Source organism: Phenylobacterium sp. (assembly GCF_030679875.1).
In the GTDB taxonomy this organism is placed as follows: domain Bacteria; phylum Pseudomonadota; class Alphaproteobacteria; order Caulobacterales; family Caulobacteraceae; genus Phenylobacterium.
The window spans coordinates 46,833-97,014 of record NZ_JAUXSP010000009.1; the positions used below are offsets into that span (position 1 = coordinate 46,833).

The 50,182-nt window shown below is 67.4% G+C and carries 76 protein-coding genes, 2 tRNA genes and 2 pseudogenes (1 of these 80 running past the window's edge); 41 read left to right on the forward strand and 39 right to left on the reverse strand.

Annotated elements, in window-relative coordinates; all coding sequences use genetic code 11:
- Positions 1 to 279 precede the first annotated feature (279 nt).
- From Q8K84_RS05830 to Q8K84_RS05855, 6 genes are read right to left on the reverse strand one after another with little or no spacing between them, the layout of a single operon-like run.
- Entirely contained in the window at positions 280 to 1,161 is an 882-nt protein-coding gene (locus Q8K84_RS05830) for a DNA cytosine methyltransferase (protein WP_305281677.1), read from the reverse strand.
- The gene (locus Q8K84_RS05835) at positions 1,158 to 1,520 is read right to left on the reverse strand and encodes a hypothetical protein (protein ID WP_305281678.1); all 363 of its coding nucleotides are present in this window, start codon (positions 1,518 to 1,520) and stop codon (positions 1,158 to 1,160) included. Before Q8K84_RS05835 ends, Q8K84_RS05830 begins: the two co-directional genes overlap by 4 nt.
- Positions 1,521 to 1,874 (reverse strand): hypothetical protein, encoded by a 354-nt coding sequence (locus tag Q8K84_RS05840; RefSeq protein WP_305281679.1) that lies wholly within the window; start codon positions 1,872 to 1,874, stop codon positions 1,521 to 1,523.
- A 2-nt stretch (positions 1,875 to 1,876) separates the two neighbouring features.
- Positions 1,877 to 2,335: a hypothetical protein gene (locus Q8K84_RS05845; protein ID WP_305281680.1), complete on the reverse strand. Its 459-nt coding sequence runs from the start codon at positions 2,333 to 2,335 to the stop codon at positions 1,877 to 1,879.
- Positions 2,322 to 3,026 (reverse strand): hypothetical protein, encoded by a 705-nt coding sequence (locus Q8K84_RS05850; protein ID WP_305281681.1) that lies wholly within the window; start codon positions 3,024 to 3,026, stop codon positions 2,322 to 2,324. The genes Q8K84_RS05845 and Q8K84_RS05850 overlap by 14 nt, the downstream gene beginning before the upstream one ends.
- The gene (locus Q8K84_RS05855) at positions 3,026 to 3,274 is read right to left on the reverse strand and encodes a carph-isopro domain-containing protein (RefSeq protein ID WP_305281682.1); all 249 of its coding nucleotides are present in this window, start codon (positions 3,272 to 3,274) and stop codon (positions 3,026 to 3,028) included. The genes Q8K84_RS05850 and Q8K84_RS05855 overlap by 1 nt, the downstream gene beginning before the upstream one ends.
- Between Q8K84_RS05855 and Q8K84_RS05860 the strand changes: the two genes are divergently transcribed.
- Positions 3,268 to 4,026 carry a LexA family transcriptional regulator gene (locus Q8K84_RS05860; protein WP_305281683.1) on the forward strand — a complete coding sequence of 253 codons (759 nt, stop codon included), beginning with the start codon at positions 3,268 to 3,270 and terminating at the stop codon, positions 4,024 to 4,026. The genes Q8K84_RS05855 and Q8K84_RS05860 overlap by 7 nt on opposite strands.
- Here the strand turns inward: Q8K84_RS05860 and Q8K84_RS05865 are convergent.
- Positions 4,023 to 4,457 carry a hypothetical protein gene (locus Q8K84_RS05865; protein ID WP_305281684.1) on the reverse strand — a complete coding sequence of 145 codons (435 nt, stop codon included), beginning with the start codon at positions 4,455 to 4,457 and terminating at the stop codon, positions 4,023 to 4,025. The genes Q8K84_RS05860 and Q8K84_RS05865 overlap by 4 nt on opposite strands.
- Before the next feature lie 94 nt (positions 4,458 to 4,551).
- On the opposite strand from Q8K84_RS05865, the gene Q8K84_RS05870 reads away from it, so the two are divergent.
- The 25 genes from Q8K84_RS05870 (at position 4,552) to Q8K84_RS05990 (ending at position 15,414) form a co-directional block, all read left to right on the forward strand.
- Entirely contained in the window at positions 4,552 to 5,028 is a 477-nt protein-coding gene (locus Q8K84_RS05870) for a hypothetical protein (protein ID WP_305281685.1), read from the forward strand.
- 27 nt (positions 5,029 to 5,055) lie between these two features.
- Positions 5,056 to 5,298 (forward strand): hypothetical protein, encoded by a 243-nt coding sequence (locus Q8K84_RS05875; protein WP_305281686.1) that lies wholly within the window; start codon positions 5,056 to 5,058, stop codon positions 5,296 to 5,298.
- A 2-nt stretch (positions 5,299 to 5,300) separates the two neighbouring features.
- Positions 5,301 to 5,672 carry a hypothetical protein gene (locus Q8K84_RS05880; protein ID WP_305281687.1) on the forward strand — a complete coding sequence of 124 codons (372 nt, stop codon included), beginning with the start codon at positions 5,301 to 5,303 and terminating at the stop codon, positions 5,670 to 5,672.
- Positions 5,673 to 5,855 (forward strand): hypothetical protein, encoded by a 183-nt coding sequence (locus Q8K84_RS05885; protein WP_305281688.1) that lies wholly within the window; start codon positions 5,673 to 5,675, stop codon positions 5,853 to 5,855. It abuts the gene before it with no gap.
- Positions 5,855 to 6,088: a hypothetical protein gene (locus Q8K84_RS05890; protein ID WP_305281689.1), complete on the forward strand. Its 234-nt coding sequence runs from the start codon at positions 5,855 to 5,857 to the stop codon at positions 6,086 to 6,088. Before Q8K84_RS05885 ends, Q8K84_RS05890 begins: the two co-directional genes overlap by 1 nt.
- Positions 6,085 to 6,336 carry a hypothetical protein gene (locus Q8K84_RS05895; RefSeq protein WP_305281690.1) on the forward strand — a complete coding sequence of 84 codons (252 nt, stop codon included), beginning with the start codon at positions 6,085 to 6,087 and terminating at the stop codon, positions 6,334 to 6,336. Before Q8K84_RS05890 ends, Q8K84_RS05895 begins: the two co-directional genes overlap by 4 nt.
- Before the next feature lie 115 nt (positions 6,337 to 6,451).
- On the forward strand, positions 6,452 to 6,748 hold the full coding sequence (locus Q8K84_RS05900) for a helix-turn-helix domain-containing protein (RefSeq protein WP_305281691.1): 297 nt from the start codon (positions 6,452 to 6,454) through the stop codon (positions 6,746 to 6,748).
- Positions 6,749 to 6,750: 2 nt separating this feature from the next.
- The gene (locus Q8K84_RS05905; RefSeq protein WP_305281692.1) at positions 6,751 to 7,026 is read left to right on the forward strand and encodes a hypothetical protein; all 276 of its coding nucleotides are present in this window, start codon (positions 6,751 to 6,753) and stop codon (positions 7,024 to 7,026) included.
- 106 nt (positions 7,027 to 7,132) lie between these two features.
- The gene (locus Q8K84_RS05910) at positions 7,133 to 7,351 is read left to right on the forward strand and encodes a hypothetical protein (protein WP_305281693.1); all 219 of its coding nucleotides are present in this window, start codon (positions 7,133 to 7,135) and stop codon (positions 7,349 to 7,351) included.
- Positions 7,348 to 8,109: a Rad52/Rad22 family DNA repair protein gene (locus Q8K84_RS05915; protein ID WP_305281694.1), complete on the forward strand. Its 762-nt coding sequence runs from the start codon at positions 7,348 to 7,350 to the stop codon at positions 8,107 to 8,109. Before Q8K84_RS05910 ends, Q8K84_RS05915 begins: the two co-directional genes overlap by 4 nt.
- A 61-nt stretch (positions 8,110 to 8,170) precedes the next feature.
- Positions 8,171 to 9,073, forward strand: coding sequence for a hypothetical protein (locus Q8K84_RS05920; RefSeq protein ID WP_305281695.1), 903 nt, complete (start codon positions 8,171 to 8,173; stop codon positions 9,071 to 9,073).
- An 8-nt stretch (positions 9,074 to 9,081) separates the two neighbouring features.
- On the forward strand, positions 9,082 to 9,372 hold the full coding sequence (locus Q8K84_RS17390) for a hypothetical protein (protein ID WP_370867838.1): 291 nt from the start codon (positions 9,082 to 9,084) through the stop codon (positions 9,370 to 9,372).
- Positions 9,373 to 9,795, forward strand: a complete 423-nt coding sequence (locus tag Q8K84_RS05930) for a recombination protein NinB (RefSeq protein WP_305281696.1) — start codon at positions 9,373 to 9,375, stop codon at positions 9,793 to 9,795.
- A 121-nt stretch (positions 9,796 to 9,916) separates the two neighbouring features.
- The gene (locus tag Q8K84_RS05935) at positions 9,917 to 10,216 is read left to right on the forward strand and encodes a hypothetical protein (protein WP_305281697.1); all 300 of its coding nucleotides are present in this window, start codon (positions 9,917 to 9,919) and stop codon (positions 10,214 to 10,216) included.
- Positions 10,213 to 10,407 (forward strand): hypothetical protein, encoded by a 195-nt coding sequence (locus Q8K84_RS05940; protein ID WP_305281698.1) that lies wholly within the window; start codon positions 10,213 to 10,215, stop codon positions 10,405 to 10,407. The genes Q8K84_RS05935 and Q8K84_RS05940 overlap by 4 nt, the downstream gene beginning before the upstream one ends.
- Positions 10,404 to 10,601: a hypothetical protein gene (locus Q8K84_RS05945; protein ID WP_305281699.1), complete on the forward strand. Its 198-nt coding sequence runs from the start codon at positions 10,404 to 10,406 to the stop codon at positions 10,599 to 10,601. The genes Q8K84_RS05940 and Q8K84_RS05945 overlap by 4 nt, the downstream gene beginning before the upstream one ends.
- Positions 10,602 to 10,749: 148 nt before the next feature.
- Positions 10,750 to 11,136: an HNH endonuclease signature motif containing protein gene (locus Q8K84_RS05950; RefSeq protein ID WP_305281700.1), complete on the forward strand. Its 387-nt coding sequence runs from the start codon at positions 10,750 to 10,752 to the stop codon at positions 11,134 to 11,136.
- A 45-nt stretch (positions 11,137 to 11,181) separates the two neighbouring features.
- Positions 11,182 to 11,607, forward strand: a complete 426-nt coding sequence (locus Q8K84_RS05955; RefSeq protein WP_305281701.1) for a hypothetical protein — start codon at positions 11,182 to 11,184, stop codon at positions 11,605 to 11,607.
- Between the two features lie 73 nt (positions 11,608 to 11,680).
- Positions 11,681 to 11,929, forward strand: coding sequence for a hypothetical protein (locus tag Q8K84_RS05960; RefSeq protein WP_305281702.1), 249 nt, complete (start codon positions 11,681 to 11,683; stop codon positions 11,927 to 11,929).
- Between the two features lie 106 nt (positions 11,930 to 12,035).
- Positions 12,036 to 12,791, forward strand: a complete 756-nt coding sequence (locus Q8K84_RS05965; RefSeq protein ID WP_305281703.1) for a hypothetical protein — start codon at positions 12,036 to 12,038, stop codon at positions 12,789 to 12,791.
- On the forward strand, positions 12,781 to 12,990 hold the full coding sequence (locus tag Q8K84_RS05970; RefSeq protein WP_305281704.1) for a hypothetical protein: 210 nt from the start codon (positions 12,781 to 12,783) through the stop codon (positions 12,988 to 12,990). Before Q8K84_RS05965 ends, Q8K84_RS05970 begins: the two co-directional genes overlap by 11 nt.
- Before the next feature lies 1 nt (position 12,991).
- On the forward strand, positions 12,992 to 13,216 hold the full coding sequence (locus Q8K84_RS05975) for a hypothetical protein (protein WP_305281705.1): 225 nt from the start codon (positions 12,992 to 12,994) through the stop codon (positions 13,214 to 13,216).
- Positions 13,209 to 13,529, forward strand: a complete 321-nt coding sequence (locus tag Q8K84_RS05980) for a hypothetical protein (RefSeq protein WP_305281706.1) — start codon at positions 13,209 to 13,211, stop codon at positions 13,527 to 13,529. Before Q8K84_RS05975 ends, Q8K84_RS05980 begins: the two co-directional genes overlap by 8 nt.
- A gap of 201 nt (positions 13,530 to 13,730) precedes the next feature.
- On the forward strand, positions 13,731 to 14,834 hold the full coding sequence (locus Q8K84_RS05985; protein ID WP_305281707.1) for a tyrosine-type recombinase/integrase: 1,104 nt from the start codon (positions 13,731 to 13,733) through the stop codon (positions 14,832 to 14,834).
- A complete protein-coding gene (locus Q8K84_RS05990) occupies positions 14,827 to 15,414 on the forward strand; it encodes a hypothetical protein (protein WP_305281708.1) in 588 nt (195 codons plus the stop codon). Before Q8K84_RS05985 ends, Q8K84_RS05990 begins: the two co-directional genes overlap by 8 nt.
- A gap of 26 nt (positions 15,415 to 15,440) precedes the next feature.
- Here the strand turns inward: Q8K84_RS05990 and Q8K84_RS05995 are convergent.
- From Q8K84_RS05995 to Q8K84_RS06050, 12 genes are all read right to left on the reverse strand, one after another.
- A tRNA-Phe gene (locus Q8K84_RS05995) sits at positions 15,441 to 15,516 on the reverse strand.
- A 76-nt stretch (positions 15,517 to 15,592) separates the two neighbouring features.
- The gene (locus Q8K84_RS06000; protein ID WP_305281777.1) at positions 15,593 to 15,757 is read right to left on the reverse strand and encodes a DNA gyrase inhibitor YacG; all 165 of its coding nucleotides are present in this window, start codon (positions 15,755 to 15,757) and stop codon (positions 15,593 to 15,595) included.
- A gap of 14 nt (positions 15,758 to 15,771) precedes the next feature.
- Entirely contained in the window at positions 15,772 to 16,812 is a 1,041-nt protein-coding gene (locus tag Q8K84_RS06005; protein ID WP_305281709.1) for a ribonuclease E/G, read from the reverse strand.
- Positions 16,809 to 17,408, reverse strand: coding sequence for a Maf family nucleotide pyrophosphatase (locus Q8K84_RS06010; RefSeq protein WP_305281710.1), 600 nt, complete (start codon positions 17,406 to 17,408; stop codon positions 16,809 to 16,811). Before Q8K84_RS06010 ends, Q8K84_RS06005 begins: the two co-directional genes overlap by 4 nt.
- Positions 17,409 to 17,411: 3 nt before the next feature.
- Entirely contained in the window at positions 17,412 to 17,630 is a 219-nt protein-coding gene (gene infA / locus Q8K84_RS06015) for a translation initiation factor IF-1 (protein ID WP_305281711.1), read from the reverse strand.
- A gap of 108 nt (positions 17,631 to 17,738) precedes the next feature.
- A complete protein-coding gene (locus tag Q8K84_RS06020; RefSeq protein ID WP_305281712.1) occupies positions 17,739 to 18,194 on the reverse strand; it encodes a low molecular weight phosphatase family protein in 456 nt (151 codons plus the stop codon).
- A gap of 7 nt (positions 18,195 to 18,201) precedes the next feature.
- Positions 18,202 to 18,681 (reverse strand): UPF0262 family protein, encoded by a 480-nt coding sequence (locus tag Q8K84_RS06025; protein WP_305281713.1) that lies wholly within the window; start codon positions 18,679 to 18,681, stop codon positions 18,202 to 18,204.
- A 147-nt stretch (positions 18,682 to 18,828) separates the two neighbouring features.
- Positions 18,829 to 19,458 carry an SH3 domain-containing protein gene (locus Q8K84_RS06030; protein ID WP_305281714.1) on the reverse strand — a complete coding sequence of 210 codons (630 nt, stop codon included), beginning with the start codon at positions 19,456 to 19,458 and terminating at the stop codon, positions 18,829 to 18,831.
- Positions 19,459 to 19,565: 107 nt separating this feature from the next.
- A complete protein-coding gene (gene hisD / locus Q8K84_RS06035) occupies positions 19,566 to 20,861 on the reverse strand; it encodes a histidinol dehydrogenase (RefSeq protein ID WP_305281715.1) in 1,296 nt (431 codons plus the stop codon).
- Positions 20,862 to 20,939: 78 nt separating this feature from the next.
- Positions 20,940 to 21,371 carry a DUF2948 family protein gene (locus tag Q8K84_RS06040; protein ID WP_305281716.1) on the reverse strand — a complete coding sequence of 144 codons (432 nt, stop codon included), beginning with the start codon at positions 21,369 to 21,371 and terminating at the stop codon, positions 20,940 to 20,942.
- Complete coding sequence (gene murA / locus Q8K84_RS06045; RefSeq protein ID WP_305281717.1) at positions 21,364 to 22,668, reverse strand: UDP-N-acetylglucosamine 1-carboxyvinyltransferase; 1,305 nt, start codon at positions 22,666 to 22,668, stop codon at positions 21,364 to 21,366. Before murA ends, Q8K84_RS06040 begins: the two co-directional genes overlap by 8 nt.
- Before the next feature lie 94 nt (positions 22,669 to 22,762).
- Positions 22,763 to 22,909 carry a hypothetical protein gene (locus Q8K84_RS06050; protein WP_305281718.1) on the reverse strand — a complete coding sequence of 49 codons (147 nt, stop codon included), beginning with the start codon at positions 22,907 to 22,909 and terminating at the stop codon, positions 22,763 to 22,765.
- A 103-nt stretch (positions 22,910 to 23,012) separates the two neighbouring features.
- Between Q8K84_RS06050 and Q8K84_RS06055 the strand changes: the two genes are divergently transcribed.
- A tRNA-Thr gene (locus tag Q8K84_RS06055) sits at positions 23,013 to 23,087 on the forward strand.
- A gap of 173 nt (positions 23,088 to 23,260) precedes the next feature.
- Positions 23,261 to 23,476, forward strand: coding sequence for a hypothetical protein (locus Q8K84_RS06060; protein WP_305281719.1), 216 nt, complete (start codon positions 23,261 to 23,263; stop codon positions 23,474 to 23,476).
- A 195-nt stretch (positions 23,477 to 23,671) separates the two neighbouring features.
- Here Q8K84_RS06060 and Q8K84_RS06065 read toward each other — a convergent pair whose 3' ends face one another.
- From Q8K84_RS06065 to Q8K84_RS06080, 4 genes are read right to left on the reverse strand one after another with little or no spacing between them, the layout of a single operon-like run.
- On the reverse strand, positions 23,672 to 24,049 hold the full coding sequence (locus Q8K84_RS06065; protein ID WP_305281720.1) for a hypothetical protein: 378 nt from the start codon (positions 24,047 to 24,049) through the stop codon (positions 23,672 to 23,674).
- The gene (locus Q8K84_RS06070) at positions 24,049 to 24,480 is read right to left on the reverse strand and encodes a D-Ala-D-Ala carboxypeptidase family metallohydrolase (protein WP_305281721.1); all 432 of its coding nucleotides are present in this window, start codon (positions 24,478 to 24,480) and stop codon (positions 24,049 to 24,051) included. Before Q8K84_RS06070 ends, Q8K84_RS06065 begins: the two co-directional genes overlap by 1 nt.
- A 34-nt stretch (positions 24,481 to 24,514) precedes the next feature.
- Positions 24,515 to 25,528, reverse strand: coding sequence for a hypothetical protein (locus Q8K84_RS06075; protein WP_305281722.1), 1,014 nt, complete (start codon positions 25,526 to 25,528; stop codon positions 24,515 to 24,517).
- A 2-nt stretch (positions 25,529 to 25,530) separates the two neighbouring features.
- Positions 25,531 to 25,767 carry a hypothetical protein gene (locus Q8K84_RS06080; RefSeq protein ID WP_305281723.1) on the reverse strand — a complete coding sequence of 79 codons (237 nt, stop codon included), beginning with the start codon at positions 25,765 to 25,767 and terminating at the stop codon, positions 25,531 to 25,533.
- Between the two features lie 453 nt (positions 25,768 to 26,220).
- Here Q8K84_RS06080 and Q8K84_RS06085 point away from each other — a divergent pair, with 453 nt between their 5' ends.
- On the forward strand, positions 26,221 to 26,412 hold the full coding sequence (locus Q8K84_RS06085; protein ID WP_305281724.1) for a type II toxin-antitoxin system HicA family toxin: 192 nt from the start codon (positions 26,221 to 26,223) through the stop codon (positions 26,410 to 26,412).
- A 46-nt stretch (positions 26,413 to 26,458) separates the two neighbouring features.
- Here the strand turns inward: Q8K84_RS06085 and Q8K84_RS06090 are convergent, their stop codons facing one another.
- Positions 26,459 to 26,686, reverse strand: a complete 228-nt coding sequence (locus Q8K84_RS06090) for a DUF1902 domain-containing protein (RefSeq protein ID WP_305281725.1) — start codon at positions 26,684 to 26,686, stop codon at positions 26,459 to 26,461.
- A gap of 178 nt (positions 26,687 to 26,864) precedes the next feature.
- On the opposite strand from Q8K84_RS06090, the gene katG reads away from it, so the two are divergent.
- On the forward strand, positions 26,865 to 29,120 hold the full coding sequence (katG, locus tag Q8K84_RS06095) for a catalase/peroxidase HPI (protein WP_305281726.1): 2,256 nt from the start codon (positions 26,865 to 26,867) through the stop codon (positions 29,118 to 29,120).
- A 122-nt stretch (positions 29,121 to 29,242) separates the two neighbouring features.
- Positions 29,243 to 29,641: a host attachment protein gene (locus tag Q8K84_RS06100; RefSeq protein ID WP_305281727.1), complete on the forward strand. Its 399-nt coding sequence runs from the start codon at positions 29,243 to 29,245 to the stop codon at positions 29,639 to 29,641.
- 45 nt (positions 29,642 to 29,686) lie between these two features.
- Here the strand turns inward: Q8K84_RS06100 and Q8K84_RS06105 are convergent, their stop codons facing one another.
- Positions 29,687 to 30,010 carry a GFA family protein gene (locus Q8K84_RS06105; RefSeq protein ID WP_370867839.1) on the reverse strand — a complete coding sequence of 108 codons (324 nt, stop codon included), beginning with the start codon at positions 30,008 to 30,010 and terminating at the stop codon, positions 29,687 to 29,689.
- A 264-nt stretch (positions 30,011 to 30,274) separates the two neighbouring features.
- Entirely contained in the window at positions 30,275 to 31,042 is a 768-nt protein-coding gene (locus Q8K84_RS06110; protein ID WP_370867840.1) for a Stf0 family sulfotransferase, read from the reverse strand.
- A gap of 99 nt (positions 31,043 to 31,141) precedes the next feature.
- Between Q8K84_RS06110 and Q8K84_RS06115 the strand changes: the two genes are divergently transcribed.
- Positions 31,142 to 31,828, forward strand: coding sequence for an isochorismatase family cysteine hydrolase (locus tag Q8K84_RS06115; protein WP_305281728.1), 687 nt, complete (start codon positions 31,142 to 31,144; stop codon positions 31,826 to 31,828).
- A 215-nt stretch (positions 31,829 to 32,043) separates the two neighbouring features.
- On the opposite strand, the gene Q8K84_RS06120 is transcribed toward Q8K84_RS06115, so the two are convergent.
- From Q8K84_RS06120 to Q8K84_RS06130, 3 genes are read right to left on the reverse strand one after another with little or no spacing between them, the layout of a single operon-like run.
- A complete protein-coding gene (locus tag Q8K84_RS06120; protein WP_305281729.1) occupies positions 32,044 to 32,610 on the reverse strand; it encodes a hypothetical protein in 567 nt (188 codons plus the stop codon).
- An 8-nt stretch (positions 32,611 to 32,618) separates the two neighbouring features.
- Positions 32,619 to 32,828 carry a hypothetical protein gene (locus tag Q8K84_RS06125; RefSeq protein WP_305281730.1) on the reverse strand — a complete coding sequence of 70 codons (210 nt, stop codon included), beginning with the start codon at positions 32,826 to 32,828 and terminating at the stop codon, positions 32,619 to 32,621.
- Complete coding sequence (locus Q8K84_RS06130; RefSeq protein ID WP_305281731.1) at positions 32,825 to 33,151, reverse strand: hypothetical protein; 327 nt, start codon at positions 33,149 to 33,151, stop codon at positions 32,825 to 32,827. The genes Q8K84_RS06125 and Q8K84_RS06130 overlap by 4 nt, the downstream gene beginning before the upstream one ends.
- 51 nt (positions 33,152 to 33,202) lie before the next feature.
- Here Q8K84_RS06130 and Q8K84_RS06135 point away from each other — a divergent pair, with 51 nt between their 5' ends.
- From Q8K84_RS06135 to Q8K84_RS06165, 7 genes are all read left to right on the forward strand, one after another.
- Entirely contained in the window at positions 33,203 to 33,883 is a 681-nt protein-coding gene (locus Q8K84_RS06135) for a S24 family peptidase (protein ID WP_305281732.1), read from the forward strand.
- A 49-nt stretch (positions 33,884 to 33,932) separates the two neighbouring features.
- A complete protein-coding gene (locus Q8K84_RS06140) occupies positions 33,933 to 34,349 on the forward strand; it encodes a hypothetical protein (protein ID WP_305281733.1) in 417 nt (138 codons plus the stop codon).
- 58 nt (positions 34,350 to 34,407) lie between these two features.
- Entirely contained in the window at positions 34,408 to 35,229 is an 822-nt protein-coding gene (locus Q8K84_RS06145; RefSeq protein ID WP_305281734.1) for a phytanoyl-CoA dioxygenase family protein, read from the forward strand.
- 93 nt (positions 35,230 to 35,322) lie between these two features.
- Positions 35,323 to 35,961, forward strand: coding sequence for a glutathione S-transferase family protein (locus Q8K84_RS06150; RefSeq protein ID WP_305281735.1), 639 nt, complete (start codon positions 35,323 to 35,325; stop codon positions 35,959 to 35,961).
- A gap of 122 nt (positions 35,962 to 36,083) precedes the next feature.
- Positions 36,084 to 36,527 (forward strand): MarR family winged helix-turn-helix transcriptional regulator, encoded by a 444-nt coding sequence (locus Q8K84_RS06155; RefSeq protein WP_305281736.1) that lies wholly within the window; start codon positions 36,084 to 36,086, stop codon positions 36,525 to 36,527.
- Positions 36,524 to 37,981 (forward strand): MFS transporter, encoded by a 1,458-nt coding sequence (locus Q8K84_RS06160; protein ID WP_305281737.1) that lies wholly within the window; start codon positions 36,524 to 36,526, stop codon positions 37,979 to 37,981. Before Q8K84_RS06155 ends, Q8K84_RS06160 begins: the two co-directional genes overlap by 4 nt.
- Positions 37,982 to 38,043: 62 nt before the next feature.
- Positions 38,044 to 38,571, forward strand: coding sequence for a hypothetical protein (locus Q8K84_RS06165; protein ID WP_305281738.1), 528 nt, complete (start codon positions 38,044 to 38,046; stop codon positions 38,569 to 38,571).
- A 20-nt stretch (positions 38,572 to 38,591) separates the two neighbouring features.
- Here the strand turns inward: Q8K84_RS06165 and Q8K84_RS06170 are convergent, their stop codons facing one another.
- From Q8K84_RS06170 to infA (Q8K84_RS06205), 8 genes and pseudogenes are all read right to left on the reverse strand, one after another.
- Entirely contained in the window at positions 38,592 to 39,368 is a 777-nt protein-coding gene (locus Q8K84_RS06170; protein ID WP_305281739.1) for a thioesterase family protein, read from the reverse strand.
- 41 nt (positions 39,369 to 39,409) lie between these two features.
- A complete protein-coding gene (locus tag Q8K84_RS06175) occupies positions 39,410 to 39,829 on the reverse strand; it encodes a Na+/H+ antiporter subunit G (protein ID WP_305281740.1) in 420 nt (139 codons plus the stop codon).
- Between the two features lie 5 nt (positions 39,830 to 39,834).
- Complete coding sequence (locus Q8K84_RS06180) at positions 39,835 to 40,104, reverse strand: K+/H+ antiporter subunit F (RefSeq protein ID WP_293322084.1); 270 nt, start codon at positions 40,102 to 40,104, stop codon at positions 39,835 to 39,837.
- Complete coding sequence (locus tag Q8K84_RS06185; RefSeq protein WP_305281741.1) at positions 40,101 to 40,592, reverse strand: Na+/H+ antiporter subunit E; 492 nt, start codon at positions 40,590 to 40,592, stop codon at positions 40,101 to 40,103. The genes Q8K84_RS06180 and Q8K84_RS06185 overlap by 4 nt, the downstream gene beginning before the upstream one ends.
- A 10-nt stretch (positions 40,593 to 40,602) precedes the next feature.
- Positions 40,603 to 42,117, reverse strand: coding sequence for a monovalent cation/H+ antiporter subunit D (locus Q8K84_RS06190; protein WP_305281742.1), 1,515 nt, complete (start codon positions 42,115 to 42,117; stop codon positions 40,603 to 40,605).
- Positions 42,118 to 42,218: 101 nt separating this feature from the next.
- Positions 42,219 to 42,533, reverse strand: a pseudogene (locus Q8K84_RS06195) (Na+/H+ antiporter subunit C); the annotation flags it as partial.
- A gap of 2 nt (positions 42,534 to 42,535) precedes the next feature.
- The gene (locus tag Q8K84_RS06200) at positions 42,536 to 45,409 is read right to left on the reverse strand and encodes a monovalent cation/H+ antiporter subunit A (RefSeq protein WP_305281744.1); all 2,874 of its coding nucleotides are present in this window, start codon (positions 45,407 to 45,409) and stop codon (positions 42,536 to 42,538) included.
- A 174-nt stretch (positions 45,410 to 45,583) separates the two neighbouring features.
- A pseudogene (infA, locus tag Q8K84_RS06205) lies at positions 45,584 to 45,799 on the reverse strand (translation initiation factor IF-1); the annotation flags it as partial.
- 331 nt (positions 45,800 to 46,130) lie between these two features.
- On the opposite strand from infA (Q8K84_RS06205), the gene Q8K84_RS06210 reads away from it, so the two are divergent.
- A complete protein-coding gene (locus Q8K84_RS06210; protein ID WP_305281745.1) occupies positions 46,131 to 47,312 on the forward strand; it encodes an NAD(P)/FAD-dependent oxidoreductase in 1,182 nt (393 codons plus the stop codon).
- A 93-nt stretch (positions 47,313 to 47,405) separates the two neighbouring features.
- On the opposite strand, the gene Q8K84_RS06215 is transcribed toward Q8K84_RS06210, so the two are convergent.
- Both Q8K84_RS06215 and Q8K84_RS06220 read right to left on the reverse strand, forming a co-directional pair.
- Positions 47,406 to 48,770, reverse strand: coding sequence for an FAD-binding oxidoreductase (locus Q8K84_RS06215; RefSeq protein ID WP_305281746.1), 1,365 nt, complete (start codon positions 48,768 to 48,770; stop codon positions 47,406 to 47,408).
- Between the two features lie 292 nt (positions 48,771 to 49,062).
- Positions 49,063 to 49,581, reverse strand: a complete 519-nt coding sequence (locus Q8K84_RS06220; protein ID WP_305281747.1) for a 2'-5' RNA ligase family protein — start codon at positions 49,579 to 49,581, stop codon at positions 49,063 to 49,065.
- Positions 49,582 to 49,729: 148 nt separating this feature from the next.
- On the opposite strand from Q8K84_RS06220, the gene Q8K84_RS06225 reads away from it, so the two are divergent.
- A protein-coding gene (locus Q8K84_RS06225) for an MFS transporter (RefSeq protein WP_305281748.1) crosses the window boundary here: on the forward strand, positions 49,730 to 50,182 show its start. Its footprint extends 1,077 nt past the window's final position; the window shows 453 of its 1,530 coding nt (coding positions 1-453); it begins with the start codon at positions 49,730 to 49,732; the stop codon falls past the right edge of the window.

Below are 50,182 nucleotides of genomic sequence, written 5' to 3' on the forward strand. Positions count from 1 at the left end.
GCGAGGAGCGGCGCAGATGGGAGAGCGGATCGACACTGAGGGACTTGAAGTCGCGCTGACGGTCTGGGAGGCCGCTCAAGCGCAAATGGATGACAGGCTGCATAAGAACCGCGAGGCGACCTCTGCCCGGCTGTTCTGGAAGGCTCTGAACGTCAGGACCGCGCGGCTGCAACCGCGTCGGCCTGGACAATGAGACAGGGGAATAGGCGCCGGACGCGGGGAGAGACCGCGCCCGGCTTTCGTGCGTCCACGCAGAGGGCTCGTTGTGGACACGCGAAGTCATGCCGCGGCCTCGGTTTGGGGCCGATAGACGCGGGCAATGTGAGAGGAGAGCGCCAGGGGAATCTTGGCGATCTTGGCGCTGGCGGCTTTGCGGGCGGGCGACTTGCTGGACAGCTTGCACAGGTTCTGGTCGAACCATTCCGCGCCCGCGCCCGCGCCCGCGCCCTTGCGGCCTTCGGCGACTTCGCGCTCAACGCCGCAATCGCGAGACGTGAACCGCGCGCCTTTGCCTTTGTCAGTTCGGCGCCCGCCATCAAGAGCCGGCACTTTTACAGCCACATGCGCCTCAACGCTGGCCGTCTGGAACGACCGACCCGATCCGTCGAACCGGAAGCCAGGCACCTTGCGCGCATCGACAACAGTCGGCATGAGCGCGGGGACGTCGCCCCAGAGGTAGTAGGAGCCGAAGTTCGCAGCGGCGCGGCCGACCCAAGGCTGGGCGCCGCGGACGTTCTCGACGACCATGGGGATGTATCGACCCGCCGCCTGGCTGGCCTCACGCTGGATGCGGAAGCAGGCGTTGAACAGGGCGTTGAGTTCGTCGAGGGTGCGCGAGCCCTTGTAGCCATCGGGGAACACGTCTTCGCCGCGCAGAGCCCGCGCGATCTGCTTGGCCCGGGACCAGGGCATGGCCATGTAGGAATATTCAGTGCAGGGCGGGCTGGCGACGATCAGGTCCGCGTCGGCGCAGGCGGCCCCGTCAAGGTCGAGGATGCTCTTAAGCACCAGCTCGCCGGGATACCGCTCGTCCCCGTACTCATGGGCTTCGATGTCGTAGCCGCGAGCGCGGTAGCCCTCCTGCAGAAGGCCCTCGGTCCACCCACCAAGGCCACAGCACAGATCAACCGCAAGGGGTTTTGATGTCTCACGCGAAGTCATGCCGTCACCGTCTCTGGGGTGGCGAACAGGTCGATTTGCGGGGCTTTCCGACGGCGAGTCGCGGCGGCGTTGCGCGCGTGGTGCTTGGCGTCGTAGGTCAGGTGGCACCGCTGGCACATGGCCCGCAGGTTGGAGCGGTTGCCCGGCTCTCCGCAGTTCTCAGGAACATGGTCGAGGTGCGCGACGGTCAGGACGACGCGCGATCCCGTCACCGGATGCGGCTTGCCGTTCTCAGCCCGGCAGTCCTCATAGAAGCCCGGCGAGCCTTCGCAGACCCAGCCAGCGGCCTCGCGAACCTCCAGGCTGATCGCCTTCCAATCCTTCGGATAGCGAGCGCGGTTCTCAGCGGAGATAGGCACCTACACCCCCCCCACTTCACGAGGGGCGGGAACACGACGGGGCTCCTCGTAGCTGGTAGAGGTCTCAAGCCATTCGGAGATGTCGGGGAGCTTGCGGAAATGCTCGATCAGCCATCCGCCAAGATCGCCGTTCCAGGCGGTCCAATGCGTCTCCGGCTCGACGAGGATCAGACCGCACGCCGGGATGCTAATGCCAGTGTTGAAATGGTCTCGGTCGCGGACCTCAAGGACGGTGTAGATGCGCCCGGCGACGATCCGCGCGGGCTCAACATCACCAACCTTGGCGAAGCTATCCGGCGAGCGAGCGTCAACGTCGCGGATTGCCTGCACGCGATCACCCGGCCCGATATCCATGGTCAGGCGGCCTCTTGTTTGGAGGGGGGAGAGGGCTTGGCGGCGAGAACTTCGGCTTCAAGGGCGTCGGCGTGAGCGAGGCGGGCCTTGGCGGACTTCCGCAGCGTCTCGACGTTCCACTGGCGCTCGTCGGCAGTGAGAGCCGCGCGCAGCTTGTACATCGGCTCGGCGCCCGACTTCCGAGGGATTGGATAGCGGGTTTGCAGGTGGCCGGAGAACAGAACGCCTTGGTGCGCCTCGCTCTCGTCGCTCTCGGAATTGTAGCGACCGGACAGCACGCCGCGCGCGATCTGCTTCAGCCCCTCAAGGCTGGCGTGCGCGATTTCGGGCGCCAGGGACGCGCCCCCGCTGTAGCGGGCCTGTAGGATGAGGGCGAGCGACGTGGGCGAAACGATGTCAGGGCCATCACCGTCGCCTAGCAGGGCGTGGCAGTCGGTGCGGATACGCTCATACAGGCTCATGTTCGGCCTCCAGGCTGTTGAGGAAATCAGCGACCAGCGGCGCAAGGCGCAGCACGTCTGCGCGCATGGCGTCGGTCATCTGACGCAGCAGGCGGGACGGGTCGGCGCTGAAGTAGCCATCGCGCTCGAAGTCGCGCAGCCGCCCCCAGAGCCACAGCGCATCGTCAGGGACGCGCGGCGCAGGCGTCGGCTCTCTCACCGTGGCGCGGGCGATGACGCCTTTTGTGGACGGCTTCTCGGGGGCCTTCAGCGCCCGCTCAAAGTCGGCCTCGGGGATGTTTGCCAAGGCCTGGAACTTGTGCGCGGTCTGCCGGGAAATGCCGTGTTCGTAGAGCGCCGACGCATAGGGCGACGGGCCTTTCGGCATGGCTTGTTCGGAAATCGAACGCGTATCCTCGGGGGACGCGTTCACCGCCCGCGCAAGTCCGCTGGCCCGGCCCGCGTCGGCATGATCGGCCCGCGCCAAATCCTTCAGAAGCTCGCCCACCCGGCGCTCGGCCCGCAGGCGGACGTTCGCCGCTTCACGCTCGGCGTCCAGGTTGCGGGCCTGCCGGTAATAGGCTTCCAGCGCCAGGGCCTTGTCGCGAATGTCTTTCGCCTCATCGACGGCGACGCACTCCGCGATGGCGCTGCACATGCGCTCGTAAAGGGCGAGGCCGGGCGCGGTCTGAATGACGGCGGGCGCGCCCATCAGGCGGCCTCTTGTTTGGAGGGGGAAGAGGGCTTGGCGGGCTTCAGCGGCACGCCAGGGGGCAACAGCTCGTCAACGGTGACGACAACACCACGCTTCCCGGCCTCCTGGATCAGGGCGGCCCAATGCTTGGCGGGAACGCGGTTTCCGATGCCCCAACGCTGCACCGCAGAGCGGTCCAAACCGAGCCATTCGGCGACGACCCGGTTGCCGCCGCAGCGCGAGATGATTTGTCGAACCGTTGTCATGGCCCCAAATCTATGCGCTTTTCTCATATGCCGTCAAGCACGCATATGCGATGCCCTATGAGAATTCCGCTCTAGCCGGGTTGCGGCAATTTGCGCTTTACCGCTTTTCTATGGAAGCACCTTGGCTGAAATCAGAGCTGGAGAAGCCCGGTCGCTCTCAGGCCGCGCTCGCAAGATTCCTTGGAATTGAGCAATCTAAGGTCAACCGCATGTGCAATGGCGGTCGGCAGATAAAGGCCAAGGAAGCCGAGGGCATTCGAGCCTATCTCGCCGCAACGGCGCAGTCTGGTGAACATGGCACTAATAATGCCACTAGACAGACGCCCACCGCCCGCCTGAAGGTGGTAGGCATAGTTGAAGCGGGGAGTTGGCGTGAAGTGGCTTACGCTGAAGAGATTGACCCTCCAACACTTGATGCGCCAACCCCTCTTGTTGAGAGCGGGGCTTTCGCGCTTCGCGTTGTCGGCCCCAGCATGGACCGATTGTATCGGGAGGGAACGTATATCGTCGTGCTGCCGTGGCAGGGCGGGGATCTGCCAGTTGGACGGCGGGTCGTGGTTGAGCGCGAAAAGCCCGACGGGACAGTCGAGACAACCGTAAAGGACTTGGTTCGCGGAGAGGATGGCGAGCTGGAGCTTTGGCCCCGCTCAAGCCATCCGGCACACCAAGCCCCCATCCCCTATAAGGACGTTGACGGGGTGACGGTTCGCCTGGTTGGCCGCGTCACCCACGCCATCATCCCCGAGGACTAGTTACAGACTCGCGCGTAGCCCTTGCCGATGCAGGTTGTGCCGTCGCTGCTGATGTAGGAGCCGGTCTGGCTGTTATACTGCCAGAGGTTCCCGCTCGCATCGGTCCCGCGCATATTGCCGTTCGGATCTACGCGCGTGGTCCACGTCGAGCCGGTGTTTAGGTTAGACCCGCGGACGGTCGTGCTGCCGCCATAGCTCGGCGTCGTGCGGTACACATTCCCGGACTGATAATCGTAGGTTGTCTGCGGCGCGCGGTAGGGAGCTGGCGCTTCATAGCCGCCGTATGTCGGGATTTCTGGCGGGCTCGGGACCATAGGCACCCATTGAGCCGACGCCACGGCTGGCGCTAGCGCGGCCAACAAAACTCCAATCAGAAGTGATCGCATGTCGTTCCCTCCGGTGAGGAGGCGACAATGCAGCACGCCGCTCATATGCGTCTTGTGCGTTTTTCGCATTGACGTCTATGCGATCTTCTCATACGTTATCCCCATCAGCCGCACACAGCGGCAAGGATGGAGAGCCGAGATGGCCGCGTTACCCAAAGACATCACTCACGCCGAAGCCATGGCCGCCTTCAAGGCGCTGGTGGGACAAATGGGCGCTGGCGCTGACCTTTCGGTCGGCCTGGACATGGGCCGCTACGGCAAGCCTAGCGGCGTTCTTCGCGCGACCTTCTGGCCGAACGGCCTCACCGCTTCCACCGGCCGTACGCAGTTCGGCGTTGCTGCCGACTCCTACCGCGAACTCCTCGCCGCCTCCGAAGCGGCTTGGGCCGAACGTTCAGACCTGCACGCCACCAACACCATCCGCGAGATGGCTCTGGCCATCATCAGCATCACCGCCGACCTCGGCGAATGCACTGACGCCGCCCTGCGCGCCAAGTTCGATGGCGCCGACGTGACCCGCTACGGCGACCGCGCCTGCGAAGCCGCCACTGAGATGGCGAGCAACGGCCCCTTCAGCATCGTGAAGCTGTCGGGCGCGAACGACATCGCCGCCTAACAACCCCCAACGGATGGAGAGCGCCTGATGGCCGCTACCCTTATCAGCACCACGGATCGCTTCGACGCCGGCCTCCTCGGCTACGAGCGCGCCTGCAACCCCCGTGAAGACGGCGAGGGCCTGATCATCACCCTGGACGACGGCTTCCCCCTCTCAATCACGCTCCTCGGTCCTGAGGGCGAAATCACTCTGTCCGGCAAGGCTGAGGTTCGGGAGGTCGCAAACACCCTCCTGTCGGCTCTGCGGGCTGCTGAAAAGGTGGCGGCGTAGTCATGGATAAGCTGATCTTCGAACCTCACAACGGCTACGGCTCCACCATCGACGGCGAGCCCCTTCCGTTCGGCTACCTCAGCAAGGCCACGCCCGTCCCGCAGCCCGTGTTCGAGTTGTCGCCGGTCACTGGCGGGTCCGTCGAGGAACTGACCGCCTACGCCCTCGCCGCAGCATCCGCACCCGCCCTACTGGAGGCGCTGAAGGCCATTGTCGAGGAGTTCGGCGGGACCATCGAGCAGTACCACAAGATCGGCCCTGACTACACGCTCTCGGCCGGGACGGAGGTCTTTGAGGTCTCCACCATCCTTGACCGCGAGCCGCTGATCGAAGCCGCCCGCGCCGCCATCTTTCAAGCAGAGGGGGGCGAGTAGATGGAAACCTACCGCGACTGGATCATCCATCCTACCGACCCCGTCCCGCCCATCCTCGGCTGGCAGAGGTTCGCCTGGACCTACACCCACAAGGACTACGACGGCCCGGAAGACAACCGCTGCGGATGCGCGGAGAGCCCGGAAGCCTGCCGTGACGCCATTGACGACATGGAGGACTGCTAATGCGCGGCTCCCTCGCTGACTACGACACCCTCGCCGGCCGTCTTGCCGATTACGAATGGTCAGACCCTGAGAGCGAGGCTCACGAAGCCATCCTGTTGAGCCTGATCGAAGTGGCCCTGCGTTGCGGCTTCCGTCCCGGTCCTGGGCAAGCGGTTTCGTCCTGGGCTCACAACCGCCTGCGGACCCTTCGCGGCAATTCAGACCCCTCATTCTCATGGGAGCGTGCAGCGTGACCGAAGACGAAGCGAAGACCAAGGCCTGCTTCAAAGCGGCCACGTTCGGCGGCTCTCAGCAACTTGCCGATGGTCCCGGCCCCAACTGCATCGGCGCGGCCTGCATGGCTTGGCGCGTCCGCCATCAGTGGCTCGACAACGCACAGCAGGAACCCGATTGGGTTTCCTACCTGCCCTACGGCTTTGAGCCGGGGCCGGGACAGGAGCGAGACGACGGCTACTGCGGCCTAGCGGGTCCAGTCCAATGACCCTCCTCCCCTGGACCCTACGCGAGGCCGAACGTCTGGCCTTTGTCGCAACCCTTCTGGTGTTCGCTCTGGTGTTGGCGGGGGTGTGGTCGTGAGCGCCCGCGTTGAGAAAGCTTTGCTGGAATTAGCCGCCGCCGTCCGCGAGGAGGTCGCCGCTATACCCGAGGGCGTTGGTTCTCTTGGCGAGGAACTTTACCGCGCCCGCGAGACCGCCCGGCTGAGCCTTCAAGAGGTCGCCGACCGGAGCGGCTTCACCAAATCCCACGTCTGGGAACTTGAGCAAGGCCGGTCCCGCAACCCCACCGTTCGCGCCATCGCCAACCTGTCGGCGGCTTTGGGCGTCCCGTTTCACCGGCTGGCAGAGGCGGCCTTGAACAGCCTGCCGTCCCCCACCCCAAACAAGGAGGCCTGACCATGGCCCAATCCCCGAAGACCAGCCTGCAGATCGTCCGCCCGGCGCCCGAGACCGTCACCGACCGGATCAAGGCCCTGCAATCGCAGATGACCGGCCTCGCCGCTCAACAGTCGGCCGAACTCCGCGCCGCCATGCTGGAGGCCCAACGCATCGCCGCCGACGTGGCGAACTGCCCAGCCCACCCGCCTGGGGTCCGCGACCTCGCCCGGCGCTTGAGCGACGACCTCGCGAACACGGCACAGACCATCGACGCCATCATGGCGAGGGCCGGCTGATGCGCCTCGCCATCGGCTTTGCCGCCTACGCCCTGTTCTTCCTGATCGTCGGCCTGGCTGTCGGCTTCATGTTCGACGTCGGGGCCTGGATTGGGGGGATGCTGTGATGCGCCTCTCGCAAGACAACGAGGCTCGCTACCAAGCCGCCCTCTCCAGGGTCGTCCAGCGGGCCAATCTCGCCCACCAGGCCCCAGACCTTGCCGAGGCCATGCAGCGCCTAACAAGCGCCCGTGACGCCATCTTACAGGCCCAAATGCTCATCCGGCAGATCGAAGACGAGATGCGGTTCGCCGGGTCGAAAGCACACGAGGAGATTGCAGCGTGAGCGATATCTTTGAACGCCTCGCCGCGCCGTTTCCCGCTGACGCCGTTTCCTGGCGCGTGGGGACCAGCAACAAGAAGAAGCTCCAGCGCGAGACCGGAAATCAGCAGGCCAAGGCCACCAAGGGCCAGGCTCTCGCCTATATCGACGCCCGCGACGTGATGGACCGCTTCGATGAGGTGTGCGGCCCCGGCGGATGGCAGAACCGATACAGCCACGCCGACCGCAAGACCATCTGCGAAATCGGCGTCCGGGCGCCAGATGGTGAGTGGATTTGGAAAGCCGACGGGGCCGGCGACAGCGACATCGAAGCCGAGAAAGGCAGTCTGTCTGACGCTTTCAAAAGGGCCGCCGTCCGTTGGGGTGTTGGCCGCTACCTATACCACCTGCCCAGCCCGTGGGTGGACCTGGACGAGCGCGAGCAGATCAAAGAGGCCGACCGGCGCAAGCTAGAGGGCATTCTTCGCGGTAAGGGCGCGCCTGCCACCGCCCCCGAGGAGCCGCCGCCCCCCTCCATGGCCGACAAAGCCATCAACGTCCTGCGCGGATGCTCCTCAGACAAGGGGCTCTTCAAGGAGACGTGGGGGCGCCACCAGAAGGCCTGGAAAGCCGCGATGAGCGGGCCTGACTACGCCAGCGTCGTCAAGGCCATGCACGAGATCGCAGCCGCCTTCCCGAAAGACGAACCTGCGCCGCCGCCAGCCCCGCCGCCAGCCGACGGCTTCGGCCTGAGCGGCGACAACGTGCCCACCTTCAACTGAGGAGATCGCAGTGACCGCGACCCATTATCAATCGTCGAAAGGCCCGCTGGAGATCGCTTCCATGCCCGGCCCCTACCTTGCGAACGCGCTCGCCAAGCTGGAGCGGGAGAACGACCCCGCCCGCGCCGCTGAACTGGCCGCCATGCGCGACCGTATGGCCGTGCTGGACGCCGAGCGCGAGGAAGAGAACCCCCGCGTTTACCTTGGAGCGAACAACCCCCCGGGAGAGACCCCGGCCGAAGCCCTGGCGCCCACGCCGGAAGGCTTCGAAGCGATTAAGGTCAACATTGAAGACCTGCTGGTCGAGGCTCGCAACTGGGCCGATGGCGTGGCGGTTGAGAACCAGGCCCAAGCCGATGAGATCGCCCGGCTGATCGAAGACCTGCGCGCCGCCGAAGGTGCGGCCGACGAAGCCCGCAAGGCCGAGGTCAAGCCGCTGGACGACGCCCGCGACGCCATCCAGACCCGCTACAACGTCTACATCGCCCCGCTCAAGAACAAGAAGCCGGGCAAGGTTCCGCTGGCCGTCTCCGCGCTCAAGACGACGCTGGGCGCATGGCTCACCAAGCTGGACGATGAGCGCCGCGAGCGTGAAGCCGCCGCACAAGCCGAGGCCGCCAAGCTGGCGCAGGAAGCCGCCGCCGCGATGCGCGCCAGCGTGCCGGAAGACTTCGGAGCCCGCGAGGAAGCCGAGGAGAAGGTCGCTGAGGCCCAAGCCGCCGCGACCGTCGCCAAGCAGCTCTCTACAGCCCGCGTTCACGCCCACGGTGGCAACCGCGCCATCGGCCTGCGGACCTATTGGGTTCCGGCCCTGACCAACCCGCGCGATGCGCTGGCGCACTACGTCGCGACCCGGCCCGACGACATCAAGGCCTTCCTCCTCAAGCTGGCGACCGAAGACGTGGCCGCCGGGAAAAGGGCCGTGCCGGGCTTCACCATCACCGAAGACAGAAAGGTCGCCTAATGGCGCGAATGACCCCCTACAAGCAGGCCGCCTGCGTCACCGGAACCTATACCGACCGGGATGGGAACGAGAAGAAACGGTACGTCAACGTCGGAACTCTGTTCCAGTACGAGGACGGCGGCTTCGCGCTTAAGCTCGATAGCATCCCGGTCGGGCAGGGCTGGAACGGCTTTGTCAGCTTTTTCGACCTGAAGCCCCGCGACGGTGGGCAGGCCGGCGGCGGTCAGCGAACAAGCCAGCAAGCCAGCAAGCCCCGCGAGGACTTCAGCGCCGACCTCGATGACGAGATTCCGTTCTAGATGGAGCGCCACGTCCTCAAGCTGACCCCAGGAGCGCGGCGCGATGCGGCGGCCTGGCTGGACCGGGCCTTCCGGCTCTATCAACCCGGCGCGCCGTGGGTGATGGAGCTTCGCCCCGCCAAGCGCACCGACGAGCAGAACCGCGCCCTCTGGGGTCTGATCGGCCAGGTCCATAAGCAGCGCCCCATGCACAACGGGATCAAGATGACCCCGGAGCTGTGGAAGGCGGTCTTTATGGACGCCTGGGGCGCTGAGGTCTCGTTCCTGCCCAAGCTTGAGGGCGACGGCATGTTCCCTGCCGGCCATCGGTCATCGCAACTCACCAAGCACGAGTTCGTCAGCCTGATCGAATTCATCCTGGCTTGGACCGCGCGCGAAGGCCTGACCATCCGCCACTTCGACGAAGAAACGGAAGCCGCCTGATGGACCCCCGCGACCCTCACGCCGTCACCCTGGACGAAATGCGGTCCTTTCGCGCGGGCCTGTCTCCTCGCGTTTCCCGGCGCCGTCGTCTCCAAACCGCAGCCCAGACGGAGGCTTCCTGATGCCGAGCGCCTACCACCCCGGACATCGCAGCCACTTCGCCCTGGCGCATCTTGAGGCCGGTCCCGCCGACCTTTCAGAGCTGACGCGCTATCTCGACGCCGCGTCACCCACCACCCGAAACAAGGCCTATTGGATCATGGAAGCCCTGATCGACGACGGGTTCGTGTTGCTTACGCAGGGCGACTATCGGCTGACCGCGGACGGCTCCAGGGCGCTGGAGCAGCTTAGGTCTGGCGAGGTGGTCGATACCCGGCCCGTGACCAGCTTCCGCGTGTTTGAGCGGGAGGCGCGGGCATGACCACGCATTACGACCGCCGCGAGGGCGAGTTCAAGTTCGAGTGCGACGGCTGCGATACGACGCCGTTCGACTACTCCAGCGAGGATTTCAACGAGGCCTGGGGCGCTGCGAAGCGCGAGGGCTGGCGCGCTGAGAAGGTGGGCGATGAGTGGCTTCACCTTTGCCCGGATTGCGGGAGGAAGGGCCGGTGAGCGATCCCCACGAATACGACCCCGAGATCGACGATCGTTACGACGAAGGCGGCGAGTTTGGCTTCACCGAAGAGGACTGCGGGCGCTGGCACAATGGCCGCTTGGGCGTTCAGTGCCGCCTCGCCGGAACCGAGGACTGCGATTGGGAGTGTCCCATTGGGCTTCCGTCGCGAGGCGGGAAGGCCTCGGCATGACCTCCTGCATCCCCTGTAACGGCTCAGGCTCCATCAGCCACCCCAACCCCACCTGGACCCCAGAGACCCCCCGCCAGGCCACGGAGACAACCGGCCCCCATGGTCGGCCCCTGACGCCTTGCAAGGACTGTGACGGGAGCGGAGAGCGATGACCGTTAATCCGTTGATGACCCGAGAGCGCGTGGTGATCCCGCCCCGCAAGCCGCCGACGAAGGCTGAGAAGATCAAGGCTTGGAACGACGCCAACGGGATCTGCGAATTGTGCGGCAAGCCCGTCCCGCCGGCCGGCGAAGGCGTCGAGTACGACCATCGCGAGATGCGCGGGATCACGGGCGACGACAGCGCCGACAATCTCCGGCCCGTGCATCCGGCCTGCCATGGCGAGAAGACCGCCAAGCATGACGCGCCGCGGATGGCGAAGGCCAAGCGCCAGGAGAAGCTGACGCAGGCCAAGGACAAGTCGAAGCGCAGCCGTCTCAGGCCGCCCCCGGGCACCCGCTACGACTGGTCCCGAGGCCGATATGTCCGCGACTAGCCCCCTGAAATCCCGCGGCTTTGAGCCGAGTAGGAGATAGAGACGATGCCAATTCAACGAGACGACCCGCGCTTCGATGTCGTTCTTGACGCTGACGCGCCAGACTTCGCAGAACGCCTTGTCGCTGCCATCGGCGTTGAGCCAGGCGAAACCATTGAGATCGTTACACCGCAGTTTGAGCGGACCGATGGGTTGTCGCCCGTCGCGCCAGACTTCGACTTTTCGAGCCTCCCTAGCCTTCCGGAAGCGAGCATTCGCGCCCTCGGGTGCATGGCTTGGGATGAGCCCGACACTGAGGGGCAAGTCCTCTGGCTGTATCCGGCTGAATGGTACGCACACATCCCCGAGGGCCACATGATCGTGGACATCAACGGAGAGCTGGAGCGGTTCCAGCGCGGCGTGACCGACGACGATATGCGCTTCGGCGTTCTCGCCTTTGGGTTCCTCAGGAAGGCTGACCCCTCCAGCTAGCCCGACCCCTCCGATGTCGCTCTTGGGCGACACACACACACTTTCCCACCCGGCAGCAAAAGGAAATGCCGAAATGACCAACGTCTATGAAGGGGCGCCTGACGCCCGCCAGTCCGCCGACGTGAGCGAGCCTGTGTCCCGTTTCCGGCCCCGCTATCGCGCCCTGACCGATGACGAGAAGGCGCTTCACGACGCCATCAAGTCCAAGGCCTCTGAGCTTGAAGGGCTTTTCGAGCAGGTCAAGCCCGGCCGCTACCGCTCCCTCGGCCTCACGGCTCTTGAGGAGTCGGTCATGTGGGCGGTGAAGGAACTCACCTCCTAGTCCAGATCGCACCGCCTCTCGGGTGGCGTGGGGCAGGGGTCCCCACGTCCATCTGGGCTGGTCCCGGGACGAACCAACACCCCTATAACCCCACAAGGCTAAGGACATGACTGAGATCACAGAAGCGGTGGAGCGGTTGAGGGAAACCGCATACCGCGACGAAGCGAAAGCTGTAACAGCGCGATCCGATGACCTTCGCGCCCTCCTCTCAGAACTCACCCGCCTACAGGAAGAGGTGAAGGGGCTTCGGCTTGCGATCTGCGGTGGCGAGGACGCGCCGGGCTACGCCGACAGCCTTCCCCTAGCCGATATCTTGGGGGTCGCCGCTAACAACATCGGCTCATGGCGTGAGGCCAGCGACCGGGCCGCCCTCCTCCAAGCCGCCAGGGAAGAGGCCTCACAAGGGGCGGGGGAGCCGGTGGCGATGAGTTCTTATGAGGACGGTTGGTTTGCTGACCCGCTCGCCGCCCTCACCTCCCCGCCAACCGACCCCCGGACCAAGGCGCTGGAGGGGGAACGCGACGCATGGAAGACGGCGGCTGAACACCACTTCGCCCACATGCGGGCGGCCCTCGACCTGTCTTACCATCTCCGCTATCCGCCCTGCCCCATGTTGCTGGATCAGGTTGCCGATCTCATCGACTGCGGTGACGGGTGCGAGAACGCTTGGCGCGAACACGACACCAACGCCACCGGCTGCACGCGCTCTGAAAGCGCCGAGGGGTGTCCCTTCGAGATGGCCTGCGAACTTCGCGACTTCGCCAAGGCCCTCCGCATCCAGGCTTGGACGCTCGCCTTTGCGCCCCGAGCCGCCCTCACCCCATCCGTCCAAGCCGAGAAGGGGGATGATCATGGGGGGTGATCGCCTTTGCCCGGTGACACCGGATGGCCGCCACAAGCGCAAGCCCTGGGCCGGCGACGGGCGGTCGGGCTTCGCGTGCGCAGCCTGCCACAAGACGTGGACCTATCGCGAGAGCGTAGCCTATCCGACCTACGCCGACCTGACCACACCAGAAGGTATCTTCGACGCGTTCTCGGAGGCGATGAGCGATGGCGCATAGCATGGCCGATCTGAACAGCGACAAGGCCCTAATCTGCCGCAAGGAGATCAACGGCGAACAGGGCAGCGCGACCGTCTGGCACGTTCTCTTGTCTGATGGACACCTGATCGACTGCGGGTCGTCGTTCTTCGCAGAGCGCAGGGCGCATGTGTTGGCCGACATGATCAACGAAGCCGGGCCAGAGCGACTATCCCGCCAAGCCCTCAAGGCCCCCCAACATGACTGATCTTAGAGAGAAGGTGGCGCGGGTGATCGATCCCGAGGCCTATGACGAAGTGACCGCCGAGGACAACGACGACGGGGCGGCCATCTTTGCGGACGCCTGGGAAGACGCCCTCACCAAGGCCGACGCCACCCTCAACCTCATAGGAGGGGATGGGTGGAAGCTGGTCCCGGTAGAGCCGACTGAGGAGATGCTTGTCGCGCTGGATAACTTAAGCGTAGAGGCGGCGGGTGACTGCCCCACCGAGCACGATGTGTATCGGGTCATCTGGGGCGCCATGATCGCAGCCTCTCCCCCTCCCCCGGTGACACCATGACAAGGGTGGCGAGCTTTAGGCAATCCGACGTCGAGCGGCTTGTTAGAGCGGCTGCGGCCGGCGGCCTGATCATCGAAGCTGTGGAAGTCGCTGTGGACGGCGCTATTCGTGTCTTGACGCGGCGGCCCGCTGAGAGCGGCGTGCCGGTTAACGATGACGCGGATTGGGTGACGCTTGCCGGCGCGACGCAGGATCACCGACGTGCCTAAGGGCCTCAAACCTGTGCGGCGGAAGCTCGCGACAGGCGAGGTTCGCGTCTATTGGTATCACCGGGCCTCGGGCCTGCGTCTGGAACACGACCCCAGGACCGCAGCGGGCCTGCTAGAAATCGCCGCCCTAGATGATCGCGCCAAGGCCCTGGAGAGCGCCCAGAAGGCCGCCACAGGCTCTCTGGCCCATCTATGGACCGCATACACCGGAAGCCCGGAATGGGCCGCCCTGAAGCCTCGCACGCGCTCGGACTACAAGGCCGTCCGCGACTGGATTGGCGCGGCGGCTGAGAGCGCCCAGGTCCGGCGCATTGACACCGCCAAGGTCGTCGCTCTGCGGGACAAGGCTTTCAAGGCGAAGGGGCGGCGATTCTCGACCTATGTCGTCCAGGTCCTGCGGATGCTGTTCGGCTGGGGGAAGCTCCGCGGCTGGATCGCTGAGAACCCGGCGACGGGCGTTCCGGCCCTGCGGCGCCCGACTGGCGCGCGGGTCGTCAACCGGGCCTGGACGCCAGCCGAGGTCGCCGCCTTTGCCGAGGCCGCACCGCCTCAACTGCTGGTCCCGTTCGCCCTTGGGCTGTTCGCGGGCCTTCGCCAGGGCGATGCGCTGATCATCACCTGGAAAGCCTACGACGGCGCGTTCCTGCGCTGGATCGCCGGCAAGAACGGCGAGGACTGCATCGCGCCCGTCACCGGGCCGCTGAGAACCGTCCTGGAGGAGGCCCGCGAGAGGCGCGGCCGCACCCTGCAGATCGCCGTCACGTCCACCGGGACCGCATGGACCGCCTCAGGCTTCCGGGCCTCGTTCTTCAAGCTCGTGCGCAGTCTGACGGCGGCCGGCAAGCTGGCGCCTGGATGCACATTCCATGGCCTGCGCCACACCATCGCATCATCCGCCCGGAACGACGGCGAGAGCGACAGCCGGGTTGCGGCCGCCATCGGAGATCGCAGCCCCGCCATGGCGCAGATTTATGGTCGGAACGCTGACCGGCATGGCGCCCAGGCCGCGATCCTTGAGGCGGCGCAGAAACGCTTTGCGAACATCGATTGGAAGCAGCAGCCGCGTCCAATTTCTGGTAAAAGAAAGAATGCCTGACTACATCAAAACCGTGACCTCGCGCGGCCGCAAGTATCGCTACTTCTGGCCGTCCAGAGAGCTGGCCGCACTCGGCGCAAAGCAGTCACCTCTGCCACTTGATGACGACTTGGCGGCCGCCGAGGTAGCCCGCTTGCTTGCCGTCCTGCAGACGCCGGCCCGGCCAGACTTTCACAAACACATAGTTCAACTACTCAAAAACGCTCGCGCTCGGTGCAAGGCCAATGGCGCCGAGATTTCGCTGACAGAGGAAGATGTCGTCGCGATGCTGGAGCGCCAGGGCTGGCGATGCGCCGTGAGCGGCATCCCGTTCGATCTGGACGCAACCGGCCCGAACCGAAAAGCCTTCCGCCGCCCATACCGCCCGAGCATCGATCGGATCGCCTCGCGAGGCCCCTACAGCGTCAGCAACGTGCGGATCGTGTGCGTCGCCGTGAACGTCGCTCTCAACGAATGGGGCGACCACGTTTTGTCGAGAATCGCCCACGGCGTGGTGGCCCAAGAAACGGCTCGTGAACATCGAACGGAAAACGGATTGGCAATTGCTCCACTCCGCGCCTACCGGAAGCGGGCCGCGTAGTGCCAAAATGTTCAACAAAAACAGAATGGTGCCTGGGGGCGGATTCGAACCACCGACACGCGGATTTTCAATCCGCTGCTCTACCAACTGAGCTACCCAGGCACTGGGCCCGCCGCGCGGGAGCCGCGTCTATAAAAGAGCCGTCGGGGGAAGTCCAGCGCGGCGAGCATGGATATATTCAGGCCTCGTCCTCGCCATCGGAGACCTCTTCCTGCTCCACGGCCGGAACGGCGTAGGCGCCGGTGAACCAACGCTGCAGATCGACGTTGGCGCAGCGCTTTGAGCAGAAGGGGCGATAGTCCGGCTGAACGGGCTTTCGGCAAATGGGGCATTTCGCCGGGATGACAACGGGACTGCTCATCGCCCATGGACCTCGATCTGGTCCCAGGCCAGGGCCTGATCGCCTTTCACCTCGAAACGCGCGCCGATTCGAGCGGCGAGCTGGGCCAGGCCCGGCTTCGCCGCCTCGGCCACAGCCGGCGCACAGCGCGCCGTCAGACGCCCCCCAGGAACGGCGGCGGCTTCGGATTCCAGCCGGCGGATGAGTCGATGGGCCAGGGTGAGGGCCGAAACGCGGCCAGACCCCTCAGTGAGAATCTCAGTCACGGGTCGTCCGCGCCGGGGGACGGTCAGTTCGATCGTTCCGAATCGGCTGATGGGACCGATCGAGACCCCAGGGTTGTCCGGATTGAAGGCCGCCCGGGCCGCCGCCATCAGGGCCGCGCCATCGTGCCCGCGACCGGCCATGTCGAACACCACAAGTCCGCCGAGTCCCTTGAGCCGCAGCACCCGGGCCGCGACGGACAGGGCGGCCAGGTTGGCCTGCCGCGTCACCCGCTTGGCCTCGTTGCCCTTGCGCTCGCCCACATCCACGTCAATGGCGGTCAGGGCGCGGGTCGGCTCGATGGCGATGGTCCCGCCGCCAGGCAGCGGATGGATGGTCTCCAGAACTTCGGCCTCGGCCTCGTCAGCCAACTGGCGGGCGATGCGTCCGGTGATCGCCTCCCCCTCCCCGGCGAGATGCTGCAGGTGGTCATACAGGGATGGCCCCGGTTCCAGCAGAACGGGCGGCCCCTGGGCGGGTCCGATCAGCCGGGCGGTGGCGAGCTTTCCCAAGCGCGGCTCGGTGCGAATCTCCACCTCCAGCGCCTCGCCCTGCTTGGGGCGGGCGTCCGGCTTGAACGAGACGCTGGCCTCAGCCCCCTCGCCCAGGTCCAGGAAGGCCATGGCCAGGGCCGGCTCCACATGCCGGACCCGGGCCCGCAACCGGGCGCCCAGCGCCAGGCGGGGAGAATCACCATCCCTCTGAATCAGCAGGCGCTCAGGCCGGCCGTCCAGCAGGACGCCGCCCCGGGTTTCACCAAGGCCTTCGTCGATAAAGAATGTGCGGCGGCTCATGCTGCGGGATAGCCCAGACCCCGCAACAGACAAAGGGTTTCATAGAGCGGCAGGCCCACCACGGCGGGATAGGAGCCTTGCAGGTTCATGACGAAGCCGCCGGCCCGCCCCTGGATCCCGTAGCCGCCTGCCTTGCCCAGCCCTTCGCCGCTGGCCAGATAGGCTTCCAGCTCATCGACCCCCAGACGCTTGAACGTCACCCGCGTCTCCACCAGCCGCTCGGCCAGGCGTCCGTCCGGGGCGATGAGGGCGACGGCCGTATAGACCCGGTGGCTGCGCCCCGAGAGCAGGTCGAGACAGGCCCTCACCTCTTCGTCATCGGCCGCCTTGGGCAGGATCCGACGTCCGGCGGCGACCACCGTGTCAGCGGCCAGGACAAAGGCCTCTGGTCGCGACTGGGCGACCAGCGCGGCCTTCGCCGCGGCCAGACGCAGGGCGCACCGGCGGGGCGTCTCGCTCTTCTGCGGCGCCTCATCAATATCGGCCGCGCAAACCTCGTCGGGCGTCAGGCCGATCTGCGCGAGCAGATCCAGCCGCCGCGGACTGGCCGAGGCCAGGACAAGTCGGGGCGTTTCGGAACTGGGGGGAACCGTCACCCGCTAGCGGACGCGGAAGGTGATGCGGCCCTTGGTCAGGTCGTACGGCGTCATCTCGATCAGCACCTTGTCCCCTACGGCCACGCGGATACGGTTCTTGCGCATCTTGCCCGCCGTATGGGCGATAATCTCGTGCTCGTTCTCGAGCTTCACGCGAAACATGGCGTTCGGCAGCACTTCGCTGACCACGCCGGGGAACTCTAACAGCTCTTCCTTGGCCATGCAGGCTCCATGGGGCGCTCACCTGATGCGGCCGGCCAGCCTGGAATCGGCCCAGCGGACAGCGCTTCAGTATAACCCAGGTCGCATTGGTCGGTAGAGACCTCTCGTTCAGCTCGCGCCGAAGCGCGCCACCAGCCGCCGGGCCAGGGCGTCGCGCACCTCCCGATAGGCGGCCAGGCGATTCTCCCGCGAACCGTCGGCCAGGGTCGGGTCGTGGGTCGGCCAGTACTCGATCTCCGCCGCGCGATGCCGCGTCAACTCCACGGCCCGGTGTTGCGCCTCGGGCGTCAGGGAGATGATCAGGTCAAAGGAGTCGTCATGGAGTTCGTCAAAAGTCTTGGGCTGATGCGACTCAAGGTCGAATCCCAGCTCCGCCATGACGGCGCATACAAATGGATCGGCGCCCTCGACCTCGGCCTCCGCCTTCAGCCCACAGGAATCCACATAGACACGGTCGCCCAGCAATCGCCTGGCCAGAACCTCCGCCATGGGAGACCGGACGCGGTTGAAGTTGCAGGCGAACAGGATCGCGCCTGGCGCGCGGGGAAAAGAGCCCGAAGCCATCGCCGCTTCAGCTCTTGTAGTGGAGAGCGCAGATCAGGGTGAAGAGCCGGCGCGCGGTGTCGAGGTCGGTCTCGATCTTGCCAGCAAGACGCGTCCGCAGCAGCTCCGAGCCTTCATTGTGCAGGCCGCGCCGGCCCATGTCCAAGGCCTCGATCTGGGCCGGGGTGGCGTTGCGGATGGCCTGATAATAGCTCTCGCAGATCATGAAATAGTCTTTGATCAGCATCCGGAACGGCGACAGCGAGAGAATGTGCCGCTTCTCGTAGCCAGGACCGGTGACATCCAGGACCAGGCGATTTTCCATCAGCCCCATGTGCAGGTCATAGGGGCCCTGCTCGGCGCCATCAGGGACGAACCGGTTCGACTCCAGCAGATCAAAGATGGCGATCTGCCGTTCCTGCTCCTGGTCGCGCGAAATCGCGCCCAGGGATTGCTGGTCGATCTCAACGCTCTGCAGCCGATGGTTCTTCTGGTCGTCGTCAGTCATGACGCCCTGGGGAAGCTCTTGGGCGCCAGCTTTAGTGCAATCGGCCCCCCCGCGTCATCCCGCTTCGCGCGCTCTCTGGGGAGCAACGACGAAAAAGCCCCCGCCGCGCGGGGCGGCGGGGGCTTGATGGGCCGAAAGCGGGACGCCTCAGCGACGGTAACTGGCGTAGCGGTGGCCCTCGGGCTGGACATAGCCGCCATGGACATAGCCGACGCCGACGCCGTTCTGACCCACCAGGATCCAGTCGCTGCCACGGACATAGGCCAGGGCTTCAAACCGCTCGCCGGCCCGAAGCTGACCGACCCTGGCGCCGCGAGTCGACGGGGCCGCCCGCAGGTTCACCGTCGAGCGCGCGACCATCACCCCGCCCCCGCCGGCATAGTTGGCCGGGCTGAGGTTGCGATCGAGGCGGTAGCCGCCGTGGGTATAGGTGGCCGGCTGGGTGTAGCCGTAGCCCTGTCCCTGGCCATAGCGCCGGTCCTGATCGTCGTGCTGCAGCTTGCAGCCGATGGCCGAGCCGGCGGCCGCGCCCACCACCGCACCCAGGGCCGTGCCCGTGCCGCGGTCGTTCTTGGCCAGATTGGACCCCGCCGCGGCCCCCAGCAGGGCGCCGATCAGGGCGCCGCCCTCCTGCTTGCCGCCTGTGGCGTTGCAACCCAGCACGCCGCCGAAGTTCTGGGCCTGGGCGGCAGGCGCTGCGGCGGCGAAGATGAGGGCGCTCATCATGGCGGTGGCCGCCGCGCCCGTGGTCAGCTTGGAAACAGTGGTCTTTGGCATGGCTTGCCTCCATCAGTTCGAATTCGCCGGGCCCGGTGTGGCCCTGTGATTCCGACCCTAGGGGGCCGCGCCTGAACGGACCCGCGACGGCCGCTGACAGATTTCGTTCAGCTTTCCTGGGCGCCCTGTCCCAGGCGCAGGGCGGCTGAGCGGGCGTGCGCCGGAAGGCCTTCAGCATCGGCCAGGGCGACCGTGGCCGGGCCCAGGGCTTCGAAGGCCGCCGCATCACACTTCACGAACGAGGTCCGCTTGATGAAGTCGTAGATCGACAGCCCCGACGAAAACCGGGCCGCCCGGCTGGTGGGCAGAACATGGTTGGACCCGGCCACATAGTCGCCAATCGCTTCGGGCGCGTGACGGCCCAGGAACATGGCGCCGGCGTGCCGGACCTGGTCGGCCAGGGCGTCCGGATCTTCGACGGCGAACTCCACATGTTCGGGGGCGAGCGCGTCCACCAGCCGCGGCGTCTGCGCCAGAGGCGCGATAATCACCGCCCCATGGTCGCGCCAGGAGGCCTGCGCCACCGCCCCGGTGGCCAGGGTGGCGATCTGCGCCTCGATCTCGGCCTCCACCTTGGCGGCGAAGTCCGCGTCGTCGGTGATGAGGATCGATTGAGCCGCCGGGTCGTGTTCGGCCTGGGACAGCAGGTCGGCGGCGATCCAGTCGACGCGGTTAAGGCCATCGGCCACAACGACGATCTCGGAAGGTCCGGCCAGGGCGTCGATGCCCACCACCCCATAGACCCTGCGCTTGGCGGCGGTGACGAAGGCGTTGCCCGGACCGACGATCTTGTCCACGGGGCGGATGGGGCCTGCCCCGAACGCCAGGGCGCCCACGGCCTGGGCCCCGCCGACCCGCCAGATTTCGGTGACGCCCGCCGCCTGAGCCGCCGCCAGCACCGCCGGTTGCAGCTTGCCAGGGGGCGTGACCATGGCGATGCGCTCGACCCCGGCCACCTGGGCGGGCACGGCGTTCATCAGCACGGTGGAGGGATAGGCGGCGCGGCCGCCAGGCACGTAGATTCCCACCGCCTCGATAGGGCCCCAGCGCCACCCCATCTCAACGCCAGCGGCGTCGGTGAAGCGAGCGTCGGCGGGGCGCTGGCGTTCGTGATAGGTGCGGATGCGCTCGGCGGCGAAGGCGATGGCCTCGCGAACCTCGGGGGCGCACGCCTCAGCCCCGGCTGCGATTTCCTCGGGCGTCACCCGCAGGCTGGTCTCATCGAGCTCGACGCCATCAAACTGCGCGCCATAGCGAAGCACCGCGGCCAGACCCTCGGCCCGCACCGCCGCCAGCACGTCGCGGACACTGGCCTCGACATCTTCAGGGGTGTCGCGTCGCTCGCTCACCAGGGCGGCGAAACGGGCTTCGAAGTCGGCATCGGTAAAATGAAACAGGCGCATGATGGCGCTATGTAGCGATGGCCAGCGCCGAGCGCCATGGCCGCGGAGCCACAGCCAGCCGTCACAACGTCCCGCGCCTCAGACCTCGTGCCGGGGCGTCCTCGGTGTCGGCCAGGGGGCCGAGACATCGGCCAGCACAGCGTCGACGCACTCCACCTTGACCTTCAGGTCGCCGCCGCCGGCGAAGCTCAGGATAAGGGATCCACCCGGCGGCTCATCGTCCGGCTCAAAGGTCAGGGCCAGAAGCTCCACTACAGCATCTGGCGCATCCCGGCGCAGACGTCTGGCCTCGACGGCCTCGACCGAACCAAATTGCAGGGCCGTCCGCACCCGGGACCGGCCGCCGGCCTCCCAGCGATAGCGGTTCAAGGCCAGGGTGAGGAGACGCGTCCTGGCTTCAAACCGGATATCGCCGATCTTGCCCACGGCGTCCTGAAGGGCGGCCGACAGCACCGCCAGGTCTTCGGCGTCCTGCGCCGTCAGTCTGAGGACCTTGGCTGACTCAGGCATCGAAACTCACATCCTGTCCTGGGCCATCGCCGGGCAGTCGCCGGATCTTCGCGCCACAGGCCGTCAGCTTGGCCTCCAGGCGCTCGAACCCTCGATCCAGGTGATAGACGCGGCCGACCACGGTCTCGCCCCGGGCGGCCAGCCCCGCGATCACCAGGCCGACAGAGGCCCGCAGGTCGGTGGCCATCACCTGCGCCCCAGTCAGGTTCGACACCCCGCGAACCCGCGCCTCACCACCATGGATGCTGATATCGGCGCCCAGCCGGGCAAGCTCCGGGGCATGCATGAAGCGGTTTTCAAAGATGGTCTCACGGATCACCGACTCCCCATCCGCCAGGGTCATCAGGGCCATGAACTGCGCCTGCAGGTCGGTGGCGAAGCCGGGATAGGGGTCGGTCTCCACCGCCACGGCGTTCAGCCGGCGGCCGTTCCGCTTTACGGTGACCCCGTCATTGTGGCGGATCACCTCAACCCCGGCCTCCTCCATCTTGTCCAACAGATTGGCGATGAAATCGTTGCGGGTGTGGGTCAGCCGCACCTCGCCGCCGGCCATGGCCGCGGCCAGCGCGAAGGTGCCGGTCTCGATCCGGTCGGGGATCACCGCATGGGTGGCGCCCCCCAGGCGGCTGACGCCCTGGATCCTGATGACATCAAGACCGGCGCCGGCGATCCGGGCGCCCATCTTGTTGAGGCAGTCGGCCAGATCGACAATCTCAGGCTCGCAGGCCGCATTGCGCAGGGTGGTCTCGCCTTCGGCCAGCACGGCGGCCAGCATGGCGTGCTCCGTGGCCCCCACCGAGACGAACGGGAAGACGATCTCCGCGCCGCGCAGGCCCCGGGGCGCCTGGGCGTAGACGTAGCCCTCGTGCAGGTCGATCTCAGCGCCCAGGGCCCGCAGGGCTTCCAGGTGCAGGTCTACTGGCCGCGCGCCGATGGTGCAGCCGCCCGGCAGCGAGACCTTGGCCTGGCCCGATCGCGCGAGCAGCGGGCCCAGCACATTGAACGAGGCGCGCATCTGGCGGACCAGGTCGTAGGGCGCGATGGCGCTGACGATTTCAGGCGTGTGCAAAAGGGTCTCAGGCCCGTCTGGCCCGTTCTGTTCCTGCACCTCGGTGCCCAGCCGACCGAGCAGCTGCCCAAGAAACCGGGTGTCAGCCAGACGCGGCATATTGGTCAGCCGCAGGGGTTCTGATGTCAGCAGGCTCGCAGCCATCAACTTGATGGCCGAGTTCTTGGCGCCGCTGATGGCGATTTCGCCCTCCAGACGCGCGCCGCCTTCGATGGCGATTCGGTCCAACCCCAGCCCCTTTAAGCGCCGCACATTCCGCGATGCGGCAATCCCAGACAGCGCTTCTAGCCCGCGACGGCGCAGCCGCAAAGGCGCGGGGCGCTCACGAACGCTTGTCGTCCTCCGCCGCAGGCTTGGGCGCTGGACGGGCCGGGGCCTTGCGGCGGCGCAGGTTGGCCCTCAGGGCCTGGGCCAGCTTGGCTTCCCGGTCATTGGCGGGCGGCGTTTTCGGCCGGTCGGGTGGCGTCATGCCGCCTCGTTGCGGCGCGAGCGCGTCGGGGTCAAGTCCGAGAAAGTCGATTTGGGGCTTCACGACGGGCCCGGGGTTGGCTATAGCCCCCGCCTCGCCTTTCGCCGCCGTAGCTCAGTGGTAGAGCGCATCCTTGGTAAGGCTGAGGTCTCGGGTTCGAGTCCCGACGGCGGCACCATCGGCCCCAAGCCCTGAACGGGTTTGGGGCCGACCTCATTTTTGGCCCCTGCCTTTCCCACGCCCTTGGTTCGGCGCCACGCTCGCCCGTCCAGACTGCGCGAGAAGATTCGCGGCGCCTGCGCCCATCCATTGCGCCGCTGCGCCCGTATGTTCAGGGACCGCGGAGGACAGATGATCGACAATCCGGAGAACTTCCCCGTCGACACGCGCAACGCCGCCCTGGCCTTGATCCGCCAGTACGGCCCTGACGCCCAGGTGATCGCCATGCTGCGCGCCGCTGAGTTCGCCGCCCTCGGCGACGTGGACGGTCTGGCCGCCTGGGACGACATCATCGCCTGTATCGAGGCCTACGATTCCCTCGGGCCCGTGGGCGGGGTCGTCCACTAGCGCATTCAGGGACCTGTCGAGCGGCCAGGCCGCCCAACTGCGCCCAGGCCCTGCTGCGCCTCATAGGTCTCCACCGCCAGACGCCTGGCGCCGTCGCAGGCGACGATCTGCGCGCCGCGGGTCACATAGCCGATCTCCAGATCCGCCAGCGTCGGCTGCGGCGGCAGGACGTGCAGCGCGCAGGGCGCCTTGGCCTCAGCCGCCAGGGCCAGCCGCGGGGCAGCCTGTGAGATCGGGGGCGGCTTGGCACAGCCGACGGTCAGCATCGAAAAGCCGAGCAGCGCGATCAGCAGCCAGGATCTCATGGCCATCCTCCGTGTTCAGGGCCTGTGGAATGAAGGCGGCGACCACCGCCTGACCGTTCGCCTTGCGCGACAGGGCCGCGGCCAGGCGTTCGCCTGAGACCCGCTCCCCCTCCGCCTCCAGCCGGGCGACATCGCGCTCCTGGGTCAGGACGGCGATCTGAGCCTCGCGGACCTGCCCCCCGTCCCGGCGGCCGGCCACATAGAGCGACAGGGCCGAGGCCGCCAGCGCCCCAGCCGCGACGGCCGTCACAATGGCTCGGATGCTCATCAGCTCAGTCCCCGCGCGTAGCCCTGGCCCGGCCGCCAGGTCAGCACCTCGCGCCGCCAGTGTCCGCCCAGCCCCAGATGAACCCAGGCACCGGCTTCCTCGATCAGCTGGTCGAAGGCCAGGTCCGAGGCCGCGATCGCCCGGCACACCGCCAGCGGCGAGCCGAACCTGGGGCAGATGAAGTCGGCCGCCTCCCCCCGCATATGGGCGCTGCTGGCCGAACCCCCGACGGCGCGGTTCACCGCCGGGGAGCGATAGCCGCTGGTGATCAGGATGGGCTTGTCGCCCAACAGGGTGCGAACCTGTTCCAACACCTGCGCTGTGGCGCGCAAGCGCGCCAGCACGGCAGGCGGCGGACGATTGTCCAGGCCCCGCTGCTGGGTGGCGGTCATCTCCTCCAGGGAAAAGTGCGCCGACAGCCAGGTCGTCATGGCCAGCCTCCATGTCTTGAATGAGAGATGTCTGTCAGGCCCGGTCCCGGCGACCAGCCGCCACCAGCTTGGCCCAGTCGGTGACCGTGGCGCCGGCCAGGTAGAGCGTGCCCAGGACCACATTGGCCCCGATCAGGGCCAGACCCAGCCACTTCAGGGCGACGGGATCTTCCAGCCGCAGGACGATGGCCCCGAGCAGGGTGAAATTGGCCCCGCAGGCCCCGTAGGTGAAGATGCGGCGATAGAGCCAGGCCGTATGCACCGCCAGGGCTGGATCATGCGGAACCCGGCCCACGCGGCCTGCGCTCTGCGCCTGACCCAGCAGCCCGGCATAGTAGGCGCCGGGCGCGGCCGCGTCGAAGTCCACCAGGTATTCCGAGGCGAAGCGGGCCTCGCCCTCCTCCTTCGACCCGGTCTCGGCGACCAGCTCGGCCCGCTCCCGGGCCAGCTGGGCGGACGTGAAAACCCCGGTCTCCGTCGCCGGCGAGCGCAGGGTGAACCAGGCCTTGTCCCGGGTCCGGGCCTCAAAGGCGCGCACCGCATGATTGCGCCCCCGCGGCGTCCACAGAAACACCGCCCAGCCGCCATTCTCCGCCAGGATCGGCCGGATATAGGTCCAGGCCTCCGGCTTGGCGAGCGACCACTCCGAGAACACCACGCCGACCGGCGGCGCCCCGACCAGGCTGTCATAATTGTCCGAGCCCAGCACCTGCCAGACCGAGCCATTGGCCAGGCGAATACTCATGTCCCCATCGCGGACGCTGGCGCGTATCGCCGGGGGAAAGGCCTCGTCGATCCGCCTCTGGCCCGTGTGCGGGTTCACCGCTTCCCAGATCGCCTTCCGCGCCTGGGCGGCCTCTGGCAGCAGGTGCCAATAGACGCCGGGCTTCTGGATGGCGCTCACCGCCGCCCAGTTCAGCGCCACGTCATCCTTGCCCCACCGCCGGTGCGCCGCCACATCGGCCCGCAGGCCGCCGTCCTCAAGATAGCGCCAGAGTTGCGTCTGATAGGGTCTTGGCCGCCAGCCGGCGGGAAGCTCGATCTCCATGCTCAGCGACCAGACAGGTCGGGCTCGTCCCAGCCGAGCCTGCGGATCGTCACGGTCAGCCGGCCCTCGGCCTCAGGCGTCTTGGCCTTGCCCTGGGCCCGGTCCAGCACCTCGCGGATGGCGGCGATGCGGGCGGTGTCGCTGGTCTTGTCGCCCCTCATCAGAGCCTCCAGCGTCTCCACCGCCAGGGGGGCCAGCGCCTTGACCGCGCGGCCGGGATCCTTGGGTCGCCCCGCCATCGGCGCCGCCTCCGTCTTGAACAAGTCGCACCGATACAGTCTGGGTCGTTCCGCCCCGCGCCGGCCTTGGCCTCCCGAGAGGCGCGCCCGCAGGGCTCGAAGCCCTGGACCAGATCGGCCGGCGCGAGGCTCCTGCGACGCAGGGGAAAGTCGCCGCAATACACACAGCGCTCCAGGGCCTCGCCGCCCCGGGGAGGGACAAGGGGGCGAAGGCCGTCCAGCCGCGCGCACGTCCAGCCGGGCTCAGCCGCCGAACACGCACGTCATCTGTTGAAGATCTGCAGGTGCGGGCCAGGCCCGCCGCGGCGTCCCCCGCGTCTCAGACGCAAGAACGACCCATAGCCAAAACCTACCACATTCCCGCGGGCGTGCAAGAACAATTCAGGAACATATGCGGGGTTTCGCCCCGTCAGGTTTCGGCGCCAAAGTGTGGACAGTGCCGGAGGGACTCGCGTGCCGACCTACTACGCTGACCTCGTCAAAATCATGCTCGCCCATGGTTGCCAGCAGGTTCCCGGCGGCAAGGGAAGCCATGAGAAATGGCGCAGCCCCATCAACGGCCGTACGGTTACGGTCCCTCGCTCCAAGAGCCGTCACACCGCCAATGAGGTTTTGAAGCAACTCGGTATTGGAAAGCGGTTCTAAAAACCTGATTCAAAAGATCAGACATTCCATCTGATCGCATCAGGCTCTAGGCGACGGCGAGATCCCGCCGAGAGGACACATCGAATTGGATGCTCACCGAGGTGTTGTGCAGGTCTGTATTGGCCGCCAGCATTTCCGGGGCGAGCGACATCATCAGGCCTTCAAACTCAGCCAGGGTGTCGGCCTCGATCACAAGCCCCGGAATGTCGCTCTGCGAAACCCAGACCGAGGCCTCGGCATCCCAGCGGGCTTTCACGAAGAAGGTTGCGGTCACGTTGTGCTCTCACAGTTGCCGCCAATGTGGTGATGGCCGCGGGGCCCTGTCAATGGAACAGTCAGAAAAGAGCCCGCCATAGAGTTTCCCGTTCTGCGCGATCACTTCTATCAATTATCCAGGCGCCACAACCTTGGCCTACAGTCCTCCAAACACTCATACGTGAGGGAGGACGACGATGGACGACGCTTCTGGAACTGGTGATCCCCTGGGCTGCCCGGTCAAGCAACCGGGCGCCTTGCGGTCCCTGCTCGGCCGCACCAATCGCGACTGGTGGCCCAACCAGATGTCGCTCGACATCCTGCACCAGCACGGCGCCCACGGCGATCCGATGGGCGAGGACTTCGACTATCCCAAGGCCTTCCAGAGCCTGGACTATGCGGCGCTCAAGCGCGATCTGACCGCGCTCATGACCGATAGCCAGCCCTGGTGGCCGGCCGACTATGGCCACTATGGTCCCTTCTTCATCCGCATGGCCTGGCACAGCGCCGGCACCTACCGCACCGGCGACGGCCGTGGCGGCGCCTCCTCGGGCTCGCAGCGCTTCGCCCCCCTCAACTCCTGGCCAGACAACGCCAACCTGGATAAGGCGCGGCGCCTGCTGTGGCCCATCAAGCAGAAGTACGGCGCCAAGCTGTCCTGGGCCGACCTGATGATCCTGGCCGGTAATGTGGCCATCGAGTCCATGGGCGGCCCGGTGTTCGGCTTCGGCGGCGGCCGCAAGGACGTCTGGGAGCCCGAGAAGGACATCTACTGGGGTTCAGAGGAACAGTGGGTCGGCCAGGGCGCCGAAACCCGCATCCAGCCCGACAAGGAGATGGCGCTGGAAAACCCGCTCGCCGCCATCCAGATGGGCCTGATCTACGTCAATCCCGAAGGTCCCGGCGGCGATCCCGATGCGCTCCAGTCGGGTCGCGACATCCGCGAGACCTTCGCCCGCATGGGGATGAACGACGAGGAGACCGTCGCCCTCACCGCCGGCGGCCACACCTTCGGCAAGGCCCACGGGGCCGGCGACGCCTCCAAGGTGGGCGCCGAACCTGAGGGGTCCGATATCGCCCAGCAGGGCATGGGCTGGACCTCAAGCCACGAGAGCGGCATGGGCGACCACACCATCACCAGCGGGATCGAGGGCGCCTGGACCCCCACCCCCATCCAGTGGACGATGAACTACTTCCACATGCTGCTGGACTATGAGTACGAACTGGTGCGCAGCCCCGCCGGGGCCAAGCAGTGGCAGCCGATCAACCAGCGGCCCGAGGACATGGCGCCGGGCGCCCATGATCCCTCCAAGCGTCTGCCGACCATGATGACCACCGCCGACATGGCCATGAAGGTGGACCCCAAGTACCGCGAGATCTGCGAGCGGTTCCGCACCCATCCCGACCAGTTCGCCGACGCCTTCGCCCGGGCCTGGTTCAAGCTCTGCCACCGGGACATGGGCCCCAAGGCCCGCTACTACGGCCCCGAAGTCCCCAAGGAAGACCTGATCTGGCAGGACCCGATCCCCCCGGTCACACATCCCCTGGTGGATGCAGGCGACATCGCCGCCCTGAAGGGCAAGCTGCTCGACTCTGGCCTCACCACAGCCGAGCTCGTCCAGACCGCCTGGGCCTCGGCCTCCACCTACCGGGCCTCCGACCACCGGGGCGGCGCCAACGGCGCGCGCATCCGCCTGGCCCCGCAGAAGGACTGGGAGGTCAACCAGCCCGACCAGCTCGCCCGGGTGCTCAAGGTCTTGGAGGGGATCAAGGCGGCCTTCGACGCCAGCGCCTCTGGCGGCAAGAAGATCTCCCTGGCCGACCTCATCGTCCTGGGCGGCGTCGCCGCCGTGGAAAAGGCCGCCAAGGCCGCCGGCCACAATGTCACCGTGCCCTTCACCCCTGGCCGCGCCGACGCCAACGCCGACCAGACCGACGCCGAGGGCTTCGAGGTTCTCGAACCCAAGGCCGACGGCTTCCGCAACTATCTGCAGGTCAAGTTCAGCGTCCCCACCGAGGAGCTGCTCATCGACCGGGCCCAGCTCCTCAACCTGACCGCGCCGGAAATGGCCGTCCTGGTCGGCGGCCTGCGCGTGCTGGGCGCCAACCATGGCGGGTCGAAGGACGGGGTCTTCACCGACCGCCCCGGCCAGCTGACCAACGACTTCTTCGTCAACCTGCTCGACATGGGCACGGCGTGGAAGCAGGTGGACGACAGCGCCGATGACCTCTTCGTCGGAACCTGCCGCAAGAGCGACGAGCAGAAGTGGACCGCCACCCGCACCGACCTGGTGTTCGGCTCCAACTCCCAGCTTCGCGCCCTGTCGGAGGTCTATGCCTCGGCCGACGCCAGCCAGAAGTTCGTGACCGACTTCGTCAACGCCTGGACCAAGGTGATGAACGCCGACCGCTTCGACATCCCCAGGGAAAAGCGTCTGGCCACCGCGCACTGAGCCTGTCCCCCGCCGTGACGCCCCCAAGGGCGTTGCGGCGGGTGGGTTCCGTCACGCGCCCACAGCGCAACCGGCCCGCCTGCGACACGTTGAGGCTGTCCCGCAACATACGGAGCCTCCTGATGAAACTTTCCAAAGGCACGCTGGTGGCCGTCGTCGACGGCGAGAAGCTGGTCCTCTTCGAGAATGTCGGGGCTCAGGAGATCGACCTGAAGGCCAAGGCGATCCCCGAAATCCCGGAGCGGGTCTCCGGCGCGCCGGGCCGCAATTCTGGCGGCGCCAATCCCGACAATGACACCCAGGCCGAGGATGGCTTCGCCATGGGCGTGGCCGACGCGCTCAACCACATGGTCCTGACCCACAGGACCGAGGCCCTGCTGGTCATCGCCGCGCCCAAGACGCTCGGCCAGCTTCGCAAGGGCTGGCACAAGGAGACCGAGGCCCGCCTGGTGGGCGAGATCGCCAAGGACCTCACCGGCCACACCTCAGACCAGATCGCCGCGGCCATCGACAAGGCCTGACCCTTCGATCCGAGGCGGGGCGATCCGTCGCTCCGCCGCCCGGTCTCAGCCGGCGCCCCGCGCCGCATAGGCGCCCATCAGCCGGCCATAGTCAGCAGGCTGCGGAAAACCCTCAAACCCCTCCACCGCCGTCGTGCTCACCCAGGGCAGCTTTTCGGCCGTCATGGTCTCCATGAACGGCTCCAGCCCCGACGAATCATCGAACAGCGTCACGCGCACATTGACGAACAGGTCAGCGCCCTCGGGCCGCGTGAACATCCAGCTCATGCAGTGCGGGCAGTAGAAGTGCCGCGTCGCCCCATGCAGCCCCCCGATCACCGGCTCGCCCGTCGTGACCTCGAAGTCCGCAGCGGCGAACAGCGCGCTCAACGAAAACGCACTCCCCGTCATCTGCTGACACCCCCGGCAATGGCAGGCCATGGTCACCTTCGGCGCCGCCACCGCCCGAAACCGCACCTGCCGCACCGGCAGCCGCCTTCGCGTTCGTCTGACATCGCGTCTACTCCGCAGCGATCTGCGCGCCCTGGGCCTGGACCCGGTGCGCGCCATACTAGGTGATAAGCGCCTAAACCTCCGGGCGAAAGCGCCGGAGCAGGCCTCGGATCGGCGTAGCGGCGGCGTGTGGCGCGCGTCTCAGGCCGAGCCCAATTCAGCGCGAAACCGCGCCACCCATGCCTGATTGGTGTCGTCCGCCATCTTCCGCAGGCTTGGCGAAACACGATCAGCCGCCGCCGGGTCCAGTCCCAACGGGGTCAGTATGCGGCGCAGGGCGCCTTGAGGCTCGCTGGAAAGCTGGTCGTATGAGATCGCAATCGGCGCGATGGCCTCACGCGCAAACCACGCACTCCAGGCCTTGTCATAGTCGACCATCGTATCGACCCAGGCCCGCAGCCCTTTGCCGTCATATTCAGGTTCGCGCCCCGGTCCCGTCCGCTCCACGTCCGAGCCATCTGCCGCCACATGCCAAAGGCCGGTCTGCTCGGCCTTCATGCAGGACACGGCCTGTTCAACCTTGTCGGCTCTCGAGAGGTGGATGAACAGGGTGCGCCCGAAGACGTGCTCAAACTGGCCTCGGTCCGTCGTTTCATCCGGGCAGAGCAACGCCAGGCTTGAAAAGAAAAAATCGAAGCTGGGCCGCTGCAGGCGCAGTCCGAAGACGCCGTTTTCGCTGCGCCCGCGCAACAGGGCCGCCTGAATACAGGCCTCGACAATCTCATGCTCCGAGGCGGCGCCTTCCTGATCAACGCCGAGCCTCCTCGTCCATTCACCCAAGGACGGCTCATGAAAATAGGAGGCGGGATTTCCTGCTACGCCGGTCTCAGCCAAGAGCCGACACAGGAGCGTGCTGCCGCTGCGAGGAGCGGTGCAGATCATGTAGGCGGCGTAGTCCGCTATGAGCATTCCGATAGCGCCTCTTCATGACGGGCCATGCGCAGTCGTCCCCTTTGCACCGCCCGCACGGCCAGGTACATTTCATGAACACTCGGGCAGAGCAAGGCGATGGCGCACAATTGGATGATCGCGGAGCGGGAGTATGCTCGGCAAGAGACCCGCCGTGGACGACGCCACGCCTACGAACATCTGGACCCCGGGACCACCGCCCTTGTCGTCATCGACATGGTCCCCTTCTTCGCCGAGGCCAACCTCCATTGCCGCGACGCCATCGCGCCGATCAACAGCCTGGCCGCAACGCTACGCGAGGCGGGCGGGCTCGTCGCCTGGGTCCTGCCGGACGAAGCCGAGCCGCCTACGCCCCACGCCATCGAGTTCTATGGAGCCCAGATCGCCCAGGTCTTCGGCGCCTCAGGTGGCCAGGGCGCCCCGCGCGACCGGCTGTGTCCGGAGCTCACCTTCATGGAGGGCGAAATCGTCACCGAGAAGTCTGCCGCCAGCGCCTTCTTTCCCGGCCGTTGCGACCTGCATGACCGGCTGATCGCCCGTGGGATCGAGACCGTGATCATCACCGGCACGGTGACCAATGTGTGCTGCGAAAGCTCCGCCCGCGACGCCTCCACCCTCGGCTACCGGGTCATCTTCGCCGCCGACGCCACCGCCACGGTCACCGACGCCGCCCACAACGCCGCCCTCTACACCATCTACCGCTCATTCGGAGACGTCCGCCCGACCGCTGAAATCCTCGATCTCATCGCAGCCGGGTCCGTACGCGCGGAAACGGTCCATGGCTGATCCCGGCGGCGGCCAGATCTTTCAGGCCCGACTCTTGGCCACAACCACACACCTCCGCCGCGCTCGGCGCAGAGCCGGTGACGGTCACCCCCACCACCAACCCCGGCTATGCCGCCACAACCTTGACACTGCAGACCCCAAAGCCGTGGCACGCCGCCACACGACAGCGTCAACCTTGGCCGCATGGCTCAAGGCGTCGACCTTGGCATAGCCTCTCACGCCCCCTCCCCCGCCAGCACATCCAGCGCCACCGAAACCAGCGCCTCGATACGGCCCACCTCCCGTTCGCTGGCCACGGCTTCCCGGGGCGTCAGTTCCTGGCCGCAGACCAGGTCGCAGGCGCTGACCAAATCAGCCTGGTCCCACAGCCGCGAGCGCATCGCCGCCAGCCGCGCGGCCGCCTGGGCCGAGCCTTCGGCGGCCATCAGTAGCACCTCTTCCCGCGCCCCTGGGCCGCTCGGTCCGCCGCCGCCCGGCCGTACGTCGAGGGTCGAGCGGATCGCCCCCGCCCGCGAGGCCCGGCGATAAAGCGCGCCGTAGCGCTCCCCGGCCGACTTCTGCGCCGCGCTGATCCGGCCCTTGCGCGCCAGCCAGTCGAGCCCCGTCTGCCGGCGATAGGGCTGACCCACCGATGGGGGGCCTTCAAAGGCCGCGCCGCGGGCCTCCGACAGGCCCACGGTCTCGGCCACGCCGTCGGCCACCGCCGCAGCTTCGGTCCGGTCCCTGGTCCGGGTCTCCAGGGCCCGCAGCCGGGCCCGCGTCCGGGCGGCGGGATCAAACACCGCCCCCCTCATGGCCGCCCCCGGAAGACCACCGCATCGGCCAGCCGGTAGACCGCCTCGCTGGCGGCCCGCTCGCCTTCCAGAATCACCAGGCCCGCGGCCGTATGGGCCAGCAGTTCCTTCAGGAACTGCGCCCTGTCCCCGGGCGTGCGACGGCCCAGCGCTTGGGCCACCACGGCGCCGGCGTCCCGGGGCGCCTCCCCCATTCCGACGCTCATGGACGCGCCGCCGGCCACACCAGCGGCAGGCCCACATGGGCGCCGTTGCGGCCGAACCTCGTCTCCGTCAGGGACGGAAAGCCCCCCTGAGCCATCACCGCGGCCACATGGCGATCATGAAGGGCGAAGCGCGGCTGGGCCTCGCCCGCGCCCCGGGCCACCTGTCCGCGAAAGGCGCGCTCCAGCCGCGCCAGATCCCCCGGCCCAAGGGCCAGCTGCGCGCCGATCCGCGGCGGCGAGGCCCCGCCCCGGCGCAGGTTGGCGTAATCCCCCAGGCTGGTGGGGCTTCGGGCTGGCGCCCGGTGAGACTGTGTCTGTTGCATGGGCGGACTGTATTTTTCATACATACATCCGGCAAGCAGAAACTGTATTCTATGTACAGTTATCCCAAGTTGCGCTACACCCTGGCCATGAACGACCGTTCCGACCGCCTCCGCCAGGCCCGCCTCGACGCCGGCCATGAAACCGCCGCCGCCGCGGCCGAGGCCTTCGGCTGGAACCGCAACACCTACGCCTCCAACGAGAACGGCAATGCGCCCTTCTCCTATCGCAAGGCCAAGGAGTATGCGGCCGCCTTCGGGGTCAGCGCCGAATGGCTCTATGACGCCGCCGGCCCCGTCCGCGCCTCCGGCCTGGCCGGCTATGTCCCAATCCTCGGCCGGGTGGGCGCCAATCCTGAGGGGGTGGTTCTGTTCGCCACCGGCCAGGATGCGGGCGATCTGGCCCCGATTCCCCCGGGCGGCACCGACAAGGCTGCGGCCCTGCGGGTGGTCGGCCATTCCATGCGCGGCCTCGCTGACGATGGCGCCCTGATCTATTTCGAGGACCAGCGAACCCCACCCACGCCGGACATGCTGGGCCATGTGGTGGTGGTCGAGATCGACACCGACGAGGTGCTGGTCAAACGTCTGCTGCGGGGCTCCCGCGCCGGCCTGTTCGACCTGGAAAGCGTCGCCGGTCCCACCCGCCAGGACGCCCGCCTGCGCTGGGCCGCCCACATCACCGCCATCATCCCCCCCTTCCAGGCCCGCCGGATCATCCAGTCCGCCATCTGAGGTGCGCACTTCTGATTGCGGAATTCTGTACTTATTATACAGTCTGACGATGGATGTCCGCGCCCCTGAGCCCGATCTCGCCGCTGTCTGCGCCGCCCTGGACGCCGCCGACCACGCCGTCTGGGCCAAGCGTCAGGCCCGGCGTCCCTGGGGCGTCGCCTGGTCAGGCCTGAGCCCCGAGCCGCCCCGCCGCCGTACGCCCCACCAGATCCGCCATGCCGCCGAAACCCGTCTGGCCGCTGATCACGCCTGGGCCCACTCGCCGGAAGGAACGCTGAAGGCCGCCCTGTCTGACCTCCAGGCCGCCGCCCGCGTTTTGGATCAGCAGGCCGAGGCCCTGCGCGAAGCCGCCTCTCGCGGTCCTGCCGACGCCAGGTCAGCCGCCCCCCGCCGCCTGGCCCGCCTGTCGCAGGAGGCCCGCGCGGCGCTCACCGCCCTGCGCAAGGTCCGTAGCCTGCTGGTCTGAGCCGGGTCTATGCTGCGCCCATGCGCCCGCCACAGGCGCAGCCCTGAGGAACGCGCCCATGGACCGGTTCGACACTGAGGCTCACGCCGCCCGCATCGCCAAAGACGGCTACACCGTCCTGCCAGGTCTCGTCGACGCCGCGGGGCTAGAGGCCGTGCGGGAAGCGCTGGCCCCTCACCTGGGCGGCCACCGGGGCCGCAACGCCTTCGAGGGCTACGCCACCGAACGGGTCTATACCCTGGTCGCCCGAGGCAAGGTGTTCGAGGACCTGACCGAACACCCTCAGATCCTCGCCCTCCTCGACCGCTTCCTGCTGCCCGGCTATCTGCTGACCGCCAGCCAGGCCATCGCCATCCAGCCTGGCGAGGCCGCCCAGAGCGTCCATTTCGATGACGGTTTCTATCGCCTGCCGCGGCCGCGGCCCGCCGCCAGCCTCAGCGTCATCATCGCCATCGACCCCTTCACCGAGCAGAACGGCGCCACCGACCTGCTGCCTGGCAGTCATTTGTGGAGCGACGCCGAGGTCGAGGCCTTCGGCCGTGACCCCGAGGCCGCGACCCGCCTGATTCCGGCGGTCATGCCGGCCGGCTCCGCCATTGTCTTCCAGGGTCACATGCTGCACCGGGGCGGCGCCAATCGCTCGGCCGCCCCGCGCCTGGCCCTGACCAACCAGTATTGCCAGCCCTGGGGCCGCACCCAGGAGAACTACTTTCTCAGCGTGCCCCGCGAGCAGGTCCGCGCCATGAGCCCCCGCCTCCAGGCCCTGCTGGGCTATGAGATCTGGCCGCCCTTCATGGGCCATGTCACCGCCTCCCACCCGGCCAAGACCCTGGAAGACGGCTGGATTGCGCCGGTCCTGCGCCCGGGCCTCCCCCACTAATTGTCGTACCTGAGAGTCAGCCAGGAACGACTGCTGTCACCCCGCTGTCAGCAGGCCTGGGATATGCCGTCGCGAACAACTGGAGCCCCCCAAATGTCCGACCTCGTCTTCTACACCAACCCCATGTCGCGCGGCCGCATCATCCGTTGGATGCTCGAAGAGGTCGGCCAGCCCTATGAGACCCAAATTCTGAGTTGGGAGAGCGGCGACACGAAGTCCGCCGACTACCTCGCCATCAATCCCATGGGTAAGGTGCCCGCCATCGTCCATGACGGGGTGATCGTCACCGAATGCGCGGCCATCTGCGCCTACCTCGCCGACGTCTTCCCCGAGGCGGGTCTCGCGCCGCCGGCGCACAGTCCGCTGCGCGGTCCCTACTATCGCTGGCTGTTCTTCGGGGCGGGCCCGATCGAGCAGGCCGTAAGCGCCAAGGCGATGAGCTTCGAGCCCACGACGGAACAGCGCACGTCGCTCGGCTTCGGGAGCATGGCCGATGTCCTGGGCGCCATCGAGGGGGCGGTCAAGGACCGCGCCTATCTGGTGGGCGACAGCTTCACCGCCGCCGACCTCTATCTCGCCGCCCATCTCTCCTGGGGGATGAATTTCGACACGATCGAAAAGCGCCCAGCCTTCGAGACCTATGTGGGCCGCCACCTTGCGCGGCCTGCCGCCCAGCGGGCGGACGAGATCGACAACGCGCTCATGGTCGAGGCACAGGCGACCTCCGCCTGAAGCCGGGCGCGGGCGGGGCGCGACACTGATCCCCGGCTAAGGCCGGCAGCCACCCTTGACCTGAGGCGTCAGGGGTCTATCTACCCAGATAGATAGTTCACCTACTTAACTAGATCGCCTCAATGTCAGCCGAGTCCGCCCTCGATCCCGACCAGCTCGCCGAGCGCCTGCGACCGGCCCTGCTCCGGGTCGCCCGGCGGCTGCGCCAGGAGGCCTCAAAGGCCGGCCTCTCGGCCCTGGACGTCCTGTTGCTGGTCGAGATCAAGCGCCAGCCCGGGGTCGGCGTCTCCGACCTGGCCGACGCCGAGCAGATGTCGCGCCCGGCCATGAGCACACATATCAAGCGCCTGGAGGCCGCCGGCTGGATCAGCCGGCTGAGCCACGCCTCCGACGGCCGCCGTTCGGGCCTGACCATCACGCCCGCCGGCATGGCCGCCCTGGCTGAGACCCGGCGGCTCCGCAATGACTGGCTGGCCGCCCGCCTGAGCGCCCTCGACCCTGCCGCCCGCCAGGCCCTGGCCGAGGCCACGGGCCCCCTGCTGGCCCTGGTCGAGATCCCGGCGTGAGCGAGAGCACCGAAAGGCCCCTCGCCCCCGCCACGCCCGTTGGCGCGACGGCCGAGGAACGCGCCGCAGCGCTCAGCCGCGGCTGGATCGTGCCCGCCGTCATCGGCTCGGCCCTGATGATGCAGACGCTGAACGCCACGGTGCTGTCCAACGCCCTGCCGGTCATGGCCCGGGACATGGGTGAGGATCCTCTGCGCCTGAACCTCGCCATCACCATGTACCTGCTGGCCGCGGCGGTCTTCCTGCCGATCAGCGGCTGGGCGGCCGACAAGTTCGGGGCCAAGCGGATCTTCCTTCTGGCCATGGTGCTCTACGCCCTCTCCTCGGCCCTGTGCGGTCTGGCCGACACCCTGATGGAGCTCGTTGGCGGCCGGCTGCTTCAGGGGGCCGCGGGCGCCATGATGGCCCCGGTGGGCCGCCTGGTCCTTTTGCGGACCACGCCGAAGAATGAGCTCGTGGGGGCCATGTCGGTCCTGACCATGCCCGCCCTGCTGGGCCCGGTGATCGGGCCGCCGGTGGGGGGATTTATCGTCACCTTCTGGGACTGGCCGTGGATCTTCTTCATGAACCTGCCGATCGCCGCGGTGGGCGTTCTGCTGGTCCTGCGCTTCGTCCCCAATGTCGCCCTCCAGGACGCCAAGCGCCTGGACTGGAAAGGCATGCTGCTGACCGGGCTCGGTCTGGCCAGCGTGATCTTCGGGTTCGAGAACCTGGGGCGCGACTTCCTGCCGGCCCTGGCGGTGGCGGGCCTGTTCCTGGTGGGCGTGGCCATGCTCTGGACCTATGCCTGGCACGCCAGGCGCACCCCCCACGCCATATTGGACCTCTCCCTGTTCCGGGTTCAGACCTTTCAGGCCTCAGTCGTGGGCGGCGCCTTCATGCGCATCGCCATGGGCGCCACGCCCTTCATGCTGGCCATGCTGCTGCAGGTGGCGTTCGGCATGACCGCCCTGGCGGCCGGCCTGCTGACCTTCATCGGCGCGGCCGGCGCCCTGATCATGAAGACCACCGCCCCGCCGATCCTGCGTCGCTTCGGCTTTCGCAATGTCCTGATCGTCAACGCCGTGATCACCGGGGTCTTCTTCCTGGCCTACGCCACCTTCCAGATCGACACTCCCCACTGGCTGATCATGCTGATCCTGCTGGCCGGCGGCTTCTTTCGCTCCCTGCAGTTCACCAGCCTCAACGGCATGGCCTATGCCGACATCGAGCAGGACCGCATGAGCCGCGCCTCGACCATGTCGGCCATGGCCCAGCAGTTGGTCCAGTCAGTGGGCATCGGCCTCGCCGCCACCCTGATTCACGTCTTCACCCAGATGGCCGGAGAGGACCAGATGACCGCCGCCACCATCTCGCCGGCCTTCCTGGTGATCGGCGCCCTGACCTTTGTGTCGCTCCTCTTCTATATCCCCCTGCCCAGGAACGCCGGGGACGAGATGAACCGTCGAAGCTGAGCTGGACGCGCGCCTTGACGGCGCTCTAAGGCTGCCCCCTATGGCGGGTGAAGGAGACCTCCATGAAGCAGATCCTGGGCCTCGCCCTGGTCACGGCCCTGGCGCTCGGCGCCTGCTCGCCGGCCGAGACGCCGCCCCCGCCCCAAACCCCGGTGGAGACGCCGGTGACGACGGCCCCGGAGGCGCCCATCCAGCCGGGCCTCGCCTGGGCCGCTTCAGCCACGGGCGAAGGCGCCGCCCTGACCCTGTCGGACGCCGCGGGCGCCGCGATCCTGCGCCTGGGCTGCATCCGCAACCCGGCGACCATGACCCTGGAGGTCGACGGATTCACCCCGATCGCCAGCGAGGATCGCCTCACCGTGGGCCTGGATGACCAGTTGTTCGTGTTCGTGGCCGACCTCTCGGCGTCACGGGAGCGCGGCGTCATCGCTCAGGCGCCGGTCTCCACCGACTTCCTCGACCGCCTGCCGGGCGCCACCGCCGTGGCCGGTGTCTATGGCGCTCAGCAGTTTGGGCCCTTCATGCCGCCGCCCGCCGACATCGCGGCGACCTTCGCCGCTGAATGCCGTCGGGCGGTCAGTGTCTCCTGAATCCTGGAGCCTGATGCGGCTCAGCGCTTCATGACCTGGGCCAGCGCCGTGCAGGTGGCTGAACCGATGGGCCCCTGCTCGTCATAGAGGAAGCACTCCCCCACCGCGACGCCGTCGGTGGCGCCGTGGTTGACCACCTCAAAGCCGATCCATTCCGTGGCCGGCAGCCGGTGCAGATAGACGGTCACATCGCTGTTGATATAGGCCAGCCCCTTGTCGCCGGCGTTGGCGAAGGGGCTGGCGAAATCCGCCGCCACCGCCACACGGGTGAACGGCGTCAGCGGCTCGTCCTCGACCAGTTCGCGCACCTCGCTCATCCAGGTCCGCTTGACCCCCACCTGGCCGAAGTCGCCGGTGATCCGCCGCATGGCCCACATGCCGCCCATGCCCATGCGCTTATCTTCCGGCGGCGGGATGTCGGCAGGCGCTGGCACGTCCCAGTTGGGCGGGGTCCACACGGTCCCCTCCGGATTGGCCGTGCGCCGCAGGAACTGACAGCTCGCCCGGCCCATGCTGACCCCGCCGCTGATGAACTCGGCGTCCACCACCTTGATGCGCTTGCCGGCCCGCACCACCCGGGTGGTCACCTCGACCGGCGAAAAGTCCGGCAGCCGGTACATGTCCACCGTCAGCCGGGCCGGGATGAAGTCCGGCTCCCCATGCTCGGCCTCAAGCACGTGGCCCAGCAGGCCGACGATCACCCGGCCATGCAGGGACTGGGGATTCCACGGGCCGCGACAGGCCGGCAGCGGCACGAAGCGGCCATCCTGCCGCTGGAAGAAGGGTTCGTTTTTCATCGCGGCGATCCATCCCGGATTCCCCGCCCGCCGCAAGCGACTCAGCGGGGCGGATCGGCGCGTTCGGCGTCCTGGCCCTCGAACGTGGCCCAACCGGTCCCCAGCCCAGTCTCCGGCAGGCCCTCGGCGATATCGTCCATCGGATTGGGATCGATCGACCGGCCCTGCCGGTGCAGATGCGCCTTGGCGATCATGTTGGCGGTGATCGGCGCGGTCAGGAACAGGAACAGGGTGATCAGCAGCTCATGGGCCGAGTACTTGCCCTGTGTGGCCGGGAAATAGATCATCGAGGCGATCAGGCACGACCCGACCCCCAGGGTGGTGACCTTGGTCGGGCCATGCAGGCGGGTCATCAGGGACGGCATGCGCGCCAGGCCCCACGACCCCACCAGGGCGAAGAAGCCGCCGACCACCAGGATGGCCGAAATCAGGATCTCAATGGGTCCGGCGTCCAACATCATCATCCCTACTCAATGATATCGCCACGCAGCAGGAACTTGCAGTAAGCCACCGTGCCGACAAAGCCGACCATGGCCAGCAGCAGCGCCGCCTCGAAATAGACCGCCGAACCCTGCTGGATCTGCATCAGCACCATGAGCGCAATGGCGTTGATGGTCATGGTGTCGAGCGCCAGAATCCGGTCGGCCGTGGTTGGCCCCCGGGCCAGGCGCCAGAGGTTCAGAGCCATGGCCAGCCCCACGCAGGAGATGGCGAACAGGACGGCGATCTCGATCATGCGAAGACCTTCTTCAACCGGGCCTCGTAGCGGCGCTTGATCCGGGCCACCTCGGCCGCGGGATCGGGCGTGTCCAGGGCGTGCACCAGAAGCGCCCGCCCACAGGAGGAGACATCGCAGGACACCGTGCCCGGGGTCATGCTGATCGTGCCCGCCAACATGGTGATCGCCTCGGGCGAGCGCACGTCCAGCGGAACCACCAGCCAGGCTGAGCGCAGATCCTTAGACCTGCGAAACAGAACAATGACCGCGATCTGGAAGCTTGCGGCGACAATGTCCCACAGGACCACGGCGATGTAGATCCAGGTTGCGGGCCCAAAGCGCACCCGCGGGCGGTCAGGCCAAAACGGACTGGTGAGGATCGGGATCACCACGCCAATGATGACGCCCAGGACCAGCCCGCCCAGGGTCAGCTGATTGGCCAGCAGCATCCAGACGACGATCAGGGTGATCGTCAGGGCCGGATGGGGCAGCAGCTTCTTGATCATCGCCGGTCCCTCACCCTGGCCCCAGCACCGCGCCGCCATAGGCGCCGGCCTCGAAGAGTTGCTGACCCGTGGCGTTGAGGTAGGTGGTGATCGGGCCGCCGGCGAGGGTCAGGACAGTCAGCACGCCCAGCAGGCCCGTGACAACCAGGGCGGCGGCGACCGGGGCGGCTGGCGTCGCGGCCTTGATCTCGCCAGCGGTGGCCGCGCTCTTCCAGAACAGGGCGCTGCCGGCCCTGGCGAAGGCCAACAGGCTGATGACCGTGGTGCCCAGGATGAAGCCCCAGATCCACCAGCCGCCAGGGGCGTCCCGCACGGCGTCCAGGATCAGCAGCTTGCCCGGAAAGCCCGATAGCGGCGGCAGGCCGACCACGGCGATGGCCGTCAGGAAGAACAGCCCCGACAGGCGCCCTGCCCCGCTGAAGACTGGGCTGGGGGACAGGGCGTCGCCAAAGGCGCCGCGACGCCGGGCGATCTGATCGGAAACCAGAAAGAGGGCGGCGGCCGCGAAGGTCGAGTGCGGCAGGTAATAGAGGGCCGCAGCGGTCGCTTCCGGCGTGAAGACCGCAATGGCGCTGACCAGCGTCCCCATGGAGCCGACCACTGAGAAGGCGGCCAGATGGCGAAGGTTTCGAGCCCCCAGGACGCCGATGAAGCCCACCAGCATGGTGGCCAGGGCCGCCGGCAGCAGATAGGGCGCCGGCGCCCAGGCCAACGGGCCGGCGCTCTCGCCGAACACCACGGTGGTGAAGCGCAGAATGCAGTAGGCCCCGACCTTGGTCATGATGGCGAACAGGGCCGCCATGGGCGCGGAGGTGGAGACATAGGTCCGGGGCAGCCACACATGCAGGGGGAAGATCGCCGCCTTCAGGGCGAAGACGGTGATCATCAACAGGCCGCCCGCCACGATCAGCCCATGATCGCCGGCCGGCGCTTCGGCCACCCTCTGACCCATATGGGCCATGTTCAGCGTGCCCGTCGCGCCATAGAGCAGCCCCACAGCCACCAGAAAGAGCGTCGAACCGACCAGGTTGACCACCACATACTGGACGCCCGCCTTCAGCCGCGCCCCGCCTCCGCCATGCAGCATCAGGCCATAGGAGGCGATCAGCATGACCTCGAAGAAGACGAACAGATTGAACAGGTCGCCGGTCAGGAAGGCGCCGTTCAGGCCCAGCAGCTGGAACTGGAAGAGCGGATGGAAGTGCCAGCCCCGACGATCAAGCCCGGTCACCACCGCATAGATCATCACCGCCAGGGCGAGGAGCGCGGTGACCACCAGCATCAGGGCCGACAGGCGATCGAGGACCAGCACAATGCCGAACGGGGCCTGCCAGTCCCCCAGGGCATAGGTCTGGGTGGTCCCGGTGCTGGCCTGGGCCATCAGCAGGCCCGCCAGGGCCAGCAGGCTGAGGCAGGCTCCAATCGACAGGACCCGCGACTCCATCAGCCGCTTGCGCAGGAAGAGCAGCATGATCGGCGCCAGGAGGGCCGGTAGCAGGACGGGCGCGACAAGCCAGTGAGTCATCGGCCAGCCTCCCGGGAGGGGGCGACGGGCGACGGCGGTTCAGGCCCCAGGACCGCGGTTTCTTCGGGCGGAGGGGGCGTCGCCTCAGGGGTGTCGGCCAGGCCGTCCACCTGGTCGGTGCCGGTCTCAAGATAGGTCCGCAGGGCCAGCACCACCACGAGCGCGGTCATGCCAAAGGCGATGACGATGGCGGTCAGCACCAGGGCCTGAGGCAGCGGATCAGTATAGGCCGTGACCTCCTTGCCGTAGATCGGCGGCTGGTTGATCACCAGCCGGCCCGAGGCGAACAGGAAGACGTTGATGGCGTAGGACATGAAGGCCAGGCCCAGCACCACCGGAAAGGTGCGCGCGCGCAAGACCAGATAGATGCCTGCCGCCGACATCACACCCACCGCCGTGGCGACAAGAAACTCGATGCTCATGCGCCCTCGCCTGCGGGGCGGGCTGGCGGCTCAGCCACCGTCCGGCTGGGGTCGATGTCCATGGGTTGATCGCTGGCGGGCGACTTCTCAGCCCGCTGCGCTGTGCTGGACAGATGATGCAGGGCCAGCATCACCGCGCCCACCACCGTGAAGGCCACGCCGATGTCAAAGGCCAGGGCGCTCGACAGGCCCACATCGCCGATCAGCGGGATGGACACATACTCGTAGGCGCTCTTCAGGAACGGCGCGCCCAGGGCCATGGCCGCCAGCCCCGTCAGGGCCGCCACCAGCACTCCGAAGCCGATCAGGCCGTGGTGGTCCACCGGCAGGCGACGGTCCGCCCAGGCATAGCCTGAAGCCATGTACTGCATCAGCAGGGCGATGGAGACCACCAGGCCGGCGATGAAGCCGCCGCCCGGCTCATTGTGCCCGCGCAGGAAGATGTAGAGCCCGACCACCAGCGCCAGCGGCAGCAGCAGCCGGGTGGCGACCACCAGCATCATGGGGTGGTGTTCGGGGGAGCGCCGCTGGTCAGGCGACCACGTCGCCAGCCGGCGGCCCGAGGCGCCGCGACCGGCCGTCTCCAGCAGGGCGAAGATGGTCAGGGCCGCGATCCCCAGCACGATGATCTCGCCGAAGGTGTCGAAGCCCCGGAAGTCCACCAGGATCACATTGACCACATTGGTCCCGCCGCCGCCGGAATAGGAATTGGCCCAATGGAACTCTGAGATCGAGGGCGGTCCTTCCCGGCGCAGCAGGGCCCAGGTGGCGCCGGCCATGCCGATCCCGCCGACCGCCGCCAGCAGACCGTCGCGCAGCCGCCGCCCGCCGCTGCTCTCGATCGGCGTGGTCTTGGGCATCAGGTTCAGGGCCAGCAGGAGCAGCAGAATGGTCACCACCTCCACCGAGATCTGGGTCAGGGCCAGGTCCGGGGCGGACAGGAAGACGAAGGCCAGGGAGACGATCAGGCCGATAACGCTGATGAAGATCAGGGCCAGATAGCGGTGCCGATGCCCGAGAACGACGGCCGTGGCCCCGCCCACCAGCAGCACCCAGGCGACCACCGCCGCGCCCGGCGCCGGCAGGGTGGCGCGCGCGCCCTCGACATAGTCGGCGCTGACGAAGCCCGCCAGGGCGACGATCAGGGCCGTGGCCAGGATGATGAACATGTAGCGTTGCAGGGAGCCGTTGTGGACCGCCTCGGTGAGGCGCTGGGCGGCCCGGGCCGCAGCCTCGGTGACCTTGTCAAACATGGCCTTGGCGTCCGGCAGGCCGAGGCCCAGCCAGACCCGCTCAGCCCCCCGATGGGCGGCCAGCAGCAGGCCGCCCCCCACCAGGGCCGCCACGCTCATGGCCAGCGGCAGATTGAGGCCGTGCCACAGGGACAGGTGCTTCTCGCCCGCCGCGCCCCCGGTCACCACCGCGGCCACCGCATTGACCAGCGGTCCGGCCACCAGGGCCGGGGCCAGGCCGATGGCCACCGCCAGGATCACCAGCAGGGCTGAGGGCGCCCACATGCCGAACGGGGCGTCATGGGGCTTGGACGGATAGGACTCCCGCTTGGGTCCGAAATAGACGCCGACCACATAGCGGAACGAATAGGCGGCCGAGAACAGGATCCCGACCATCACCACCGCCGGGACGAGCCAGGTCAGGCCAAAGGCCTGGGCCCCGACCGCCTCTTCCAGCATCATCTCCTTGGAAATGAAGCCGTTCATCGGCGGCACGCCAGCCATGGCCGCCGCCGCCAGCACCGCCAGGGTCGCGGCGATCGGCATCAGCGTCACCAGACCGCCGAGCTTGCGCAGATCCCGGGTGCCGGCCTCATGGTCGACAATGCCGGCGTTCATGAACAGGGCGGCCTTGAAGGTCGCGTGGTTGATGATGTGGAAGACCCCCGCCACGGCGGCGGCCGGCGTGCCGAGACCGAACAGGAAGGTCAGCATCCCCAGATGGCTGATGGTCGAATAGGCCAGCAGGCCCTTCAGGTCGTCCTTGAACAGGGCGACCGCGGCGGCGAACACCATGGTGAACAGACCGACCCCGCCCACCAGATAGAACCAGGCCTCGGTGCCGGCCAGGGCCGGCCACAACCGGGCCAGCAGGAAGATCCCGGCCTTTACCATGGTGGCGGAATGCAGATAGGCGCTGACCGGCGTCGGCGCGGCCATGGCGTGGGGCAGCCAGAAGTGGAACGGGAACTGGGCCGACTTGGTGAAACACCCGCCCAGGATCAGCACCAGGGCCGGCAGGTACATGGGCGAGGCCTGGATCGCCTCCCCGCTTTGCAGGATGACGCTCAGATCATAGGAGCCGGCGATCTGGCCCAGGATCAGCAGGCCCGCGATCAGGGACAGGCCCCCCAGGCCGGTCACGGTCAGGGCCATGCGCGCGCCCTGCCGGCCCTCGGGCAGGTGGCGCCAATAGCCGATGAGCAGGAAGGAGGACAGGCTGGTCAGCTCCCAGAAGACCAGCAGCAGCAGGATGTTGTCCGACAGGACAATGCCCACCATCGCGCCCTGGAACAGGAGCAGGAAGGCGAAGAACCGCCCCATGGGATCGGCCTTGGCCAGATAGAACCGCGCGTAGATGATGACCAGAAGGCCGATGCCCAGGATCATCCCGGCGAACATCAGGCCCAGGGCGTCCAGGAAGAAGTTGAGGTTCAGGCCCAGCGACGGGAACCACGAGATCCTGGCGGTCACCACCTCACCGGCCATCACCTGCGGCGCGAGGCTGAGCAGCAGGACAAGCGCCGTCGTCGTCACAAGCCCCGTGGCCAGGGCGCAGGCGTTGCGACCAAGACGGATGGCGAGGGCCGGGGCGAGCGCGCCCAGAAACGGCAGTAAGGCGATCCACGCCAGGGTCAAATTGGCCCTCGAGTCGATGACGTCAGTAGGGTGCGCGCCCATCAATAGCGACGGGAGGTCGCAGCCCCAATGAAATTCCCGTTATTGCGCAGCTAAACAGCTGCGCTGCACGCGCGCCTATCGGCGGCGGAACTGCGGACGCTGCTGACCGCCGCCCATCCGCGGGCCTTCGGTCTTGTGGCGATAGGTGATGCGGCCCTTGTCCAGGTCATAGGGGGTCATCTCGACGGTGACCCGGTCGCCCACCAGCGAACGGATGCGGTTCCGCTTCATGCGGCCGGCGGTATAGGCGAGAATGGTGTGTTCATTGTCCAGCTGAACGCGGAACCGGCCCTCGGGCAGCAGTTCGGTGATCACCCCTTCGAACTCGATGAACTCTTCTTTGGACATACGTATCGTCTCCTGCTGGCCGCCGACGCCCGGCGAGCCGGCCACCCGGCCGGCGCCCCCTCCGAAGACGGGGCGATCTGATGTCCCCGCCAGGCGGCGGCAGAGCGGTCCAGACGCGCCAAAGGCCCCGCTCTGCGCCAGCGAACCGGGGCATGGAGGAGACTTGAGAGGCGGGTTTTTAGCGAACCGCGCTGAAACGGACTTTGGTCGAGCGTCGCGCGACGAAATGTCGAGGTTCGATTCATAGGCCCTGAGGCCGCAAAAGTCCAGCCAGGGGCGGCCTGACGACACGCCCTCGCCTCACCGCCCCGTTTATCGGCTAAGGAGGCGCATGAAACCCCACTATGATGTCGTCGTCGCCGGCGCCGGCGCGGCCGGAATGATGTGCGCCGCCCAGGCCGCCCAGCGGGGCCGCACCGTGCTGCTCATTGATCACGCCAAGGCCCCCGGCGAGAAGATCCGCATCTCCGGCGGCGGTCGCTGCAACTTCACCAACATCAACACCACGCCAGGCAACTTCCTGTCGGAGAACCCGCGGTTCTGCATCTCGGCCCTGCGCCGCTATCGTCCGAAGGACTTCATCGCCCTGGTGGACCACTACGGGATCGCCCACCACGAAAAGGCCCTCGGCCAACTGTTCTGTGACGGCTCGGCTCGCCAGATCATCGATCTGCTGCTGGCTGAGATGGCCAAGGGCGAGGCCGAGCTTCGCCTTCAGACCTCCATCCAGACGATCGCCCGCACCGAGGCGGGCTTTATCCTGCAGACCTCGGCCGGCGAGGTCGCCTGCGAGCGCCTGGTGATCGCCACCGGCGGCAAGTCGATCCCCAAGATGGGGGCGTCGGGCTTTGGCTATGAGGTGGCCCGGCAGTTTGGCCTGCGGGTCACCGAGACACGGCCGGCCCTCGTGCCGCTGACCTTCGACGTCTCCCTGCTGGAGCGGACCGCCCCCCTGGCCGGGGTCGCCGTCGACGCCACGGTGGCCGCCGGCAAGACCCGCTTCTCCGAGGCCCTGCTCTTCACCCACCGGGGCCTCAGCGGCCCGGCCATCCTGCAGGCCTCGTCCTATTGGCGTGAGGGCCAGGAGATCGCCGTCGACCTGGCCCCCGGCCAGGACGTCTACGCCCACCTGCGCGCCGCCCGCACCGCCCGGGCCAAGGCCGCGCCGGCCACCATCCTGGCCGAACTGCTGCCCAAGCGCCTGGCCCAGTTCCTCGCTGAGACCCACGCCCCCAAGGGCAATATGGCCGACCAGTCCGACAAGGTGCTGCGGCCGCTCGCCGAGGCGGTGAACGCCTGGCGCCTCAAGCCTGTCGGTTCCGAAGGCTACCGCACCGCCGAGGTCACCCTGGGCGGCGTCGACACCAACGAACTGGAGTCCCGCACCCTGGAGGCCCGCAAGGTCCCAGGCCTCTACTTCATCGGCGAAGTGGTCGACGTCACCGGCTGGCTCGGCGGCTACAACTTCCAATGGGCCTGGGCCTCCGGCTGGAGCGCCGGGCAGAGCGTCTGATGGGCCTGGGAGGCCAACCGGAGGAAGGGCGCCTTGTAGTGTCAGGCGCCGCCGCGCTTGCTCCGAAACATCAGATCGTCACACGCCACAGGGTTACAAGACCTTGCCTGGGTTCAACTGGTTTGTCGGATCTAGGGTCGACTTCAGCTGCCGCATCAAGCTGAGCTCCTGGGCCGTCCGCGAATGATTCAGATAGCTGCGCTTGTCGACTCCGATCCCATGTTCAGCTGAGATGGAGCCGCCAAAGGGACGCAGATGATCATAAATCAGCGCGGCAAGCTCGGGCCGAGCGGTCGCCTCGTCCACACCCACAATCAGGTGGAGGTTTCCGTCCCCCAGATGTCCAAACACCGTCAGTGTGGCTGACGGCCAACGGGCCTCGAGGGCGGCCTTGACCGTCGCGACGTAGTCCTCCATGGCCCCCAGGCCAAGGCTCACATCGAAAGCCGCAATCGGGCCGTCCCGCGCCGTCTGGCTGACGTCGTCACGCAGGGCCCACATGCGATCACGTTCAGCCTGCGACTTGGCTATGACGGCGTCGACCGCAAGCCCTTCGGCGATCGCTTCTGCCAGCGCCTGTTCAAAACGTTCACGATCCTGGGCCGGTGCGCCCCCCAGGGCCTCGACCAGCACGTAGTACGCGTGTCCTGCTGGAAGGGGCGCTCGCCCCTGCGCAGGTGGCGTCGTCACGAGCCCATAGAACCGCGGCCACATGACCTCGAAGGCCGACAACGTCCCCGACAGGGACATCTCCAGCCGGCGCAGCAGACGCACCAGAACTGCGAAACTGCCGACGGCCAGCAGCCCCACCTCCTGGCTGGCTGGCGCCGGCCTTAGCCGCAGAACCGCCCGCGTTATGACCCCCAGCGTGCCCTCCGAGCCGATGAAAAGCTGTTTCAGGTCATAGCCAGTATTGTTCTTGATCAGGCCGCTCAGCGAGGACACGACCGTTCCGTCCGCCAGCACGACCTCAAGCCCCAGCACCATGTCCCGCGCCATGCCGAACCTGAGCACACGGTTGCCCCCCGCATTGGTGGATATCACGCCGCCAATGGTCGCAGAGCCCCGCGCCCCGAGGTCGAGCGGCAGGAACAGCCCCGCCGCGCTGGCGGCTGCGCAGGCGTTTTCAAGCACGCATCCGGCCTGCACCGTCATCAGCCCCTGATCACGGTCAATCGCCTCAATGGCGTTCATCCGTGAGAGGCTGAGCGCCACCGCGCCATCGGCCGCCGCGCCGCCGACCAGTCCCGTCAGTCCGCCCCAGGGAACGACCGGAACCCCCGCCGCATGGGCGGTCGAGAGAACTTGCGAAACCTCTTGGACGCAACTCGGCCGGGCCACAGCCAAGGGCGTTCCCACCCTGGTCCAGGGGCTGAATCCGGCCTGCGTCGCCGCTTCGCCGGTGAGCAGCCCCTCAGGCCCCAGGCAGGTCGTGAGCGCTCGCCGCAGCCTGTCCATCGCGGCCTCGTCTGCCCATCCCTTTTGGTCAGCAGACATGGGAGAGCAGCGGTCTGCAATGGTGATGGCCGATCATCGAGGCGCCCCTTTCATGCCGGGCCGAGGGTACGACGCAGCCTCGAATAGCCTAGGCCCAAGTCCGCCGGTCGGGCTTGATCACCATCAAGGCCTAATCCTTGCGGGTCAAAGCCGGCCGCGATCTGAGCTGGGTTGAATCGGCGGCCTTAAACAAAGGCGGCGGTGAAACGTCTCCCACACCCTCGAGGCCGGCCTGGATGCCCGCGCCGATGCCTCACCCCTCGCCACCAAATCCCACCCGCGCCACAGCCTCCCACGGCCCGCCGAGATAGCGCCACACCAGCAGCCCCTCTGCCGTGATGTCGAACGGTTCGAACTCCAGTTGCAGGCGCTCGCACAGGGTGCGGGCCTCATCGGGCTCGGCCTTGTTCTGAATGGTGATGTGGGGGCGGAAGGGCGCGCGGTCCTGGGACGTCAGCCAGGGGGCGAAGGCGGCGGCCAGTTCGGCGCGCAGGGCTTCCAGGTCCGGCGAAGCGATGCGGTAGGCCACGCCGCGGCCGATGAACCACGGGCCCCGCACTTCCAGCCGCATAGGCGCCCTGGCCGCACAGGCCGCCTTCAGCGTCTGCGCCACGAACGGCTCCTGCTCACCCGGCAGGGCGTGGAACAGGGTCAGGTGGGCGGGGACCACATTGCGTCGGCTGGGAAAATGCGCCCGTCGCAGGTCGTCAAACCAGTCAAACCCGCCCTGGTCCAGGGCGGCGGTGATGATCAGAGGGGCGGGGTCAGTCATGGGTCTCGATGGGCTTCCTCGGCTGGCGCAAGCTTGGCTCTCTAGCCTCGGGTATGTCGGCGCCAGTTGACGTCGGGGGCGGCTGAGGCTTTGTTCACCCCACGCGACGCGCCGATCCATTTTAAGAGCGCTCGGGGAGGATTTAACATTGGCCCAGAATTCATCGGGCGTCAGCGAGCGGCTGCCGTTCAAAACCAAGCTCGCCTTCGGAGTCGGCAGCGGCGCGGAGTCCATCGCGCTCTTCTCCGTCGGCTCCTACGCCATGCTCTACTACAATCAGGTCCTGGGGCTGGAGGCGCACCTGGCGGGCCTCGCCATCTCGGCCAGCCTGTTTCTGGACGGGATCTCCGACCCCCTGGTGGGCTCGATCTCCGACCGGACCAAGTCCCGCTGGGGCCGGCGCCACATCTACATGTTCTTCGCCCCCATCCCCATCGTGCTGTCGCTGTGGGCGGTGTTCAATCCGCCGGACGGCCTGGGCACCTGGGCCCTGTTCTCCTGGTTCGCCGTGACCGTCGTCATGCTGCGCCAGTCGATGACCTTCTATCACACCCCCCATATGGCCTTGGGCAGCGAGCTCAGTCGCGACTACACCGAGCGC

Bases quoted from the DNA above. Each gene is read 5' to 3' on its own strand.
- Q8K84_RS05830 (WP_305281677.1), bottom strand. From the start codon at position 1,161: ATGACTTCGCGTGAGACATCAAAACCCCTTGCGGTTGATCTGTGCTGT.
- Q8K84_RS05840 (WP_305281679.1), bottom strand. From the start codon at position 1,874: ATGGATATCGGGCCGGGTGATCGCGTGCAGGCAATCCGCGACGTTGAC.
- Q8K84_RS05845 (WP_305281680.1), bottom strand. From the start codon at position 2,335: ATGAGCCTGTATGAGCGTATCCGCACCGACTGCCACGCCCTGCTAGGC.
- Q8K84_RS05850 (WP_305281681.1), bottom strand. From the start codon at position 3,026: ATGGGCGCGCCCGCCGTCATTCAGACCGCGCCCGGCCTCGCCCTTTAC.
- Q8K84_RS05855 (WP_305281682.1), bottom strand. From the start codon at position 3,274: ATGACAACGGTTCGACAAATCATCTCGCGCTGCGGCGGCAACCGGGTC.
- Q8K84_RS05865 (WP_305281684.1), bottom strand. From the start codon at position 4,457: ATGAGCGGCGTGCTGCATTGTCGCCTCCTCACCGGAGGGAACGACATG.
- Q8K84_RS05870 (WP_305281685.1), top strand. From the start codon at position 4,552: ATGGCCGCGTTACCCAAAGACATCACTCACGCCGAAGCCATGGCCGCC.
- Q8K84_RS05875 (WP_305281686.1), top strand. From the start codon at position 5,056: ATGGCCGCTACCCTTATCAGCACCACGGATCGCTTCGACGCCGGCCTC.
- Q8K84_RS05880 (WP_305281687.1), top strand. From the start codon at position 5,301: ATGGATAAGCTGATCTTCGAACCTCACAACGGCTACGGCTCCACCATC.
- Q8K84_RS05885 (WP_305281688.1), top strand. From the start codon at position 5,673: ATGGAAACCTACCGCGACTGGATCATCCATCCTACCGACCCCGTCCCG.
- Q8K84_RS05890 (WP_305281689.1), top strand. From the start codon at position 5,855: ATGCGCGGCTCCCTCGCTGACTACGACACCCTCGCCGGCCGTCTTGCC.
- Q8K84_RS05905 (WP_305281692.1), top strand. From the start codon at position 6,751: ATGGCCCAATCCCCGAAGACCAGCCTGCAGATCGTCCGCCCGGCGCCC.
- Q8K84_RS05910 (WP_305281693.1), top strand. From the start codon at position 7,133: ATGCGCCTCTCGCAAGACAACGAGGCTCGCTACCAAGCCGCCCTCTCC.
- Q8K84_RS05920 (WP_305281695.1), top strand. From the start codon at position 8,171: ATGCCCGGCCCCTACCTTGCGAACGCGCTCGCCAAGCTGGAGCGGGAG.
- Q8K84_RS17390 (WP_370867838.1), top strand. From the start codon at position 9,082: ATGACCCCCTACAAGCAGGCCGCCTGCGTCACCGGAACCTATACCGAC.
- Q8K84_RS05930 (WP_305281696.1), top strand. From the start codon at position 9,373: ATGGAGCGCCACGTCCTCAAGCTGACCCCAGGAGCGCGGCGCGATGCG.
- Q8K84_RS05935 (WP_305281697.1), top strand. From the start codon at position 9,917: ATGCCGAGCGCCTACCACCCCGGACATCGCAGCCACTTCGCCCTGGCG.
- Q8K84_RS05940 (WP_305281698.1), top strand. From the start codon at position 10,213: ATGACCACGCATTACGACCGCCGCGAGGGCGAGTTCAAGTTCGAGTGC.
- Q8K84_RS05950 (WP_305281700.1), top strand. From the start codon at position 10,750: ATGACCGTTAATCCGTTGATGACCCGAGAGCGCGTGGTGATCCCGCCC.
- Q8K84_RS05955 (WP_305281701.1), top strand. From the start codon at position 11,182: ATGCCAATTCAACGAGACGACCCGCGCTTCGATGTCGTTCTTGACGCT.
- Q8K84_RS05960 (WP_305281702.1), top strand. From the start codon at position 11,681: ATGACCAACGTCTATGAAGGGGCGCCTGACGCCCGCCAGTCCGCCGAC.
- Q8K84_RS05965 (WP_305281703.1), top strand. From the start codon at position 12,036: ATGACTGAGATCACAGAAGCGGTGGAGCGGTTGAGGGAAACCGCATAC.
- Q8K84_RS05970 (WP_305281704.1), top strand. From the start codon at position 12,781: ATGGGGGGTGATCGCCTTTGCCCGGTGACACCGGATGGCCGCCACAAG.
- Q8K84_RS05975 (WP_305281705.1), top strand. From the start codon at position 12,992: ATGGCCGATCTGAACAGCGACAAGGCCCTAATCTGCCGCAAGGAGATC.
- Q8K84_RS05980 (WP_305281706.1), top strand. From the start codon at position 13,209: ATGACTGATCTTAGAGAGAAGGTGGCGCGGGTGATCGATCCCGAGGCC.
- Q8K84_RS05990 (WP_305281708.1), top strand. From the start codon at position 14,827: ATGCCTGACTACATCAAAACCGTGACCTCGCGCGGCCGCAAGTATCGC.
- Q8K84_RS06005 (WP_305281709.1), bottom strand. From the start codon at position 16,812: ATGAGCCGCCGCACATTCTTTATCGACGAAGGCCTTGGTGAAACCCGG.
- infA (WP_305281711.1), bottom strand. From the start codon at position 17,630: ATGGCCAAGGAAGAGCTGTTAGAGTTCCCCGGCGTGGTCAGCGAAGTG.
- Q8K84_RS06020 (WP_305281712.1), bottom strand. From the start codon at position 18,194: ATGGCTTCGGGCTCTTTTCCCCGCGCGCCAGGCGCGATCCTGTTCGCC.
- Q8K84_RS06025 (WP_305281713.1), bottom strand. From the start codon at position 18,681: ATGACTGACGACGACCAGAAGAACCATCGGCTGCAGAGCGTTGAGATC.
- Q8K84_RS06030 (WP_305281714.1), bottom strand. From the start codon at position 19,458: ATGCCAAAGACCACTGTTTCCAAGCTGACCACGGGCGCGGCGGCCACC.
- hisD (WP_305281715.1), bottom strand. From the start codon at position 20,861: ATGCGCCTGTTTCATTTTACCGATGCCGACTTCGAAGCCCGTTTCGCC.
- Q8K84_RS06040 (WP_305281716.1), bottom strand. From the start codon at position 21,371: ATGCCTGAGTCAGCCAAGGTCCTCAGACTGACGGCGCAGGACGCCGAA.
- Q8K84_RS06050 (WP_305281718.1), bottom strand. From the start codon at position 22,909: ATGACGCCACCCGACCGGCCGAAAACGCCGCCCGCCAATGACCGGGAA.
- Q8K84_RS06060 (WP_305281719.1), top strand. From the start codon at position 23,261: ATGATCGACAATCCGGAGAACTTCCCCGTCGACACGCGCAACGCCGCC.
- Q8K84_RS06065 (WP_305281720.1), bottom strand. From the start codon at position 24,049: ATGAGCATCCGAGCCATTGTGACGGCCGTCGCGGCTGGGGCGCTGGCG.
- Q8K84_RS06070 (WP_305281721.1), bottom strand. From the start codon at position 24,480: ATGACGACCTGGCTGTCGGCGCACTTTTCCCTGGAGGAGATGACCGCC.
- Q8K84_RS06075 (WP_305281722.1), bottom strand. From the start codon at position 25,528: ATGGAGATCGAGCTTCCCGCCGGCTGGCGGCCAAGACCCTATCAGACG.
- Q8K84_RS06080 (WP_305281723.1), bottom strand. From the start codon at position 25,767: ATGGCGGGGCGACCCAAGGATCCCGGCCGCGCGGTCAAGGCGCTGGCC.
- katG (WP_305281726.1), top strand. From the start codon at position 26,865: ATGGACGACGCTTCTGGAACTGGTGATCCCCTGGGCTGCCCGGTCAAG.
- Q8K84_RS06100 (WP_305281727.1), top strand. From the start codon at position 29,243: ATGAAACTTTCCAAAGGCACGCTGGTGGCCGTCGTCGACGGCGAGAAG.
- Q8K84_RS06110 (WP_370867840.1), bottom strand. From the start codon at position 31,042: ATGCTCATAGCGGACTACGCCGCCTACATGATCTGCACCGCTCCTCGC.
- Q8K84_RS06115 (WP_305281728.1), top strand. From the start codon at position 31,142: ATGGCGCACAATTGGATGATCGCGGAGCGGGAGTATGCTCGGCAAGAG.
- Q8K84_RS06125 (WP_305281730.1), bottom strand. From the start codon at position 32,828: ATGAGCGTCGGAATGGGGGAGGCGCCCCGGGACGCCGGCGCCGTGGTG.
- Q8K84_RS06130 (WP_305281731.1), bottom strand. From the start codon at position 33,151: ATGCAACAGACACAGTCTCACCGGGCGCCAGCCCGAAGCCCCACCAGC.
- Q8K84_RS06135 (WP_305281732.1), top strand. From the start codon at position 33,203: ATGTACAGTTATCCCAAGTTGCGCTACACCCTGGCCATGAACGACCGT.
- Q8K84_RS06140 (WP_305281733.1), top strand. From the start codon at position 33,933: ATGGATGTCCGCGCCCCTGAGCCCGATCTCGCCGCTGTCTGCGCCGCC.
- Q8K84_RS06145 (WP_305281734.1), top strand. From the start codon at position 34,408: ATGGACCGGTTCGACACTGAGGCTCACGCCGCCCGCATCGCCAAAGAC.
- Q8K84_RS06150 (WP_305281735.1), top strand. From the start codon at position 35,323: ATGTCCGACCTCGTCTTCTACACCAACCCCATGTCGCGCGGCCGCATC.
- Q8K84_RS06155 (WP_305281736.1), top strand. From the start codon at position 36,084: ATGTCAGCCGAGTCCGCCCTCGATCCCGACCAGCTCGCCGAGCGCCTG.
- Q8K84_RS06165 (WP_305281738.1), top strand. From the start codon at position 38,044: ATGAAGCAGATCCTGGGCCTCGCCCTGGTCACGGCCCTGGCGCTCGGC.
- Q8K84_RS06170 (WP_305281739.1), bottom strand. From the start codon at position 39,368: ATGAAAAACGAACCCTTCTTCCAGCGGCAGGATGGCCGCTTCGTGCCG.
- Q8K84_RS06175 (WP_305281740.1), bottom strand. From the start codon at position 39,829: ATGATGTTGGACGCCGGACCCATTGAGATCCTGATTTCGGCCATCCTG.
- Q8K84_RS06180 (WP_293322084.1), bottom strand. From the start codon at position 40,104: ATGATCGAGATCGCCGTCCTGTTCGCCATCTCCTGCGTGGGGCTGGCC.
- Q8K84_RS06185 (WP_305281741.1), bottom strand. From the start codon at position 40,592: ATGATCAAGAAGCTGCTGCCCCATCCGGCCCTGACGATCACCCTGATC.
- Q8K84_RS06190 (WP_305281742.1), bottom strand. From the start codon at position 42,117: ATGACTCACTGGCTTGTCGCGCCCGTCCTGCTACCGGCCCTCCTGGCG.
- Q8K84_RS06210 (WP_305281745.1), top strand. From the start codon at position 46,131: ATGAAACCCCACTATGATGTCGTCGTCGCCGGCGCCGGCGCGGCCGGA.
- Q8K84_RS06215 (WP_305281746.1), bottom strand. From the start codon at position 48,770: ATGGACAGGCTGCGGCGAGCGCTCACGACCTGCCTGGGGCCTGAGGGG.
- Q8K84_RS06220 (WP_305281747.1), bottom strand. From the start codon at position 49,581: ATGACTGACCCCGCCCCTCTGATCATCACCGCCGCCCTGGACCAGGGC.